Source organism: Pseudomonas sp. B20, from assembly GCF_020515755.1.
GTDB classification, from domain to species: Bacteria; Pseudomonadota; Gammaproteobacteria; order Pseudomonadales; family Pseudomonadaceae; genus Aquipseudomonas; species Aquipseudomonas syringae.
In genome coordinates this window covers 1-44,070 of the sequence record NZ_JAHPJG010000035.1, presented here as the reverse complement: position 1 = coordinate 44,070, position 44,070 = coordinate 1, and the positions used below count along the sequence as shown (strand labels likewise).

Here is a 44,070-nt window from a genome sequence, read left to right as displayed (position 1 = left end):
AGACGATTGCAGAACTACCCTGTTTCAACGGCGAGCAGCCTGACCCGCTGACCGGCCATTACCTGCTCGGCAACGGTTATCGCGCCTACAACCCGGTATTGATGCGCTTCAACAGCCCGGACAGTATGAGTCCGTTTGGTAAGGGGGGGTTGAATGTATATGCGTATTGCCTTGGCGATCCGGTTAATCGCACAGACGCTACAGGACATGAATCTTGGGATTTTTATGCAAGCTTGGCCATGGCTGTGGTGGGTGTTGCATTAGGCACTTATGCTTTTCCTAAAGTTCTTAGCGTAAAAGCATTTGGGGTGACTGCCCTTGCCTCATTTGGTGCTTCTGCTGCGGCTACAGTATCTGTGCTTACGGACTATTACGATGTAGAGGGTGGCTCGGAACTGGGTTGGGTGGCTGTTGGTCTGGGCGCCTTTTCATTGGCCTCTGGTGCAATGTCCGCAAAATCTGCATTTGCTCGTGGCCGGGCTCGCGGCCCGAAAATTAGCTTCGCGAGAACACTGCCAACTCAACGCCCTGCGCAATCCTCTGCCGGGTTGCAGACTACATCCTTTATATTGCCACAAGCAAATTCATCACCATTAAGCGTCGCGCCGGCACAGTCGTCTACTATTCGTAGAACGGGCTATCCTAGATACCGAGATATAAAAAGGCCTGTTCCCCAAGATTATTTTTCTGGAGTCCACAAGATGCCAACGATAGCTGAAGAGCCATCATATTCCATACGCGCGGGCGATGAATTGGTGTATTAATCGATACGCTACGTCCGATTTCGGCAGTGGCGCTCAAAAGCAATCTATCTGCCGAAATTCGTACCAGCAAAGCTCAATTAAAATGCGCTGAGTCCCTTTGGGCCAATCATTCATTTGAAGGTCTTTCGTGCCCACCCACTTTCTGCCCCGTTAATGAACCCTCCCTCTCGCACACAGTCGCATACTCACGCTATTCTCTCGCCCTGATCACGCCCGCATCCGGCAGTTGCACAAGGAGTCTGCATGCCCGTTCGTATTTCAAGACTGGTTACGTTCGGTCTGGCCGCTGCATTGGCGGCGCTGGCCGGTTGTGGCGAGGAAAAACCGGCGGCGCCCGAACTGCCCAGGGTTTATGTGCAGACGGTAAAAAGTGCCGACTTCGCCGCCAGTGTCGCCCTCACCGGTGATGTTCAGGCGCGGGTGCAGACCCGTCTTTCATTCCGGGTCAATGGCAAGATCATTCAGCGCAATGTCGATGTAGGCGATCGGGTCACTGCCCGGCAGGTGCTGGCGCGGCTCGACCCCAAGGATCTGCAGGTCAATGTCGACTCGGCCGCTGCTGCTGTGGCTGCCGAGCAGGCCCGCGTGAATCAGGCCAGCGCGGCTTTCGTCCGACAACAAAAACTGTTGCCCAAGGGCTATACCAGCCGCAGCGAATATGACTCTGCACAAGCGGCGTTGCGCGGCAGTGAAAGTTCGTTGAAGGCGGCGCAGGCGCAATTGGCCAACGCCCGTGAACAACTGGGTTATACCGCACTGGTCGCTGACGCACCGGGTGTGATCACTGCGCGTCAGGCTGAGGTCGGGCAAGTGGTGCAGGCCACCATGCCGATTTTCGATCTGGCGCGCGACGGTGATCGCGATGCGGTGTTCAATGTCTACGAGTCCCTGTTCGTTCAGCCGCCAACCGATCAACCGGTGCAGGTTACGTTGCTCGATAACCCGAACATCAAGGTCAGCGGCAAGGTGCGCGAAGTGACCCCGGCGGTGTCGGCGCAAACCGGCACCTTGCAGGTCAAGATCGCGCTGGACCCGCTGCCTGAAGGCATGGACCTGGGCTCGGTGGTCAGCGTGGCGCTGAGCGCACCGGCCAATGCCAGTGTCGAGTTGCCATGGGCGGCGCTGACCAAGGACCTTGGCGAACAGTTGGGCAAGCCTGCCGTGTGGGTGGTGGATGAACAGGGCAAGGTCAATCTGCGCAAGGTCACCGTCACCCGTTACCTGACCGCCAAAGTCATCATTGGCGACGGGCTCAAGAGTGGAGAGAGAGTCGTGGTGGCAGGCGGACAGTTGTTACACCCGGACATGCAGGTCGAAATTGCCGAACAGCCCAAACAGCAGAATGCACAGGTGCAGCCATGAAGCGTCCGTCATGCCTGTTGCTGGGCAGCCTGCTGTTGAGCGGCGTTTTATTGAGCGGCTGTGGCAAGGATGAAACACCTCCCGAGCCGGTGCGTCCCGTGGTGTTCGTCGAAGCAAAGCCTGAGTCGAATCAGGATTTCGGGCGCTTTGCCGGCAATATCCAGGCGCGTTATCAGAGTGTGCTGGGCTTTCGTGTCGCGGGGCGCATCGCCCGGCGCGACGTTGACGTCGGCGCTGAAGTCAGGAGAGGCGATTTGCTCGCAACCCTCGATCCGACCGATCAGCAGAACGCCGTGCGTGCCCGGCAGGGCGACCTGGCCAATGTTCAGGCGCAATACATCAACGCCCAGGCCAATGCTCGCCGTCAGCAGGAGCTGTTCGATCGCGGCGTCGGTGCCCAGGCGCAACTGGACATCGCCCTGACCGACCTGAAGACCGCCAGCTCGTCGCAGGAACAGGCCAAAGCCGCGGCTCAACAGGCCCGCGACCAATTGAGTTACAGCGAGCTGCGCAGTGATCACGATGCGGTGGTTACCGAGTGGAAAGTCGAAGCCGGACAGGTGGTGACAGCCGGTCAGGAAGTCGTGACCCTGGCGCGGCCGGACATCAAGGAAGCGGTGATCGACCTGCCCGATACACTGGCCGATCAGTTACCGTCCGACGTGGTCTTCACCGTCGCCAGTCAGCTGAATCCGGAAGTGAACACCACTGCCACCATTCGCGAAATCGAACCCCAGGCCGACCGCACGACACGTACGCGCCGTGCGCGTCTGTCGCTGGCGCAAACGCCAGCGGCGTTCCGCCTGGGCACGGCGATCAGCGTGACGCTCAGCTCGACCATCACGCCGCGCATGCGTCTGCCGATCAATGCCCTGCAGGAAGTCGATGGCAAACACCAGGTCTGGATCGTCGACTCGCAGAGCCAGACGGTGAACCCCAGAGCGGTGACGATTGCCAGCCGTGACAGCGACTCCTTCGTGCTGAGCGATGGCGTCAAAGCGGGTGAAAAAGTGGTGAGCGCGGGCGTCAACAGCCTCAAGCCGGGCCAGAAAGTCAAAGTCGATGAGGAAAGCCCGCGATGAAAGGGAATTTCAATTTATCCGAGTGGGCCATCAAGCATCAGTCGTTCGTCTGGTACCTGATGTTCGTCGCGCTGTTGATGGGCGTGTTTTCCTACATGAAGCTTGGGCGCGAGGAAGACCCGTCCTTCACCATCAAGACCATGATTATCCAGACCCGCTGGCCGGGCGCGACGGTGGACGAGACCCTCGAGCAGGTCACCGACCGCATCGAGAAGAAGCTCGAAGAACTGGACTCGCTGGACTACGTGAAGAGCTATACCCGACCGGGCGAGTCCACGGTTTTCGTGTACTTGCGTGATACGACCAATGCCAAGGCGATACCGGAAATCTGGTATCAGGTGCGCAAGAAAGTCGATGACATACGTGGGCAGTTTCCGCAGGGGCTGCAAGGCCCGTCGTTCAACGACGAGTTCGGCGATGTGTACGGTTCGATCTATGCGTTTACCGCAGACGGTTTCTCGATGCGCCAGTTGCGGGACTACGTAGAGAAGGTTCGCGCCGACATCCGCGACGTGCCCGGCCTGGGCAAGGTCGAGATGATCGGTCAGCAGGACGAAGTGGTGTACCTGAACTTCTCGACACGCAAACTCGCGGCACTGGGCATCGACCAGAGCCAGGTGGTGCAAAGCCTGCAATCGCAGAACGCGGTGACGCCTGCCGGGGTGATCGAAGCCGGGCCGGAGCGGATCTCGGTACGCACCTCCGGGCAGTTCGCTTCCGAGAAGGACCTGGCTGCAGTCAATCTGCGCATCAATGACCGTTTTTACCGTCTGAGCGACATTGCTGACATCACCCGTGGCTACACCGATCCGCCCAAGCCGCTGTTCCGCTTCGATGGCAAACCGGCGATCGGCCTGGCCATCGCGATGCAGAAGGGCGGCAACATCCAGTCGTTCGGCAAGGCGCTGCATGCACAGATGGATGCTACGACGGCGGAGCTGCCAGTCGGCATTGGCGTGCACAAGGTATCGGATCAGGCCGAGGTGGTGAACAAGGCCGTGGGCGGCTTCACCAGCGCGTTGTTCGAGGCGGTAATTATCGTGCTGTTGGTCAGCTTCGTCAGTCTTGGGTTTCGCGCAGGGCTGGTGGTTGCGTGTTCGATTCCGCTGGTACTGGCGATGGTGTTTGTGTTCATGGAATACAGCGGCATCACCATGCAACGGATTTCCCTCGGCGCGCTGATCATCGCCCTCGGCCTGCTGGTGGATGACGCCATGATTACCGTGGAAATGATGGTCACACGGCTGGAAATGGGCGAGTCCAAGGAGCAGGCCGCGACGTACGCCTACACCTCGACAGCGTTCCCGATGCTCACCGGTACGCTGGTGACCGTGGCCGGCTTTGTGCCGATCGGTCTGAACAACAGCTCGGCGGGGGAATACACCTTCACGCTGTTTGCGGTCATTGCCGTGGCGATGCTGGTGTCGTGGGTGGTTGCCGTTCTTTTTGCGCCGGTGATCGGCGTGCATATTCTGAGCGCCAACATCAAGCCCAAATCCGAAGAGCCGGGTCGCATAGGTAGGGCATTCAACGGCAGCATGCTCTGGGCCATGCGTCATCGCTGGCTGGCGATTGCCATCACGGTCGGGTTGTTCGCCGCGTCGCTGTTCTCCATGCAGTTCGTGCAGAACCAGTTCTTCCCGTCTTCGGACCGCCCGGAAATTCTGGTCGACCTGAACCTGCCGCAGAACGCCTCGATCAACGAGACGCGCAAGGTGGTGGATCGTTTTGAAGCGAGCCTCAAGGACGATCCGGACATCGAGCGCTGGAGCACCTACATCGGCCAGGGCGCGTTGCGTTTCTATCTGCCGCTCGATCAGCAGCTGGAAAATCCGTTCTACGCCCAGCTGGTCATTGTCAGCAAAGGCCTGGAAGAGCGTGGCGCGTTGACTGCCCGTCTGCAAAAGCGCCTGCGTGACGACTTCGTCGGCATCGGATCGTATGTGCAGGCGCTGGAAATGGGCCCGCCGGTGGGGCGTCCGTTGCAGTATCGCGTCAGCGGCGAGAACATCGACAAGGTGCGCCAGCACGCCATCGAGCTGGCCACGCTGCTCGATCACAACCCGCATGTGGGCGAAGTGATCTACGACTGGAACGAGCCGGGCAAGGTCCTGCGCATCGACATCAACCAGGACAAGGCCCGGCAGTTGGGCCTGTCGTCGGAAGACGTCGCCAAGCTGATGAACAGCGTGGTCAGCGGTTCTACCGTGACCCAGGTGCGCGATGATATCTATCTGATCAATGTGATCGGGCGTGCCGAAGATGCCGAGCGCGGTACACCGGAAACCCTGCAGAACCTGCAAATCGTGACACCGACCGGCACCTCGATCCCGCTGCTGGCGTTTGCCACGGTCGGTTACGAGCTGGAGCAGCCATTGGTCTGGCGCCGCGATCGCAAGCCGACCATCACGGTGAAAGGCGCCGTCCGCGACGCGATTCAGCCGACTGATCTGGTCAAGCAACTGCAACCGGAAATCGACAAGTTCGCCGCAGGTCTGCCGGTCGGCTACAAGGTTGCAACCGGCGGTACGGTCGAAGAAAGCAGCAAGGCACAGGGGCCGATTGCCAGCGTTGCGCCGCTGATGCTGTTCCTCATGGCGACGTTCCTGATGATTCAGTTGCACAGCATTCAGAAGATGTTTCTGGTGGCCAGTGTCGCGCCTCTGGGGCTTATCGGTGTGGTGCTGGCGCTGATCCCGACGGGGACGCCCTTGGGGTTCGTGGCGATTCTCGGGGTGCTGGCGCTGATCGGCATCATCATCCGCAACTCGGTGATTCTGGTGACCCAGATCGATGCCTATGAAAAAAGCGGTTATCTGCCGTGGGACGCCGTGGTCGAAGCCACCGAGCATCGCCGTCGTCCGATCCTGTTGACGGCGGCCGCGGCCAGCCTGGGCATGATTCCAATCGCCCGTGAGGTGTTCTGGGGGCCGATGGCCTACGCCATGATCGGCGGCATCATCATCGCCACGCTGCTGACCTTGCTGTTCCTGCCCGCGTTGTACGTGGCCTGGTATCGCATCAAGGAACCGACCGACGAACAGCGTCGCGAAGCGGCTGACAAGGATGACGGCGAGCACGCGCAGCCGGCGCATTGAGGTCGGCGTGCCCTGCCGCCTGTGATTCGGGGCAGGGCTGCTGACACGGCAATCAGTCGGTCTGGTCTGCGTCTTTGGCGTCGATCGTGGACAGGCTGAGGTTGGCGAACCGTACAGGGCCGAACTGTGAAGCCAGCCTTGAGTTTGAGTTTGAGAGCGAGAAGCGGAACGTGTTCGAAGGCGCCGATAGATTCACGAAGCATTTTTCAAGCGCTTCTTCGAACGTAATCTCGCCTGAAAAATGTTCCCACTCCTCAGTGGCGAGGCCAATGATCGGTGTCAGATTCAGCGCGCCCTCTTTGTTGTAACCTCCCACGGCTATGACAAAGAGCGCCTCGTCTATTTTCATGTCTGCTCTATGTACATCGAACTCGATACGCAGGGTAGAGTCAGGCAGCTCATTGATAAATTGGCTTACGGTCACTTCAGTAGCATCCAGTTTGATGCTCTGCCCATCGCCTGCGGGCCAAGGCTTGAAGTCTGGATCAAAGCCCTCAGGTGCTGCCCAGTACTTGAGACCGTCGCTGAAGTTGCCGTTTTTCAAGAATTCGGTCGCCATGATCAGTTCCTTTGATCGGTTCAAATGGATTCCCTTGCCAGCCGTCTGCGCAGACGGCCGCAAGTCCATCCTAAGGCGCGTGAGTGTTGGCCGATACTGTCAGAACTGACAGCACACCGACTGCACAGCGCCGCACATCACTGCCGCCGCCAGACACTCGCCAGCCACGGTTGCTGCTCTCTCGGCAATCCGGCGGGGCGGTAGTAATGTTCCAGTTCGACAAAGCCTGCTTCGGTCAGCAATTCGCGCCATGATTCCAGGTCGTGATAAGCGCCGTAACGCTCGCCGTTCCAGCCTTCCTGATTCTCACCGCGCGGGTTGGAGCTGAACAGCACGCCGCCCGGCTTGAGCGTGGCATGCAGTTGGCGCAGGACGCGTGGCAGCTCCTGTTTGGGGATGTGGAACAACACTGCGTTGGCGAAAACGCCGTCGAAGCGGCCGTGCGGCAGGTCGAGTTCGAGGAAGTTTTGCTGCAGCACTTCGCAACCGGTCTCGGCGCGAGCCATCTCGGCGAAACGTTCGGAGCCGTCGAGCCCGACCGCCACATGGCCCATCGCGGTAAACGTTTTCAGGTCGCGGCCCGGCCCGCAGCCAAAGTCGAGAATCTGCCAGGGTGCCGGCCCTTCGATATGCCGCAGCAGGGCGTCGATATTCTGGCTGACGTCGTGGTCGCGGGTGCCTTCGCGGAAGTCGTCGGCCACGCTGTTGTAATTGCCGAGGGTCGCGGCGGTGATCTGCGCAAGGGTTTGTGGGTCGAGTTTCATCAAGGGCGGTCCGGTAAAGGAAGACCGCCAATATACCCTCGCTGCGTTGCGGCTGCTTAGCGCCTGTCGAAGCTGCGTGCCAATCGGTCGCCGCCCAGTTGCACCAGCGCGACGACCGCAACCAGCAAGACGATCACTGTCAGCATCACCTGCGTGTCGAAGCGTTGATAGCCATAGCGATAGGCAATATCGCCCAATCCGCCTGCACCGATGGCACCGGCCATGGCCGATGAGTTGATCATGGTCACCAGGGTAATGGTGAAGCCACCGACGATACCGGGGCGCGCTTCCGGCAGCAGCACATGCCAGATGATGTGCCAGCGCCGACAGCCCATCGCCTGCGCGGCCTCGACCAAACCATGATCGACCTCGCGCAGGCTCACTTCGGCGATCCGCGCAAAGAACGGCGTGGCGGCAACGGTCAGCGGCACAACGGCTGCCCATACGCCATAGGTGGTGCCGACGATCATCCGCGTGAACGGAATCAGTGCGACCATCAGGATCAGGAACGGAATCGAGCGAAACAGGTTCACGAAGCCGCCCAGCACGCGGTTGATCCCCGGCGCTGCGTAGATGCCGCCTTTGGAACTGGTCACCAGAATCACTGCCAGCGGGATGCCCAGCAGCAGTGCGATCAATGACGACACACCGACCATCAGGAACGTGTCGAGAGTGCCTTGCAGCAAGCGATCAACCCACATAACCCAATACCTCCGCGCGTGGCGCCAGTGTGCGGGCGCGTGCCAGTAGCTCGTCCCGGCTGTGCGGCGAGCCGGCAACCGACAGAATGAGATGCCCGATGGCGCGCTCCTGAATCCGCTCGACGCCGCCCTGCAGCAATTGCACCTTGCCGCCCAGCGCGGCAAACAGCGCGGCCAGATCCGGCCCTTCGTCACTGACACCGGTAAAATGCACGTCCAGCAGCAGGGCCGCATCGGGTCGTTGCGGCTGATCGCTCAGGCGCTCGGCCCACTCTTTCGGCAGCCCGGTTTGCAGGGGCGCCAGCAAGGTTTTGCTGACCTCGTGCTGCGGGTCGCCAAACACCTGCCATACCGGCCCCTGCTCGACGATTCGCCCCTGTTCCAGCACCACGACGCGGTGGCAGATATCACGGATCACCGCCATTTCATGGGTGATCAGCACGATGGTCAGGCCCAGGCGCTGGTTGATCTCGCGCAGCAGGCCGAGGATCGACTGGGTGGTTTCCGGGTCCAGCGCCGAAGTGGCTTCGTCGCACAACAGTATCGCCGGGTCGTGCACCAGCGCGCGGGCGACGCCGACACGCTGTTTCTGCCCGCCGGACAGTTGCGCGGGGTACGCCTTGTGCTTGTCCTGCAAACCCACCAGTTCCAGCAACTGGGCGACCTTGCGCGCGCGTTGCGCCTTGGGCACGCCGGCGACCTTGAGCGGCAGTTCGACGTTCTGCCAGACCGTCTTGGCCGACATCAGGTTGAAGTGCTGGAAGATCATGCCGATGCGTCGGCGCAGCTCCACCAGCTTGTTTTCGTCGAACTCGCCGATGTCCACCTGATCGATCAGTACGCGACCGCTGCTCGGTTGTTCAAGGCGGTTGATGGTGCGGATCAACGAGGATTTGCCTGCGCCGCTGCGGCCGATGATGCCGAAGATCTCGCCGCGCTGGACGGCCAGGTCGATATTGCCCAGCGCCTCCACCGGGCCTTGCTTGCCGTGATAGGTCTTGCCCAGGTTGATGAAGCGCACATGCGCGCGATTCAGCTCCGGATGCAGCTCGGCCTGCTGTGCACGTTGACCTGCGCCTGCTGTGTCGAGTGGCCGTTGGCGTTGCGCGGTCGCAGTCATTCTTTCCACCCGGCCTGGTAAAGCTTGCCGTTGACCTTGTCCAGTGAGGCGCGGACGACCGGTGAGTGCTGGTAAATGTCGACGAATTTCGCCAGCCGCGGGTCATCCTTGTGATCAGGCTTGATCACGAACTGAATCACGTATTCTGGGTGGTCCATGCCGTCGAACAGGATCGCCGAGTCAGCGGGAAAGGTCTTGGCCAGACGGATGTAGGCGGGGTAGCCCTGCACCAGATCGGCATCGTCGTAGGCTCGCACCAGTTGCACGGCTTCGACCTGGATGAGCTTGAGTTTTTTCGGGTTGGCCGTGATGTCTTCTTCGGTGGCCTTGTAACCAACACCTTCCTTGAGCGTGATCAGCCCTGCCTTGGCCAGCAGTTGCAGGCCGCGTCCGCTATTGATCGGGTCATTGGCGATGGCCACTGTGGCGCCGGTCGGCAGATCATCGAAGCTTTTGTACTTTTTCGAGTACAGGCCTACGTTGTTGATGATCCCCGGTGCGTAAGGCACCAGGCCGAAGCCGGCGGCGTCGTTGGCGTTGGTCAGGAACGGGATGTGCTGAAAGTAGTTCACGTCGATATCGCCGGCAGCGAGGCTGACGTTGGGCGCGATCCAGTCGGTGAACTCGACCAGCTCGACCTTCAGGCCCTGCTTGCCGGCCTCTTCGACAGCGGCTTCGAGCGGTATGGCGAAGGCTGCCGTGGTCCCGACTTTCAGGGGTTTATCGTCAGCGTAAGCGGTCAGGGTCAACAGGCCGAGGGCCAGTGCAGCGAGGGTTTTGCTCATGATGCGGTCCTTTTAAAAATCCCTAAGTCTCGTCCCCACGCCTTGTGCTTATTGCTCCCACAAGACCTGTGTACAACGCCAAGCGCTTCAGCGTGGGGGCGCATGTCGTCATCAACTACGGCGGCGTGCCGTCCCCGGTAGCGCATCGGTCCTGTGGGAGCTTGCTCGCGAAGAGGCCAGTGCAGACACAAAAAACAGGGCGTCTGGACAATCGCTTTCGCGAGCAAGCTCGCTCCCACAAGATTTGTGTACAACGCCAAGCGCTTCAGCGTGGGGGCGCATGTCGTCATCAACTACGGCGGCGTGCCGTCCCCGGCAGCACATCGGTCCTGTGGGAGCGAGCTTGCTCGCGAAGAGGCCAGTGCAGACACAAAAAACAGGGCGTCTGGACAGTCGCTTTCGCGAGCAAGCTCGCTCCCACAAGATTTGTGTACAACGCCAAGCGCTTCAGCGTGGGGGCGCATGTCGTCATCAAATATGTCGGTGTGCCGCCTCCGGCAGCACATCGGTCCTGTGGGAGCGAGCTCGCTCGCGAATAGGCCAGTGCAGACACAAAAAACAGGGCGTCTTGACAATCGCTTTCGCGAGCAAGCTCGCTCCCACAAGACTTGTGTACAACGCCAAGCGCTTCAGCGTTGGGGCGCATGTCTTCATCAAATATGTCGGTGTGCCGCCTCCGGCAGCACATCGGTCCTGTGGGAGCGAGCTTGCTCGCGAATAGGCCAGTGCAGATACAAAAAACAGGGCGTCTGGACAATCGCTTTCGCGAGCAAGCTCGCTCCCGCAAAGCCTGCGTACAACGCCAAGCGCTTCAGCGTGGGGGCGCATGTCGTCATCAACTACGGCGGTGTGCCGTCCTCGGCAGCACATCGGTCCTGTGGGAGCGAGCTTGCTCGCGAATAGGCCAGTGCAGACACAGAAAACAGGGCGTCTGGACAATCGCTTTCGCGAGCAAGCTCGCTCCCACAAAGCCTGCGTACAACGCCAAGCGCTTCAGCGTGGGGGCGCATGTCTTCATCAAATATGTCGGTGTGCCGCCCCCGCATGCCGTTGCGGTAAACGGTCGGTGCCTTGCGGAAACAGTTTTTTGCGCAAGGTGCCGTCTTCGTAAGCGGTTTTGTATGACCCGCGGCTTTGCAGTTCCGGAATCACCAGGCCAATGAAGTCCTCGTAACTTTCCGGGGTGACTATGCGGGTCAGGTTGAAGCCGTCCAGGCCGGTTTCGTCGATCCAGGACTCCAGTTCGTCGGCGACCTGTTCGGGCGAGCCGATCAGGGTGATGTAACGGCCGCCCAAGGCGTGCTGGTCGAGCAGTTTCTGGCGCGTCCAGTCGTTGTTTTTCAGGTTTTTGGTCGCGGACTGAATGGCGTTGTTCTTCACGTACTGAATGGGCTCGTCCAGTTCGTACCGGGAAAAATCGATGCCTGTAGACGCAGCGAAGTGCGCCACGCCGGCTTCGGCGCTGGCATGGCGGCGGTATTCGGCGTGCTTCTCCCGAGCCAGTGCTTCGGTGGCCGCGACGATCACGTTCAGGCCCATGAACACCTTGATGTCCTCCGGATTGCGCCCGGCCTGCACGGCACTGGCGCGCACCTTGTCGACCTGCTCGCGGGTCGCTGCCTTGTTCTGCCCGCTGATGAACACGCACTCGGCGTTCTGTCCGGCAAACTGCAGACCGCGCTCCGAACTGCCGGCCTGAAACAGCACCGGCGTGCGTTGCGGCGACGGTTCGCAGAGGTGATAACCCTCGACCTGATAGAACTCGCCCTGGTGCCGAACCTTGTGCACCTTGCCCGGCTGGGCGTAGACGCGCTGCTCGCGGTCGTTGATCACGGCATCGTCTTCCCAGCTGCCTTCCCAGAGCTTGTACAGCACCTCCAGGTACTCGTCGGCCTGATCGTAACGGCGGTCATGTTCGTTCTGCTCTCTGAGGCCCATGGCCCGCGCCGCGCTGTCGAGGTAGCCGGTGACGATGTTCCAGCCCACCCGGCCACGGCTCAGGTGATCCAGCGTCGACATGCGCCTGGCGAACAGGTAGGGCGCGTCGTAGGTCAGGTTGGCGGTCAGGCCGAAGCCCAGATGTTGGGTGACCCCGGCCATGGCCGAGACCAGCAGCAGCGGATCGTTGACCGGCAACTGGATCGCCTCCTTGAGAGTGACGTCCACCGAGTTCTGATAGACGTCATACACGCCCACGATGTCGGCGATGAACAGGCCGTCGAACAGTCCGCGTTCCAGCAGTTTCGCCAGCTCAGTCCAGTATTCCAGGCTGTTGAATTGCGTCGAGGTGTCCCGTGGATGGGTCCACAGGCCATGGTTGATATGGCCGATGCAGTTCATGTTGAACGCGTTGAGGAGGATTTTCTTACGCGCCATCAGATCGTCCCCCGCAGGGGCGGATGAGTGTCGTTGAGGTAGTAATTGCCGATGGCGTGAAACTTCCAGCGTACCGGGTCGTGCAGCGTATGAACGCGCGCATTGCGCCAGTGGCGATCCAGGCCGTGTTCCGCCAGCGTGGATTGACTGCCCGCCAGTTCGAACAGCGTGCTGCCGGCTGCCAGGGAAATCTCCGTGCTGATGGCGCGTGCTTCGGCCACGGCGATCGACGCGGCGGCGACAGTATCGGCATTGCTGTCGGCCTGAGCGACATCCAGAAATTCACCAGCGCGCTCAAGCAGTGCTTCGGCGGCATGCAGGCGAATACCCAACCTGCCGAAGCTGTGCAGCGTCAGCGGGTCGTCCACAGCCTTTTCGATGCCCGAATCGATCCACGGCCGGGTACGCGTCCGCACGAACGTCAGGGCGTCCTCGAAGGCAGCACGGGCAATGCCGGTATCGATCGCCGCGTGGAGAATCTGCGCCAGCGGCCCGACCGTGGTAGGGCGCTGGAAGGCGCTCTGGAACGGCACGACATCGCGGGCGCTGACATACACATTGTCGAATACCACCGAGCCGCTGCCGGTGGTGCGCTGCCCGAAACCGCTCCAGTCGTCGATGACGCTCAGCCCCTCGCTGTCATGCGCCACGAACACCAATTGCTGCACACCCTCGTCGTCAACGACCGAGGTGGGAATACGTTGCGCGTACAGCGCGCCGGTGGCGTAGAACTTGCGGCCGTTGATGCGATAACCGTCCCCGTCGCGGCTCAGGCGAGTGGTGCGGTCATGTGCGGTTCTGGTCCCCAGTTCGGCCAGCGCATTGCCGAAGCGTACGCCCGCCAGTGCCTCGGCGTACAAGCGCGCCTGTTGTTGCGGACTGCCGTTCACACGCAGCACTTCCAGGGCGTAAAAGTGGTTTTGTGGAATCTGGCCCAGCGAGCCATCGGCTTCGGAAATCAGCTGGATCACCTTGGCCAGCGTGACATTGGAAACACCTGCGCCGCCGAAGGCTTGCGGCACACTGATGCCCCACAGACCGGACTGGCTGAACAGGTCGAGTTCGGCATGCGGCAAACGGCGCTCGCGATCGCGTTGCGCGCTGTCGGTTTTCAATTGCAGGGCCAGTTCGCGGGCTGTGTGCAGGGCCTGAGCGTCACTGGTGATCAGCGCTGCGTTAACGCGCGCTTTTGGGTTGAAACTCATGAAGGGTGTTCTCCAGTGGTCTGGTTCAGATCCAGGAATGGCGAGCAGGCAGGGTGCTGTTCAAATGCCAGGTGCCGACCGCGTGGTATTTCCAGCGCACCGGGTCATGCAGGGTGTGGACGCGTGCGTTGCGCCAGTGGCGATCGAGATTGAACTCGGCCAGGGTCGCGCGGCTGCCGGCCAGTTCGAACAGCTTCTCGCTGGCCAGCAGCGAGATCTCGGTGGTCAGTACCTTGGCTCGCGCCACCGCGATGGAGGCGCGGGCTGCCGAGTGCTCATCGATAGGCGCAGCGCTGATCTCGTCGAGCTCCTGGCCCGCCTTGCGCAGCAGCGCTTCTGCCGCGTGCAGTTCGAGTTTCAGCTTGCCGATGTCGGCGATCACGTAGAGGTCATCGCTGGCGCGCTCGACGTTGGCGTCGATCCACGGACGGGATTTCTCGCGTACAAAGGCAATCGCGTCGTCGATGGCGCCGCGCGCGATACCCGCGTCGATCGCGGCCTGGATCAGCTGCGAAACCGCGCCCTGAATGTTCGGCGTCAGTGACAGGCGCCAGTTATCGACCACCAGTCCGGCGTCCACCGGCACGTTGTCGAGCAGCACTGTGCCGCTGGCGGTAGTGCGCTGACCAAAGCCCGACCAGTCATCAACGATGCGCAGACCCGGTGTGCCACGCTGGACGAAGGCCATGATCTGCCGCCCCTGGTCATCCAGCGCCTTGACCGCAACCCAGTGCGCGAACAGCGCACCAGTGGAATAGAACTTCTGTCCGCTGATGCTCAGGCGGTCGCCATTGGCGGTGATCCGTGCCTTGAGTTCCAGGGTGTTTTTGGTGCCACGCTCAGGGCCTGCGTTGCCGATGCGCCAACCGTCCAGCACGCTCTGGAACAGCGTTTTCTTCTGCTGCTCGGTGGCGCTGCCCTGCAGCAGGTGCAGAATGCCGAACTGGTTTTGCGGAATTTGTCCCAGTGCCGGGTCGGCAGCAGAAATGATCCGGAAGACTTCGGCCACCGTGGCGAACGACACTTGCGGGCCGCCGTACGCGCGCGGGATGGAAATACTGCCCAGTCCGCTACGGGTGAACTGCTCGATTTCAGCCCATGGCAAGGCGCGTTGTCTGTCGCGATTGGCGGCATTGACCTGCGCGGCCGCTGCCAGGTCGTGGGCTGCTGCAATGGCTTGCGCGTCGTTTTGCAACACGGTGGCCTTCAGCAGGCGGGGTGCAACGTCAGGCTCTTGTGGAGCCTCGACGCTGTGGGGCGTTACCGGCGCCGGATCAGACTCGCGTCGCTCACCGTCAATCGATACGACCCTGGGTTTATCCACAGGGGTAGTTGTGAAAGGGACCATCGGAACCTCGTAGCAGTAGGCCGCATCTGGTGCGGCTGGAAAACATCACGATGTCCGGTGGTCCGGTGTATATACCCTAAGCGTGTATAAAAGTTTTTAAAACGTGCTTTTTGGAATAAGCATAGACAGTTATTGTCAATTGCCACTGCCCGTTCGTGTACTCACCTTGCGTCACGCAGGATGTTAGGCGCCCGCGCAGAACCAAGTACGGATGAAACACGACGAATGCCTGAGCGACGTTGAACTTTCTTACACGCCTGGCCAATGTTTAATACAGGTAATGAGCGTGAATGAATAACGCTTCGTTTTTAGAGTGATCCGTGCGGTGCTGTCTATCAAACAGTATCGTTAGCGAAGCGGTGTATTCGACTTACCGTCCTCAGGCATTCAATGTCCCAGCGGTTGGATCCTTATTATACGGGGTGGTGCCCAGAGCGAGTTGTTGCCCACCCGGTCGATCACACAGTAACTCACTTCCAGCCGTTGCTCATCTCCGCCTTCGCGTATCAACTCAGGCGGTACAACCAAATCGACCGGCTCACCGATATCGTCGGCGGTGAGCGGCGGCAGGTCCATGCGCAGATCGCCCCAACGTATGGTGATCTCGTCGTGAACAGCCATGTTCAGATAAGGCTCGATGGTCATCGGCAAGCCGCCTTCCAGGTGTCTGCGCGACAGGCCGTGGCGTATGACCGATGGCGCCACATAGAGTGGCGCCAGCCCCTGGTTTTCTTCCGTATTGGCGCTGACCAGTTGCCCTCCCGGTGCGTTGAGCTTGACCCATAGCTTGCGGCACGGCGAGGTGACGGGCACTCCGCCTATCTTCATGACCCGGTAGTAGGTTCTCGCCTTGCCATTCTGCAGAAAGCTTTCCGGCACACGTAGGACGACAGGCTTGCCGACGTCGGACGCCTTCAAAATTGTTGACGCGACGTAACAGCCGTCCCAAAACAGTTCGATCAGATCGCCTTCCTCCATGCTGCCGTAGGGGTCCACATGAACGACGAGTTGAGAGGCGTTCCTCACGCCTATGCCATGTCGGCTGGCCAGCGGAACAGCAGGGATCGGCAAGCTCATAGGGCTGGCTTTGCAAGTGTTTTGACTCATGTCTGGGGTGCTCCTGATAATCAATAGTTCAAGTAAAGATTCGTCATAAGTTGTCATGTTCAAGTAATAAAATGTGCGGTTCAGGCAGGGGGATAAGTACCTTAAATATCCAAGTTATGGCAAACATTACAAACGGTATGAAATGCGTGCTTGAAACTTTGCGGTCTCACTGGAATGAGCGACGTCAGTGAGCTAATGGGCTTTGCGGGCACTTGTCAATGTGCGAAGTGCATTTGAGGATTGTTTACTTGAAAACCGGAGACTTCCTACGCTGTATGTTTGGAACCGTTGACTCCTCACTAAACAACCGTCCTACCACAAAGTATCAATGGCAGCAGGCCGTAACCGACAGGACAACGCACGGAAGGGAAAGTCTGGCAAGACGGGCACACAGCGGCGCAGCCGGCTACAAATCCAGGCGCAAAACGGACGGACGCTAATTTTATTATTTCGATGATTTTTCGGAAAATTACGCGGGAATTCAGCAAGGATATTGAACGATTAATCCTTCCGGAAATGTAAGAAAAAAGCAGCGCCACGGAATGCACGCTGCTTTTTTGCGCAGGCTGATCGTCCTGATCAGGAGCGGGTACGCTCGAGAAACTGCCTTGTGCGTTCTTCTTTCGGGTTGGCGAACAGCGCTTTGGCTTCGCCTTGCTCCACGATCACCCCCTTGTCGATGAAGATCACCCGGTTGGCGACGTCCCGGGCAAAGCTCATCTCGTGAGTGACGATGACCATGGTGCGGTTCTCTTCAGCCAGAGCCCGGATGGTGGTCAGCACCTCGCCGACCAGCTCCGGGTCCAGGGCCGAGGTCGGCTCGTCGAACAGGATCACTTGCGGCTCCATCGCCAGCGCCCGCGCAATCGCCACGCGCTGCTGCTGCCCGCCGGAAAGGCGACGCGGGTAAGCGTCTTCCTTGCCGCTCAGGCCGACCTTGGCGAGCAGCTTTCTGCCCAGCGCCTCGGCGGCTTCGCGGGCAACCTTCTTGACCACCACCGGGCCTTCGATGACGTTTTCCAGTGCGGTGCGATGCGGAAACAGATTGAAGTTCTGAAACACGAACCCGACCTGCTGACGCAACTGGCGGATCAACCCCTGTTGCTGGTTCATGGAACGGGTGCCATCAATCTCGATGTCACCGACCTTGATCCTGCCGCTGTCAGGCGTTTCCAGCAGATTCAGGCAGCGCAGCAGGGTGGTCTTGCCCGAGCCGCTGGGCCCTATGATGGCCACCACTTCCCCGGCTTCGATACGCAGATCGATGCCCTTGAGCACCTCATTGCCCTTGAATGCCTTGGTGAGTTTTTCAACCACTATCATGTGTCAGGTCTCCAGATCGTGCCGGTTGACCCTGGCTTCCAGCTTGTTTTGCAGGTGCGAGAGCGCCGTGGCAAGGATCCAGTAGATCAGTGCAGCGGCCAGGTACATGGTGAAAATTTCGAAGGTGCGTGCGGTGATCAACTGCGCCTGACGGAACAGCTCCGGCACCTGGATGGTGGCTGCCAGCGCCGTGTCCTTGACCAGCGAGATGAAGCTGTTGCCCAGTGGCGGCAATGCGGTGCGTGCGGCCTGCGGGAGGATTGCACGGCGCATGGTCTGCCAGCGGGTCATGCCGATACTGGCCGCTGCCTCCCACTGGCCGCGCTCCACCGAACTGATGGCCGCGCGCAGGATTTCGCAGGCGTAGGCGGCCATGTTCAGGGAAAAACCGATCAGTGCGGCGCTCAGCGGTTCGAGCTGGATACCCAGCTCTGGCAGGCCGTAATAAATCACGAACAGCTGCACCAGCAACGGCGTGCCGCGAAAGAACGACACGTAGATGCGTGCTATCCAGTTCACCAGCTTGAAGCGCGACAGGCGCATCAATGCCAGGCCAAAGCCCAGCAGCAAACCGAAAAACATCCCGCCAATACTGAGGAAGACGGTGTAGTACGCGCCCTTGAGCAGGAAGGGCGCGGAGTCCAGCGCGAGCTGAAGGCTCTCTTCAATCATTTGGTGACGTCAGCGTTGAAGTACTTTTCCGACAGCTTCTTCAGCGTACCGTCGGCACGCAGCTTGTCGATTGCCTTGTCGATGGCCGCCAGCAATTCAGGCTCGCCTTTACGCAGGGCAATGCCCGATTCCTGGCGGGAGAATGCGTCGCCTGCCAGGACGAGTTTGTTTTTTGTTTTGGCAGCCATTTCCAGGGCGGCCAGACGGTCAACGAGGATCGCGTCGATACGACCTACGCTCAGGTCCTGGATCTTGCTCGGGTCATCGTCATAGGTTTTGACGATTGCACCCGGAACGTTCGCCTTGAGCCATGCCTCGTAGTTGGTGCCCAGGCCGACGCCGACCTTCTTGCCGGTCAGGTCGTTGGCTGTCTTGATCTTGATGGAGTCTTCGTTACTCTTCAGAATCAGCGCCTGAATGCCGGACACGGTGTAGGGTTCGGAGAAGTCGTACTTCTTCTTGCGCTCGTCGGAGATGGTCACCTGGTTGATCACCACGTCCAGACGCTTGGAGTCCAGAGCGGCCAGGATGCCATCCCATTTCGACGGCTGGATCTTGGCCTTCACACCCAGTTCCTTGGCCAGCGCTTCGGAAAACTCGACTTCGAAGCCGGTGAGCTTGCCGCTCTCATCCACAAAGCTGAACGGTGGGTAAGTGCCTTCCAGGCCGACATTGAGGGTACCGCTGTCCTTGATTTTCTGCAGTTGCTCGCCAGCCATGGCTTGCCCGGCGATACCGGCGCTGAGCATCAAGCCCATTGCCGAGAAAAGAAACGTACGACGAATAGCGGAAATGTTCATGCGAGCCCCTTGTTGGTATGGAAGTGTCTGGCCATTTTCTGACCCGACTCAAGCAACTTCGTGCTGATTATTCAGCTTTTTTTTCAGGCAGTTACGTCAGGTGTAAGGTTAAGCGTTGTGGTCTGCCGGGCGCGACTATATAGCCATCTGCTTATGAGGAAAAATAACAAAAAAAGTTATTTCCCCTCTGGAAAGGCATAACAGCCACGTGGGCCGGAACGTCACTGGTCGAACGCATCCGGATAGGCAAACAGCGCTGGCGCACCGCCGGTGTGCAGGAAGATCAGCGGGCCGTCGTTGAAGCGTTGACGGCCAATGCCATCGAGCAGACCGGACATGGCCTTGCCTGTGTAGACCGGGTCGAGCAACAGTCCTTCGTGGCTGGCCACCAGCTTGATGGCTGACAGCGTACCGGCGTTCGGTTCGCCATATCGCGGGGCGAAATACTCGTCCCACAGTTCGACCTTGAAGTACTCAGGCAGCGCAACGCCGAGCAACTCTGCGGTGCGCTCGGCCAGGCCCTGAACCTTGGGCAGCTGTGCTTCTTCACTGCGCGACACGGTCACGCCGATGACCGGCAGTTGCGGCAGTTCGTGAGCCAGTGCCAACGCCAGACCGCTGTGCGTGCCGGCACTGCCGGAGGCCAGAACCACGGCCGCAAAATCGATACCGGTCTGCTTGATCTGCTCGGCCAGTTCCAGCCCGGCGCGCACATAACCCAGCGCCCCCACCGGGCTTGAGCCACCGATGGGCACCAGATAGGGCTTTTTGCCGCTGGAGTGCAGGCGCGCAGCCAGGGCCTGGAGTTGCTCATCGGCGTTGTCGAGGTTTTCCACCAGCTCTACCTTGGCATCGAACAGCTCCAGCAGCAGGCGATTGCCGTTTTTCAGGTAACTGGGGTCTTCGGTGCCGATGGGGTTTTCCAGCAGCGCCACACAGCCAAGGCCCAGGCGCGCGGCCAGGGCAGCGGTCTGACGGACATGGTTGGACTGGATGGCCCCGGCGGTGATCAGTGTGTCGGCACCCTGAGCCAACGCATCGGCGGCCAGGTACTCGAGTTTGCGCACCTTGTTGCCGCCCAGCGCCAGCGTGGTGGTGTCATCCCGCTTGATGTAGATATCACGGTCTGCCCAGATCGACAGGCGCTCGAGCTTTTCCAGAGCCGTTGGCGCGCTGATCAGGTCCAGGCGATTGAAGCGGGCAAGCTGATGTTTGATCATGGTGGTCGATAAGCCGTGTAAAGAGTCACCGGACTATAGGCAGACGTTTCTCGCACGGCAACTTATCTGTGCGCACGGCTCTCTTCGCGTATTCCGACAGAAATTGTTGTTCTTTTCGTCTGAATGTTTGCCGTAGAGTGGCAACAGCAGCGGCCCGAACTGTCGGTCGCCACCCTTCACATCAAGGAGAGTCAAGCGTGAGCGATATTCCAGAAGCATCCGCCGACGGCCGCTCCAGCCACTGGCAGTTGCAGCGCATCGTCAGCCAGTTGCGCGGCGCGCGTGAAGACTGGCGGGCTCGCAACAGGCGAGTGAGCGGTGAGCACGGTGGACGTGAGCTGCCTTCGCGTGCGGCCATGGGCGAGATTCTTGAAGCCTTGAGCGGTGCGCTGTTCCCGATGCGCCTCGGCCCGGTGGACCTGCGCGAGGAAAGCGAGGACTTCTATGTCGGCCATACGCTGGATGTGGCGCTCAATGCGCTGCTGGCCCAGGCCCGGCTTGAGTTGCGCTACGTGGCCCATCAGCAGGGTGGTGACCTGAAGAGCATCGACGCGCGGGCGCTCGAGCTGATTCAGGGGTTCGCCATGGCCCTGCCGGGTATTCGTCTGTTGCTGGACACCGACGTGCTGGCTGCCTATCACGGCGACCCTGCGGCGCGCAGTGTCGATGAAGTGCTGCTGTGCTATCCCGGCATTCTGGCGGTGATCCACCATCGGCTGGCGCATTATCTGTATCGCGCCGGTTTGCCGTTGCTGGCGCGTATCAGCTCGGAGATCGCCCATTCCGCGACCGGTATCGATATTCATCCGGGTGCGCAGATCGGCCCGAGCTTCTTCATCGATCACGGGACAGGCGTGGTGATTGGCGAAACCGCGATCATCGGCGAGCGGGTGCGGATCTATCAGGCCGTGACCCTGGGCGCCAAGCGCTTCCCGTCGGACGAGGATGGCCAGCTGCAGAAAGGCCATGCACGCCATCCGATCGTTGAAGACGACGTGGTGATCTACGCTGGCGCGACGATTCTGGGGCGTATCACCATCGGTAAAGGTTCTACCATCGGCGGCAATGTCTGGCTGACGCGCAGCGTACCGGCAGACTGCAACCTGACTCAGGCCAACTTGTTGCAGCAGGACGACTGCAGCCGCAAGTAGGCTGCCTTCGCGTCAGATCACTTTCACCGCCCGGCCGATGAACTGAATCGGCCCGGTGGGTTTGCCGATTGGCGAGCCGGTGGATTTCTCCAGCGTCAGCTCGAACAACTGGTTGGGTTGCAGCGGCGGCAGTTTATCCAGCGGCACATGCAGGCTCTCTCCCGGCTTGACCAGCCCAAGCGAAACCGGGCCTTGCCAGTCGTCACCCTTGGTCCAGAACTCCAGCGCCTTGTCGGTCGGAACCTCGAACACACCCAGCGGGATAAGCTGTATTTCCTGCGAGTTACTGGCCTGCACGACCCAGCCGGGAGCCTTGTCCTGCGGCCCTACGAGGACCACCAGATAAGACGGTTGCGGCGGTGCGCGGGTCAGCAGCGTCATGCCCAGTACCAGCGAAGCAGCCAGGCCTGCCCCGGCGAGGCCACGCCAGATCGACAGGTTGTCCCACCAGCGCACGCGCGGTCGTTGCGGCGTGTTGGCAGGCGCGGTCATGTCCAGCAGGTTACGTTCGATGCGACCCCACAGGCCGGGCGATGGCGTCACCGGCTCGGCCAGTTCGGTCAGGGGCAGCAGACGCTGCTCCCAGGCATCGACGGCAGCCTGCAGGTCGGGCTCGCGCGACAGGCGACGCTGTACGTCGAGCCGCTTCTGCGTCGAGAGGGTGCCGAGTACATACTCGCCAGCCAGCTCATGAATGTTGTCGTCTAAAGGCCGGGTCATCCCATGCACTCCCGCAAAGCCGTCAGGCTGCGCTTGATCCAGGCTTTGACCGTACCCAATGGCGCGCCAATTTTCTGCGCGATTTCCTGATGCGAATAACCGTCTACGTAAGCGTGAAAAATACAGTTTCGTCTTACTGGTTCCAGTTGCTCCATGCATGAAGTAATCCGTCCTGGATTGACCCGCCAATCGAAGGCATCGCCGATTTCCTGCCAGCCTTCCAGTGTCGCCTGTTCCTGATGATCTTCACTGCCGTCGTCTTCGACACGCACCTCGCGAGCCGTGTTGCGCAACGTGTTGAGCGCCAGGTGGCGGGTCACGCTGAAGATCCAGCCACGTGCCGAACCACGCGAGGCATCGAAGCTGGCCGCGTGGGACCAGATTTTCAGGAACGCGTCATGCACGATGTCTTCGGCCAGCGCGCGGTCACGCACCAAGCGCTGAGCGACGCCGAGCAACCGGGCGCTTTCCTGTTGATAGAGACGCTGCAAGGCCTGCTTTTCACCGCGAGCGCAGGCCTGCAACGTGGCTTCGTAATCAAAGAGAGATTCGTGCGAAGACAAGATGATCCGCCATCTATGGAAGACTACTGCCTCGTTGACATCACGAGGCTCCCGCCCAGCAGCATAGCTTACTGTTGAGCGGTCACCCGGTAAGTGATGGCTATCAGCTCGCAGTCCAGAACAGGTAATCGGCCTGATACTTGACCACTTCCTTCGCGCCCTTGTTGCTCTCTGCGCAGGCTTTGGCCGGGGCAACGCCGCCTTTCAGGGCTACACGCTGAATGTACGTGACGCCGGTCATTGCGCCCTTGCCTTCGGCCGGGTTGGCCTTGACCAGCTGGTACGGCAGGTTGCCAGCGCTCGAAGGGGCCACGGCAACCTGGGTGCCGGTTATTTTGGAACCGTCTTTGGCTTCCCAGGTGGCAGGCGGGCCGTAGTAGGTGCCGACCTGTTTGCCGCTCTTGTCGTTGAGCACTGCTTTGGGGCCGACGAACGCCCACTCCATTTCGTTGGGCATGTTGGCCTTGGCGCGGCACTCGTAGGTGATCTCGCCAACCCCGGTGGTTTGCATGCCGACCTTGTTGCCAGCCGGCACACGGACGCTTTCGGGAAGGTCGGTCTGAGCCATGGCAACAGACGACAGGCAAGTGAAGGCCAGAGTGGTACCAGCAAGGCAGAGCAAGCGTTTTGCGTTCATGCAGAAATCTCCAGAAGGTTTAACCGCGCTCAGCAACTCGAAGTGGCTGCTGAATGTACTACCCGCGAGAAACCCATCTGGATGCAGTGATTTGAAAATATTTTTTCAGGCCCGACTGAAACGGCTGCGCAGCAGCACAATTCCGGCAATTGCGGCCAGACCCGAGCCGATCAGTACGCCGACCTTCACCTCGTCGATCAGGTGTTGCGAGCCGGGGAACGCCAGGTTGCCGATGAACAGGCTCATGGTGAAACCGATGCCGCACAGAATCGCCACGCCGTACAGTTGCACCCAGTTGCTGCCCTCCGGCAATACCGCCAGCCTGGCGCGGATGGCCAGCACGGCGGCGAGAAACACGCCGATCTGCTTGCCCACGAACAGTCCCAGCGCAACGCCCAGCGGCACAGGATCGACCAGATTGCCCAGGGTAATGCCGGCCAGCGACACGCCCGCATTGGCAAAACCAAAGATCGGCACCACGGCGAAGGCCACCCAGTAGTGCATCTTTTCTTCGAGGAACAGCAGTGGCGAGCGGGCTTCTTCCTCGGGCTTGCCCATCGGGATGCACAGCGCCAGGGCGACACCGGCCAGCGTGGCGTGTACGCCCGATTGCAGGACGAAAAACCACAGCATCGCGCCGAGCAGCAGATACGGCAGCAGACGGCGCACGTTCAAACGATTCATGACGATCAGCACCGCCAGCGTCACGAAGGCGGCGGCCAGCATCGGCAGGTTCAGACCGGAGCTGTAGAAGAAGGCGATGATCGTCACGGCGCCCAGGTCGTCGAGGATCGCCAGCGCGGCCAGAAAGACTTTCAGCGAGGTCGGCACGCGATTGCCCAGCAGCGACAGCACGCCGAGGGCAAAGGCGATGTCGGTAGCTGCCGGGATCGCCCAGCCGCTCAGGGTCTGCGGATTGCCCCAATTGATCGCGATGTAGATCAGCGCAGGCACCAGCATACCGCCGGCGGCTGCAAAGCCGGGCAGGGCACGTTGCCCCCAGGTCGCCAGGCCACCGGCGAGGACTTCACGCTTGATCTCCAGGCCGACCATCAGGAAGAAGATCGCCATCAGCCCGTCGTTGATCCACAGCTCGACCGAGAGGCCCAGCCAGACGCTGTGCAGGATCGAGAAATAGCCGGCAGACAGAGGCGAGTTGGCAACGATCAATGCCGCCAGCGCAGCGGCCATCAACACGATGCCACCGGCTGATTCGGAGGCGAGGAAGCTGGCGAGGATGGCAATGCCTCTGGGCGTTTCCCGGTTCGGAACTTGAGTCATGGTCGTCCTTGAACGAAAAGCGGGTTTTATAAAGTGTGCAGACAGGCGCTTACTGGCCTGTGGCGGTGAGCTCGATCAGACAGCAACGGCTGGCGCGGGGCGATTGCAGTTCGACTTCCAGCAGTCCGCCAGCGTTGTCCACCTGAGCGCAATCGTGTTTGCCGAGGATTTCCCACGGCTGACTGTCGACGCTGATCGCCACTTGCTCGGCCATGCTGAACAGCACCAGGGTGCTGGCTGAACTGAACAGGCGTTGCGGGTGCCGCACGTCTATCCAGTGCAGGCGTGCAGTGTAGCGGTGTGGGGCATAGATCAGGTTGAAATCGCGAATCGGCCCGTCCAGCAAAGTGCAATTGACCTGGCTGTCACCGCTGAATGCAAACGGGTCCGATGGCAGCAGCGGACGACTGCTCAGCCCATCCACGTCCAGCGTCATGCCCGCGCCCTGAAGGACCGTGATGATGCGCTGATAACCGGCAAACACCGAAAAACCGCCCGAGGTTTCGATGTCGGCAATCGACAGCCGCCAGCCGAAGCCGTCCATGTCCTGGCCGGCGTCGCGAGCGATTTCTTCCGTGCTGCCACCGCCGTTCTTCCACGGCATGCGCGGATAGTCGGCGGCGCGCAAAATACGGGTCTGGCTCATTTGGTAAAGCGTCCTTCCAGGCGATGGCGGGAGCCGGGGTGAATCAGGCGCGCGGCGGTGACCGGCTGACGGCCTGACCAGGTACGGCGGCGAATCAGCAGGCAGGGTTCTCCGGCCTCAATCTGCAACAGCCTGCATTCATCGGCTTCGGCCAGAATCGCCTCGACCACATGCTCGCCTTCGGTGAGCGGCGCAACCTGCGAGAGGTAGGCGTAAGGCGTCTGCAGGGTAAAGTCCTGCCGGAGGTAGTCCGGAGCGACCTGGGCGTTCACGAAGCGGTCCTCGATCTGCACCGGGATGTCGTTCTCGTAATGCACGATCAACGAGTGGAAGACCCGCTGGCCTTCGCGCATGTCCAGCGCCAGGGCGCGCTCGGAGCCAGCGGCTTCCTCCTTGAGGACCATGACCTTGCAGGTATGGCGATGGCCGCGCGCGGCGATCTCGTCGGCAATGTTGTGCACTTCGAACAGCGCCGACTGGCTCTTGGGCTCGGCGACAAAGGTGCCGACGCCCTGCATGCGCACCAGCAGGCCTTCGGCGGTCAGCTCGCGCAGTGCCCGGTTTATGGTCATGCGGCTGAAGCCCAGTTGCGTCACCAGTTCGCTTTCCGACGGCACACGGTGGTGCGGCGGCCAGGTGCCATTCTGGATTTGCAAGGCGATCATCTGTTTCACGCGGGCGTACAAGGGTGCGGGACTTTCGCCCATCTGGGCTGCCAGGGAAGAAGCGGCGGGCGGAGTCGACACGTGGGAGTCCTTGTTGTTCGAGACGGTGTTTTCGAGAGCATTCAGACGCTGCAAAGCGCTCACGCTAACCATTAACCTGCTGCTCGGCAAGCATGCAGGCGGTTTACCGGTCGCTCAAACGTCTGTATATGTATATACAAATTACAGTGATGAGGTGTGAAGTCAATGTCAGCCTTCTTTGCCGAGCGCGCGTTACTCCCCGACGGCTGGGCCAGCAATGTGCGTCTGGAGGTCGGTCAGGACGGTATTTTGACCCGCGTCGAGACTAATGCCGATCAACAGGGCGCCGAGAAGGTTCACGGGCCTTTACTGCCTGGCATGCCGAACCTGCACTCCCACGCGTTCCAGCGTGCAATGGCCGGGCTGGCGGAAGTGGCGGGTAACCCTAACGACAGTTTCTGGACCTGGCGCGACCTCATGTATCGCCTGGTGGGGCGCATCAGCCCGCAGCAACTGGGCGTTATCGCTCGTCAGCTGTACATCGAGATGCTCAAGGGCGGCTACACCTCGGTTGCCGAATTTCATTACGTGCATCAGGACAGCGATGGCAAGCCCTATGCCGACCCTGCCGAGCTCGCGCTGCAGATCAGCCAGGCGGCCGGTTCGGTCGGTATCGGCCTGACCTTGCTGCCAGTGCTGTACAGCCATTCCGGCTTTGGCGGGCAGGCTCCCAACGAGGGCCAGCGGCGTTTTATCCACAGCACCGACAGCTATCTGGATCTGCAGGCTCGTTTGCGTCCGGTTCTGGCGGCTCAGTCTGCGCAGCAACTCGGTCTTTGCTTCCACTCATTACGCGCGGTGACACCGCAGCAGATCAGTGAAGTGCTGGCGGCCAGCGACCGCCAGTGTCCGGTGCATATTCATATCGCGGAACAGCAGAAGGAAGTCGATGACTGCCTGAGCTGGAGTGGTCGACGCCCGCTGCAATGGCTGTACGAAAACGCGCCTGTGGATAACCGCTGGTGCCTGGTGCATGCGACCCATGCCGAGGCGGATGAAGTGGCCCTGATGGCGCAAAGCGGCGCGGTGGCAGGGTTATGCCTGACCACTGAAGCCAACCTCGGCGACGGGATCTTTCCGGCGGTGGACTACATTGCTCAGGGCGGTCGCTGGGGGATCGGTTCGGACAGTCACGTCTCGCTCAGCGTGGTCGAAGAACTGCGCTGGCTGGAATACGGCCAGCGTCTGCGCGATCAGCGCCGTAACCGGCTATATAGGAGCGATCAGCCCATGGTTGGTCGCACGCTATACGACGCTGCACTCGCCGGTGGCGCGCAGGCATTGGGGCAGCAGATGGGGACGCTGCAAGTGGGGCAGCGCGCGGACTGGCTGGTGCTGGATGGCAACGACCCGTACATCGCCACGGCTTCGGACGACGCCATCCTCAACCGCTGGCTGTTCGCCGGTAGCGATCGGCAGATCCGCGACGTGGCGGTCAACGGGCGGTGGGTCATACGCGAAGGGCGACACGCCGCAGAAGAACAAAGCAGCCGCGAGTTCGCGCAGGTGTTGAGGGAGTTGCTGGGCTGATGCAAGGGAGGACGCAGAGCACTCTGCGTTATCCACGAGTCCGCTTCTGCTTCTGGCCGAAGGCCGTGGGAGTGAACTTGTTCGCGAAGGCTATATTCCTGACGCAGAAAATACATTGACTGCAACACCCTCTTCGCGGACAAGTCCGCTCCTGCAGGAAGCCGCGTATACCCGTAGGAGCGAACTTGTTCGCGAAGGGGCCGGAAAGCGTTCTGAAATTTATCGTTCGAACGACCGTCTTCGCGAACAAGTTCGCTCCTGCCGGGCTTAGCCAGAATCCCGATTTGGTTACTTCTCGCCCTTGCCGATCTTCGAGTCATCCTCGCGCCAGATCAGGCGTGAGGTGTCGTAGCCTTGCTGGCGGGCCTTGCTGAGCATGTCTTCCCTGACCGAGGCAGACACGGTCGGTGTCCGCGACAACAGCCACAGGTATTTGCGATCCGGGTTGCCGACCACGGCGGTGCGGTAGCCTTCGCTGACGTCCAGAATCCAGTAATCACCCTTGGCAACGCTCGGCAGCAGGCGCGAGAACCAGTTGTCGAACACGACCCACAGCTTGTCGGTCTTGCCCGCAACCTGCGGCGAGGCGGTGCCCGTGGCTTCTTCCCACTTACCTTCAATCGTGCGGCAGCGGTTGGTCACCGCGATATTGCCGTCATCCTTGAGCGTGTAACGGGCCTCGGACTGAGCGCACTTGCGCTGGAAGAACATCGGCAGGCGGGCGATCTCGTACCAGGTGCCCTGATACTGCTTGAGGTCGACGCTGTCGACAGTCTTGGGCTCGAGATTGTCAGCCGAGTGGGCAAAACCGATGGCCAAGAAGCTGGCCATGACACAAATTCCAAAACGTACCAGTACCTTGATCATGTGTTATTTCAGACCCTGGCCCGAGAACAGCACAACCTTGTCCGCTGCGTACTGCACGCTGATAAAGGTGTTCTGGTCGCCCCAGGTGCAGCTCGACATGCCCAGCGCACCGGAACATTCCGTCGGGCTGCCCAACAAGGACTCGACTTGAGCCTTGGGCATGCCAGCGGACAGTTTGGAATAGTTTTCCTGAGTGATCTTGCTGCAGGCAGCCAGCAGGACGCAGAACGAGATTAACGCGACAGAACGCAAGGACATGGATGTAGCTCCTGAACGGAAGGGGGTCGCGTCGCAGTGCAAGCCGGTGCAGTCTGGCGCTGGCGCAGTACCGCAAGCTTAGAAGAGAAAAAGGGAATCTGGTTCCCGGACGGCGCAAGGATTTATGCCGTGGATCAGATAGTTGGCCCGCAGAAGGGGCTGGGCGAAGGGCGGGCTGCTCGTTTTTCCGAGCATTGACTCACGCGCTGGTGATCGAGCATGGCCCGATCATCAGCGGTGCAGAAGACGTCTTACGCCTTGTGATACGCGGTGGCGCGCTCGACTTCTTCCTTGGAACCCAGGTACACCGCTACGCGCTGGTGCAGGCCTTCAGGCTGAATGTCGAGAATGCGCTGATGGCCGTCAGTGGACGCGCCGCCGGCCTGTTCGACCAGGAAGGACATCGGGTTGGCTTCGTACATCAGGCGCAGTTTGCCCGGCTTGGAAGGCTCGCGGCTGTCGCGCGGGTACATGAACAGGCCGCCACGGGTCAGGATACGGTGCACGTCGGCCACCATCGCCGCGACCCAGCGCATGTTGTAGTTCTTTTTCAACGGACCGTCTTCACCGGCCAGCAGCTCGCTCACGTAGCGCTGTACCGGGGCTTCCCAGTGGCGCTGGTTGGACATGTTGACCGCGAACTCCTGAGTGGACTCCGGGATGGTGATGTCTTCGTGAGTCAGCACGAAGCTGCCCATCTCGCGGTCCAGGGTGAAGCCTTTCACGCCATCGCCCAGGGTCAGGACCAGCATGGTTTGCGGGCCATAGATGGCGTAACCGGCGGCGACCTGTTCGGTGCCTGGCTGCAGGAAGGCCTTTTCATTCAGCGCTTCGTTCTGGCTCAGGTATTCGTTCGGGCAGCGCAGTACCGAGAAGATGGTGCCGACCGGTGCGTTGATGTCGATGTTCGACGAGCCGTCCAGCGGGTCGAAAACCAGCAGGTAGGCACCCTTCGGGTATTTGCCCGGGATCTGGTAGGCGTTGTCCATTTCTTCGGATGCCATACCGGCCAGGTGACCGCCCCACTCGTTGGCTTCGAGCAGAATCTCGTTGGAGATTACATCGAGTTTTTTCTGCACTTCGCCCTGCACGTTTTCGGTGCCCATGCTGCCCAGTACGCCGCCCAGCGCGCCTTTGGAGACGGCGTGACTGATTTCCTTACATGCGCGCGCCACAACTTCGATCAGGAAGCGCAGATCGGCAGGGGTGTTGTTGCTGCGAGTCTGCTCAATCAAGTAACGACTTAGTGTGACGCGGGACATGGATAGCTCCGAAAATAGGGGGTATGAAAACCCGCGCAGTTTAACGCGAGTGGCGACGTAATACTGCTATGAGACTGGCTTAAGACTGTTTCAGTTCAGATGTCAGGCGAACCGGGCCTGACAGGCCGCCTGTTTCAGCGTTTTGCAGCGCGCAGCGTGCTGAACGCCATCCAGCCAAGGAACACCACGCCAAGCAGCAGCACGGCCCAAAGCCCCAGGCGTTTGAAGTCAGTACTTTGTGGCACGGCGATCGGCGCAGCGGCCATGTTGGCCACAGCCGTTGTGGCTGGGCTTGCTGTGCCGAGAGTCGCGAGCTTTTCCGCACTCAGGTCAGGAATCAGCGTGGCCAGCGACAGGTTGGCAGCCTTGACGCTCGGGTTGCCGATTGCCAGGGTGAACGGCCCGTTACCGCGCGCCAGGAACACCACCTCCGTGGCAGGCACGGCGACACTCAACTGCGGCGCTTCACTGCCCAGTCCGCCGCCGCGATCATCCACCACCAGCTTGAGCTGCTGAACGATGCGTCCGGACAGTTGCAGCTGGTCCTGCAAAACGTCGCTGTTGTTCTGCGACAAGCGATACAGCAGGCCGCTGCTGATCGGCTGCCAGGGCTGTCCGCTATCGAGCCGGCCGTAGAGCGTCGCCGGTGCCAGGCTGTTGGGCTGGGTGATGTCGATCTTGACGCGGCCTATCGGCAAGCCGGTGGGCAGTTGCCAGACATACTCGTTGGGGCTTTCGACGCTGCCCTTGACCGGTGGCGACCAGGTCAGCGGCGTGGCCGGAGTGTCGCTGCTGGCACTCAGCAGGTGCGCAGAGATCAGCAGCGGCGCACTGTGCGGGGAACGCCACAGCAGGCGCAGATAGCGGGCGCTCTGGCCGGGCAGGCCGACTTCGCGCTGTTCGACCACTTCGTCGGCAAACGACAGCCGTGCAACCTGTCCCTCGCCCCAGTTGCGCCAGTGCTGCAGGTCGTCACTGGCTTCGATGCTGAAGTTCTGGAAGCCCTCCCGCTCGGTGCTCCAGTCGATGACCAGTTGTTCCAGCGGCGCCTTGATTGCGCTGGTGTCCAGCAACCAGCCGCGCAGCACTTCTTCGCCTGCTTCGATATCGCTTTGGGGCTGGACCTCGATCACGCTGCCGTTGCTGGAGCGTTCGATACGGATGACCGGTGCGGTGTCGCCTGCCTCCTGTGTGCTGTACAGGGCAAACCAGTTGACCTCGATCGGCGTCGGCTCCTGTTCGGGGGCGGGCTGGCGTGGCGTGATCGAGTAAGCCTGCGGCTGGCCCTCGGCATTGAACACGCGTACATCGCTCAGATCGGTCTGCCGGGCATTCAACTGGACGGCAAGCGGCAACTCGATGCGATACCACGGTCCTTCGCCGCTCAGGCTCAGCGGCGTCTGGCTGGCGAAGTCCGCCGGTTTGTCCTGGGCGAGGGCGGTTATCGCCGTGCACAAGGCCAGGCCAAGCACGGCGATCTTCATGGCAGGATGACTCAAGAACGGTTTCCTCATAGCGTGTCCGGCGCGGCAGTCGAGCCTGGGCCGGGTTCTTCGCCGACCTCTGTGACAGAGTGTTTCGGCGGTAAAGGTGCGAAATATCCCACCACCAATAGCAAAATGCCAACACCGATGAACGAGACGATGCGCTCCATGCCGACGCGATTGCTCAGCTCGACGAAGAACAGCTTGACCACCACGACCCCGATCAACGCTGCACCGCCCAGCCAAAGCTGGCGGTTGGAGCGCATGTGACCGCCGATCATCAAGGCCAGTGCCATCAGCGTCCAGACTATCGACAACCCGGCCTGGACGCGCATCGAGTCGAGCAGCGCCCCGGTGTTCCATGGCACATCAGCCCAATGATGCGCCGTGCGCATGACCATTGCCGTGACCAGCGCGAACAGCGAGGCGCCAGCCACCAGCAAGGCAGCGTCACCAAGGCGCATGACGTGTTTGCGCAGCCACAGGCAGACCCCGGCCAGTGACAACAGCAAACCGATTTCCAGCGGGTTGAGCAGCGGAATATACGGCAGTGGATCCGCCGCGCCGTCGCTGAAGGTATTCGCCAGCCAGAACCACGCCAGCATCAACACCGCCAGCGGTGCAGCGGCCCCGAGGTGATAGGCCTCGGGGCAGGCGTTTACCGGCCACGGCCATTGGCGCGTCGAGCTCATCGCCAGGAGGAACAGGCTCGGCACAATCGCCCAGCCCAGCCAGCGCCAGGCGTTGTAATGTTCGGACAGTTGCAGCAGGCCGAAGCGCAGTTCCAGTGCCAGCACGGCGATGATCAGCAGGCAGCCCACGGTGTGAGCGACGCGTCGGGCCAAGGTGGATTGCATGCCGGTCAAATGGCGCAGGGTCAGCAGATGCACGGCGAACACCGCCAGCCAGGCCAGCCAGCCCAGGTTGCCTGCCGGATTGTTTCGCAGGTCCACCGAGATCATCAGCAGCGCGGCGCTGATTGGGGTCAGTGCGCTGCACAGCGCGGCCAGATCCTCCCAGCGCAAGCGGATGGCGAGTGCGGCCCAGAGCGCCACGCTGAGCGCAAGGGCTAGCAAAAACGCTGCAGCCAGATAGGCCTCTGGCGCGTGCAGCATCACAGCGCTGGTCAGCGAGACCATCCACCAGAACGCGCCCCAGATGACCAGCAGTGTTCGAGCGGTGCGCTGATCGATGAGGGTCAGCGAATTGAGGCGGAACACGCACCAGGCACTGACCATGGCTGCGATGGCCAGGATCATCGGCGTCCAGTAATCATTGGCAAAGGCTTGCGGCGAGCTGTAGGTGTCGCCGCTGATCAGAATCGCGCTGGCGCCCAGTTGCAGCAGCAGGCCGAAAGCCTGTGCCAGCCTGCGCTGCTGACGCAAGCCCAGCCAGAAAATCGCCGCGCCTTCCACGGCCCACGCGCTGGTTGTCCACTGCGAACCCAGGCCCAGCGGGATCGCCAGCGTGGCAAACACCACGCCCAGCGCCAGGCAGGTTTCCATCAACAAAGCGGTTTGGCCTGGCGCACGTGCTGCCAGCCAGCGTGCCAGCGCCATGTAGATCAAGCCCAACGCAAGCGCGCTGAACGCAGCGCCGAACTCCAGATGCTCGACCAGCGCATATTGCAGGCCGAAGCCGACTATCGGCGTGCCCAGCAACAACGTGCCGTCGACGTAATCGCCCTGGCGCGCAGCCCAGCGCAGCATGGCGTCGCGAGTGTGGTCGGGCGGCGCGCTGTCCAGCTCCAACAGTTTGCGACGGGCAAACAGCAGGCCGATGGCCAGATACATCAGGAAGAACACCATCAGAAAGGGCTCGGTGCTCCAGAACAATGCCGGTGTGTAAGCCTGCAGGCCCCAGGCGAAGCCGATGCCGAACGTGCCGAAGAAGCCGATCAGGTTGAGAATGCGCCAGGCCTTGAACCAGGCGATGGCGATGATTCCCGCATTGAGCAGGGCAAAGTAACTGAACAGCGAGATGTGGCTGCCTTGCCCGGTCGAGGCCAGCAACGGTGCCGCAAAGCCGCCCAGCGCTCCGGCGCATGCCAAGGCTAGTGAATTCTGCGTCAGCGCCAGAATGGCTGAGAAGCTGGTGATTGCGACCAGCAGCGCGAAGCCCAGCGTCGGGTCCAGCAGGGTGTGCAGTTTCATCGCGGCGAAGACGGTCAGGTACAGCACCCCCACGCCTGCGCCTTGCAGCATCAAGGCGTAAGGACCGTTGCGCATCCGCAGCCACCAGCCCAGACCGAGCAGAGCCATGGCGCTCGCGGCCACTGCGGCGTAGCGCGCTTCAAGCGGCACGACCATGCCTTCGGTGGCATAGCGCAGCAAAAACGCCAGGCCGAGGAACAGCACCACGACACCCACGCGCAATACGGTATTACCGCCCAGCAGCCAGTCTTTTGCGGCGTTGATCGCGCTGTCCAGCGGATTGGCTTTTGCTGCTCTGGTTGGCTGGAGTATCTGTGGTGCGGGCTCGGCAGGCGTTGTTGCCTGGGTCGCCTCGTCCGGCAGGTCCCAGATCAGTTCGGGGCCGTCGGTGGGTGCTTCGACGATGACTGCATCGAGTGGAAGCGGTGCAGGGGCCTGCGCAGGCGGCACGCCGGGCGCGGACTGACGTTCGAGTGCGCTCAGGCGCTGCTGAAGGGCATCGAGGGATTCGCGGGTTGCGAGCAGTTGCTGCAGCTGGTCGGCGGATTGCCTGCCAAGCAGACGCACGCGAATGCCGGCCCAGAAAACCCAGCCCATGACTGCACCCATCAGCGTACCGGCCCACTCGTCATAACTGAGCGAGTAGCCCAATAGCGCACCGCCCACCACCAGACAAATCCAAAGCACGCGACGACATCCTTTTCGATGTGTGAAGGTTCATCAGGCGCAGTATATAGGGGCGGACGGACATCGCTTGTAATGTTTTGAGCCGGGGGCACCAGAGTCTCTGCAGGACTGAGACAGATCCTTGTGGCGCTTGTGGGAGTGAGCTTGCTCACGAAGGCGTCGTTTCGAGCGCCTTCTTTTCCGAGGCATTACTGGCCTCTTCGCGAGCAAGCGAAGCGTCGCCCGGCTCGCTCCCACTGGGGTTGTGAGTCTTTTCAGGCTCTGACGTCAGTCCAGCGCCTTCCAAATGTCTCCGGCGTACTCGCGGATGGTCCGGTCCGAGGAGAACCAGCCCATGCGTGCGGTGTTGAGGACCGCCGAGCGCCACCATTCCTTGGAGTCGTGCCAGCGCTCTTCGACCTTGGCCTGGGCCGCCCAGTACGAGTCGAAGTCAGCGCAGACCAGGAAGCGGTCATACGCCAGCAACTGCTCGATCAGCGCCACATAACGGTTCGGATCATCCGGCGAGAACACACCGCCACGGATCGCCTGCAGCACATCGTTCAAGCGTCCGGAGGCGGCCACATCGTCGTGCGCGCTGAATTCACCTGCACGCTTGCGGGCTTCGACCTGTTGCGAGGACATGCCGAAGATGAACATGTGCTCCAGCCCGACCTGCTCGCTCATCTCCACGTTGGCACCGTCCAGCGTACCGATGGTCAGTGCGCCGTTGAGGCCGAACTTCATATTGCTGGTGCCGGACGCCTCCAGGCCTGCGGTGGAAATCTGCTCGGACAGGTCGGCCGCCGGGATGATGCTCTCCGCCAGGCTGACGTTGTAGTTGGGCATGAACACCACTTTCAGCAGACCGCGTACGGTCGGATCGTTGTTCACGGTCCGCGCGATGTCGTTGGTCAGCTTGATGATCAGTTTGGCCGAGTGATAGCTGGCCGCCGCCTTGCCGGCGAAGATCTTCACCCGCGGCACCCAATCGGTACCCGGCTCGGCCCGAATGGCCTGATACAGGGCGACGGTGTGGAACAGGTTCAGCAGCTGGCGCTTGTACTCGTGGATCCGCTTGACCTGAACGTCGAACATCGCAGCAGGGTTGACGGCAATGCCCAGGCGTTCATGAATGATCGCCGCCAGCGCACGCTTGCTGTGCAGGCGTTGATCGGCCATCTGCTTGCGGAACGACGACTTCTCGGCGAACGGCTCGAGCTCCTTGAGGCGCGTCTCGGCGTTGTCCAGAACATCCTCGCCGAGCGACTCGACAAGCATCTCGGTCAGCTTCGGGTTGGCCTGGAACAGCCAGCGGCGGAAGGTAATGCCGTTGGTCTTGTTGTTGATCCGCTCCGGATAGATCTTGTGCAGCTCGGCGAACACGGTCTTGCGCATCAGTTGCGTGTGCAGCGCCGAAACGCCGTTGACGCTGTGCGAGCCGAGGAACGCCAGGTTGCCCATGCGTACCCGACGACCGTTGTCTTCTTCGATCAGCGATACGGCACGCAGCACATTGACGTCGTCGACGCCCTTGGCGCGCAGTGTGTCGATGTGCTGCGCGTTGATCAGGTAGATGATCTGCATGTGGCGCGGCAGCATCCGCTCCATCAGGCCGACCGACCAGGTTTCCAGTGCTTCAGGCAACAAGGTGTGGTTGGTGTAGCCGAGGGTGCCGACGGTGATTTTCCAGGCGGTGTCCCACGGGATGTTGTGGTTGTCGATCAACTGACGCATCAGCTCGGCCACGGCGATCGAGGGGTGCGTGTCGTTCATCTGAATCGCTGCGTGCTCGGACAGATCCGTCAGTGTGGCGTGCTGGTTCAGATGGCGGCGCAGCAAGTCCTGCAGCGACGCGGAAACGAAAAAGTATTCCTGACGCAGACGCAGTTCCTGACCGGCTTCGGTCGCATCGTTCGGGTAAAGCACGCGGGAAATGCTTTCGGCGCGCACCACTTCGGCCACCGCGCCGAAGTGATCGCCGGCGTTGAAGCGTTCCAGGTGCAGGTCTTCTACTGCACGGGCGCGCCACAAACGCAGGGTGTTGACGCTCTTGCCGCGCCAGCCCACCACCGGGGTGTCATAGGCGATGGCCCGAACGGTCTCGCCCGGACGCCATACCTGACGCGAATCGCCCGCTTCGGTCGGGACGGTGTCGACACTGCCGCCGAAGCCGATGGAGTACACCACCTCAGGGCGTTCGAATTCCCATGGATTACCGAAGTCCAGCCAGTTCTCGGTCTGCTCCTGCTGCCAGCCATCGACAATGCCCTGACGAAACAGGCCGTGCTCGTAACGAATGCCGTAACCATGACCCGCGATGCCCAGGGTCGACATGCTTTCCATGAAGCACGCCGCCAGACGACCGAGGCCGCCGTTACCCAGCGCCGCATCCGGTTCAAGCAGGCGGATACGCTCGATGTCCACACCCAGTTCGGTCAGCGCCTCGCGAGCGACTTCGAGCAGGCCCAGGTTACTCAGGCTGTCGTACAGCAGCCTGCCTATCAGGAATTCGAGAGACAGGTAGTAAACGCGTTTCTGAACCTTGCGATAGATCTGCCGCGTATGGTCCATCCAGTGTTCGACCATATGGTCGCGGGCGGCAAGGGCGACAGCTTCAAACCAGTCATGCTCAAACGCATGGTCGGGGTCCTTGCCCACCGAGTAGGTGAGTTTGGCGAGCACAGCGGCGCGAAAAGCAGCCACATCAGCGTCACGAACAAGTGGTTCCTGAGACATCGGTAAAACCTCAAGTAGTCTGACGAATGGAAAGCGGGATTCTTAGACTGTAGGCGTGTCGTCAATTATTTCCTGAAAAAAAGCGAAATAATTCATGGCATAGCTCTCGCTTCGACCCAGCGCGACGGCTCTGGTTCGCGCACCGGTGAAATTGGCAAAACGCTTGCATCGTTCGTTCCATCCTGATCAATGACGTGCAGCATGCTGATTCTTCGTTTCGGGTTTATGATGCCCCACGGCAGAATAATAGAAGCCTCTGAACTGGACTTATGGAGCACTTATGCAGACTTTGTACCCGCAGATCAAACCCTACGCCCGGCACGATCTGGCCGTGGAACAACCGCATGTGCTTTACGTCGATGAAAGTGGCTCGCCAGAGGGGTTGCCAGTGGTGTTCATCCACGGCGGCCCGGGTTCGGGATGCGACGCGCACAGTCGCTGCTATTTCGATCCCAACCTGTACCGCATCGTCACCTTCGACCAGCGCGGTTGCGGTCGTTCCACACCGCATGCGAGCCTTGAAAACAACACCACCTGGAAACTCGTAGAAGACCTTGAAGCGATTCGCGAGCACCTCGGCATCGACAAATGGGTGTTGTTCGGTGGCTCGTGGGGTTCGACCCTCGCTCTGGCCTATGCACAGACCCATCCCGACCGCGTGCACGCGATGATCCTGCGTGGCGTATTCCTTGCCCGGCAACAGGAAATCGACTGGTTCTATCAGGCGGGCGCCAGTCGTCTGTTCCCCGACTATTGGCAGGATTATGTCGCGCCGATCCCGCTGGACGAGCGTGACAATATTCTGGCCGCTTTCCACAAGCGACTCACCGGTCCGGATCAGATCGCCCAGATGCACGCCGCCAAGGCCTGGTCGACCTGGGAAGGGCGCTGCGCAACCTTGCGCCCCAATCCGCAAGTGGTCGATCGCTTCGCCGAGCCGCACCGTGCGCTGTCTATCGCGCGCATCGAATGCCACTACTTCATGAACAACGCCTTCCTCGAAGACAACCAGTTGATTCGCGACATGCCGAAGATCGCCCATCTGCCGGCAATCATTGTCCACGGTCGTTACGATGTCATCTGTCCGCTGGATAATGCATGGGAGCTGCACCAGAACTGGCCTGGCAGTGAGCTGCAGGTGATTCGCGAGGCCGGGCATTCGGCAGCCGAACCGGGTATCGCCGATGCGCTGGTGCGTGCCGCTGCAGAAGTTGCACGCAACCTGCTCGACCTGCCGCCCGAAGAAGCGTGACAGTCATCCGGTATTGGTTTTGAGTCTGGAAAGGCATCTATGAAAGGTTTGTTGCAGCGCGTGCAAAGTGCGCGCGTCGAGGTCGGTACCGAGGTCGTGGGTGCCATTGAACAGGGCATATTGGTGTTGGTGGGAATAGAGCCTCAAGACACCCGCGCCAGTGCCGATAAGTTGCTGCACAAGTTGCTCAATTATCGCGTATTCAGCGATGCCGAGGGCAAGATGAATCTGTCTTTGCGCGAGGTGGGTGGCGGCTTGTTGCTGGTTTCCCAGTTCACGCTGGCTGCGGACACCAAAAGCGGGTTGCGAGCGGGCTTCTCGAAAGCCGCTCCTCCGGCGCTGGGTGCCGAGTTGTTCGACTATCTGTTGAGCCAGGCCAGAATCGCGCATCCCACGGTAGCTGCGGGCCAGTTTGGTGCAGACATGCAGGTGCATCTGATAAATGATGGCCCCGTGACATTTTTGTTTGATACATAAGCTACGATTTCACTTTATCCCCCTGAATTCATCTGTCTTGCGGGAATAAATTTCTTTGTCATACCTGATGCGTTGTGGCGCGCGCTACTGGATAATCGCGCGCTACGGGGATCGACGCAGTTGGTCCATTTGGTATGACAAAAGCGGTTCTGACACCTGGTTGGGGAATCATTAAGCCCATTCGGAGTCGGAACAATGCTCGCCAACCCGGCATTGATAGCTGGCCGTTGGTTTTTTCATCTGTTTTTCGGCGAGGGTTGCTCGTGATTGTTAGTCCCTGTGATGCTCCAAAGACACCTGTCAAGCGGTTGCGTAGTGCACTTCTGGCAAGCTCGGCCCTTGTATGCCTGTTCAGTGCAGGTCAACTGTGGGCGTTCAACCTTGATGATGTAGCGGCTAAGGCCAAAGAAATGGCCGGGCAGAAGTTCGAGGCTCCGAGGAGCAATCTGCCGAACGAGCTGCGCGACATGAAGTTCGCCGATTATCAGAAGATCCGCTTCCGTGATGACAAGGCCGAATGGGCGGGTGAAAAGACTCCGTTCAAAGTGTCTTTCTACCACCAGGGCATGCACTTCGATACGCCGGTCAAGATCAACGAAGTGACCGCGACCAGCGTCGACGAGATCAAATACGACCCGAATCGTTTTGACTTCGGCGATCTGAAGATCGACCCGAAATCCACCGAGAAACTGGGTTATGCCGGTTTCCGTGTCCTGTATCCGATCAACAAGGATGACAAGCAGGACGAAATCATGACCATGCTGGGCGCGAGCTACTTCCGCGTGATCGGCAAGGGTCAGGTTTATGGCCTTTCCGCGCGCGGCATGGCGATCGACACTGCCTCGCCGTCCGGTGAAGAATTTCCGCGCTTCAAGGAATTCTGGATCGAGAAGCCAGGCCCGGATGACAACCATCTGGTGATCTTCGCACTGCTCGACTCGCCGCGTGCCACCGGTGCCTATCAGTTGACCCTGCGCCCGGGTACCAACACTCTGGTTGACGTGAAGTCGCGCATGTTCCTGCGTGACAAGGTCAACAAGCTGGGCGTTGCTCCTCTGACCAGTATGTTCCTGTTCGGCGCCAACCAGCCTTCGCGTGTGCCTAACTACCGTCGTGAACTGCACGATTCCAGCGGTCTGTCGATTCAGGCGGCCAACGGTGAGTGGCTGTGGCGTCCGCTGAACAACCCTAAACATCTGTCCATCAGCAGCTTCTCGGTCGAGAACCCGCGTGGTTTCGGTCTGCTGCAACGTGGCCGCGACTTCAGCCAGTACGAAGACCTGGATGACCGTTACGACAAGCGTCCAAGTGCCTGGATCGAGCCGAAGGGCGATTGGGGTAAAGGGACTGTCGAGCTGGTCGAAATCCCGACTGCCGACGAGACCAACGACAACATCGTGGCCTACTGGAAGCCTGAAACGCTGGCAGAACCTGGCCAGGAGATGGCGTTCGACTACCGTCTGCACTGGACCATGCAGGAAAACTCGATTCACTCGCCGGATCTGGGCTGGGTCAAGCAGACTCAACGCTCCATCGGTGACGTGCGTCAGTCCAACCTGATTCGTCAGCCGGACGGCAGCCTTGCCTTCCTGGTCGACTTCGTGGGCCCGGTGCTGGCCGCACTGCCGGAAGACAAGACCATTCGCAGCCAGGTGACCACTGACGACAACGTCGAACTGGTGGAAAACAACCTGCGCTACAACCCGGTCACCAAAGGCTACCGCCTGACCCTGCGGGTGAAGGTCAAGGACTCCAGCAAGCCGACCGAAATGCGCGCCTACCTGTTGCGTGAAATCCCTGCCGAACCGGGCAAGGAACCTGCGCTGCTCGTGGCTGACAAAGCCGAAGAGAAGAAGGCCGCCGCCAAGGAAGCTGCCAAGCCGGCAGTCGCCAAGGAGTCCGCCAACGACCAGGTAGAAATCGCCAAGGCCGACGCGCCGAAGCCGGAAGCTGCCAAGCCTGAGACCGCCAAGTCTGAAGCTGGCAAGGCTGACGCAGCAAAAGCTGACGCAGCCAAAGGCAAAGGCGAAGTCGCCAAGGCCGATGCAGGCAAAGCCGACGCATCCAAGGCTGACGTAGCCAAGGACAAGGACGGTAAGGAAATTCAGCAGCCTGAAACCGAGGCAGCACCCACCCATCCGGAACCGGCCAAGACGTTGCAAGTCATGACCGAGACCTGGAGCTATCAGTTGCCGAGCGATGAGTAATTCTCTACCGGTGCCAATGTCTCTGAACGAGTACCTGGCGCATTTACCGATGAGCGACGAGCAGCGGGCAGAACTTGCCGGCTGCACGACCTTCGCCGAATTGCATGAGCGACTTTCCGCGCAGCCGGTCAATGACCTTGCCGAGGCCGCTCAGGCTTCGGTGGGTCGCCGTCTGACGCTGACCACTGCAGATCAGCTGGAGGACGCCGAGATGCTCGGCGTCGACGCCAGTGGTCGCCTGTGCCTGAAGGCTACACCGCCGATTCGCCGGACCAAGGTCGTGCCAGAGCCATGGCGCACCAACATCCTGGTGCGCGGCTGGCGTCGTCTGACCGGCAAGGGCAATCCGCCCAAGCCCGAGCATGATGACCTGCCGCGGGATCTGCCGAAGGCGCGCTGGCGCACCGTCGGTTCAATCCGTCGCTACATCCTGCTGATCCTCATGCTGGGTCAGACGATCGTGGCTGGCTGGTACATGAAGGGCATCCTGCCGTATCAGGGCTGGTCGCTGGTTTCGCTCGACGAAATCACCCGTCAGACCTTTGTGCAGACTGCCATGCAGGTCATGCCTTATGCCTTGCAGACCAGTATTCTGTTGCTGTTCGGGATTCTGTTCTGCTGGGTGTCGGCCGGTTTCTGGACCGCGCTGATGGGCTTCCTGGAACTGCTCACCGGTCGCGACAAATACCGCATCTCGGGTGCCAGTGCCGGCAACGAGCCGATCGAAAAGGGCGCACGTACTGCGCTGGTCATGCCGATCTGCAACGAAGACGTGCCCCGGGTTTTCGCCGGTCTGCGCGCTACGTTCGAATCGGTAGCTGCCACGGGTGACCTGGATCGTTTCGATTTCTTCGTGCTCAGTGACACCAACGAAACCGACATCGCCGTTGCCGAGCAACAGGCGTGGCTGGACGTGTGCCGCGAGACCAAAGGCTTCGGCAAGATCTTCTATCGTCGCCGTCGCCGCCGCGTAAAACGCAAAAGCGGCAACCTCGACGACTTCTGCCGTCGCTGGGGCGGTGACTACCGCTACATGGTCGTGCTGGACGCCGACAGCGTCATGAGCGGTGAGTGTCTGACCAGTCTGGTTCGCCTGATGGAAGCCACGCCGGACGCCGGTATCATCCAGACCGCGCCACGTGCGTCGGGCATGGACACGCTTTATGCACGCATGCAGCAGTTCGCTACCCGGGTCTATGGTCCGCTGTTCACCGCCGGTCTGCACTTCTGGCAGTTGGGTGAATCCCACTATTGGGGTCACAACGCGATCATCCGCATGAAACCCTTCATCGAGCACTGCGCCCTGGCGCCGTTGCCCGGCAAAGGCGCGTTCGCCGGTGCGATCCTCTCCCACGACTTCGTCGAAGCTGCGCTGATGCGCCGTGCCGGCTGGGGCGTGTGGATTGCCTACGACCTGCCAGGTAGTTACGAAGAGTTGCCGCCTAACCTGCTGGACGAACTCAAGCGTGACCGTCGCTGGTGCCACGGCAACCTGATGAACTTCAGGCTGTTCCTGGTCAAGGGCATGCACCCGGTTCACCGTGCGGTGTTCCTGACCGGCGTGATGTCTTACCTGTCGGCGCCGTTGTGGTTCTTCTTCCTCGTGCTGTCCACGGCCTTGCTGGCAGTGAACACGCTGATGGAGCCGACCTACTTCCTTGAACCGCGTCAGCTGTATCCGCTGTGGCCACAATGGCACCCGGAAAAAGCCGTTGCGTTGTTCTCGACCACCATTGTCCTGCTGTTCCTGCCTAAACTGCTCAGCGTCATTCTGATCTGGGCCAAGGGCGCGAAAGGCTTCGGTGGCAAGTTCAAGGTCACCGTTTCGATGCTGCTGGAAATGCTCTTCTCGGTGCTGCTGGCTCCGGTGCGCATGCTGTTCCACACCCGTTTCGTACTGGCCGCTTTCCTGGGCTGGGCTGCGACCTGGAACTCGCCGCAACGCGACGATGACTCCACGCCGTGGATCGAGGCTGTGAAGCGCCACGGTCCGCAAACCCTGTTGGGCGCGTGCTGGGCCTTGCTGGTGTTCTGGTTGAACCCGAGCTTCCTGTGGTGGCTTGCACCGATCGTGGTCTCGTTGATGCTGTCGATTCCGGTGTCGGTGATTTCCAGCCGTACCAATCTGGGCGTCAAGGCGCGCGACGAGAAGTTCTTCCTGATTCCTGAAGAGTTCGAGCCGCCGCAAGAGCTGATCTCGACGGATCAGTACACCTACGAGAACCGGTGGCATGCGCTGAAGCAGGGCTTCATCCGCGCTGTGGTCGACCCGCGCCAGAACGCCCTGGCCTGCGCCCTGGCGACGTCGCGTCACCGTCAGGCTCAGCCGATTGAAGTGGTGCGTATGGAGCGTGTCGATCAGGCACTCAAGGTTGGTCCGGCAAAACTCGGCAATCAGGAACGCCTGATGCTGCTGAGCGACCCGGTCGCCCTTGGCCGCTTGCACGAGCGCGTCTGGAGCGAAGGTCACGAAGAGTGGCTGGCCGCGTGGAGAGCTTCCATCGAAGCCGATCCGCATGCGCCTTTGCTGCCTTTGCAACCTGTAGGTAAAGCATCGGAGCCGGTCCCGGTCTAAAACCGCCCGGCTACGAAAAGAGCCCCTGACGCTTAGTGCGTCGGGGGCTTTTTTATTGCGTCTAGTGGTAAAGACCCGCGCAAGCGAGGGGTAGGAGCGAACTTGTTCGCGAAGACGGTCGCATCAGGCGATGCATGTTCGGAAAGCTTGGCGGCCCCTTCGCGGACAAGTCCGCTCCTACGCCCGTTGGGCAGAATCAAAAACGGCCTTCTGCCCGAGGAGTAGGAGCGAACTTGTTCGCGAAGACGGTCGTTCTGGCGATGCATGTTCGGAAGGCTTGGCGACCCCTTCGCGGACAAGTCCGCTCCTACGCCCGTTGGGCAGAATCAAAAACGGCCTTCTGCCCGAGGGGTAGGAGCGAACTTGTTCGCGAAGACGGTCGTTCAGGCGATGCATGTTCGGAAGGCTTGGCGACCCCTTCGCGGACAAGTCCGCTCCTACGCCCGTTGGGCAGAATCAAAAACGGCCTCCTGCCCGAGGGGTAGGAGCGAACTTGTTCGCGAAGATGGTCGCTCAGGCGATGCATGTTCGGAAAGCTTGGCGGCCCCTTCGCTGACAAGTCCGCTCCTA

General features: G+C 60.7%; 35 protein-coding genes. 10 read left to right on the top strand and 25 right to left on the bottom strand.

What is annotated here, in order from left to right; translation table 11 throughout:
* The 4 genes from LIX91_RS24910 to LIX91_RS24895 all read left to right on the top strand — a co-directional run.
* Nucleotides 1-764 (top strand): RHS repeat-associated core domain-containing protein (locus tag LIX91_RS24910; protein WP_226489361.1); only part of this gene is annotated, 764 nt, incomplete at its 5' end.
* 243 nt (nt 765-1,007) lie between these two features.
* Nucleotides 1,008-2,126 (top strand): efflux RND transporter periplasmic adaptor subunit, encoded by a 1,119-nt coding sequence (locus LIX91_RS24905; RefSeq protein WP_003414175.1) that lies wholly within the window; start codon nt 1,008-1,010, stop codon nt 2,124-2,126.
* Nucleotides 2,123-3,208: an efflux RND transporter periplasmic adaptor subunit gene (locus tag LIX91_RS24900; protein WP_226489360.1), complete on the top strand. Its 1,086-nt coding sequence runs from the start codon at nt 2,123-2,125 to the stop codon at nt 3,206-3,208. The genes LIX91_RS24905 and LIX91_RS24900 overlap by 4 nt, the downstream gene beginning before the upstream one ends.
* On the top strand, nt 3,205-6,306 hold the full coding sequence (locus LIX91_RS24895) for an efflux RND transporter permease subunit (protein ID WP_226489359.1): 3,102 nt from the start codon (nt 3,205-3,207) through the stop codon (nt 6,304-6,306). The genes LIX91_RS24900 and LIX91_RS24895 overlap by 4 nt, the downstream gene beginning before the upstream one ends.
* 52 nt (nt 6,307-6,358) lie before the next feature.
* Here the strand turns inward: LIX91_RS24895 and LIX91_RS24890 are convergent, their stop codons facing one another.
* The 13 genes from LIX91_RS24890 to LIX91_RS24830 all read right to left on the bottom strand — a co-directional run bounded on the left by LIX91_RS24890 (nt 6,359) and on the right by LIX91_RS24830 (nt 20,286).
* Entirely contained in the window at nt 6,359-6,865 is a 507-nt protein-coding gene (locus LIX91_RS24890; RefSeq protein ID WP_103697149.1) for a hypothetical protein, read from the bottom strand.
* Nucleotides 6,866-7,002: 137 nt separating this feature from the next.
* Entirely contained in the window at nt 7,003-7,629 is a 627-nt protein-coding gene (locus LIX91_RS24885) for a class I SAM-dependent methyltransferase (protein WP_003414182.1), read from the bottom strand.
* A gap of 56 nt (nt 7,630-7,685) precedes the next feature.
* Nucleotides 7,686-8,330, bottom strand: coding sequence for a methionine ABC transporter permease (locus LIX91_RS24880; protein WP_103697148.1), 645 nt, complete (start codon nt 8,328-8,330; stop codon nt 7,686-7,688).
* Nucleotides 8,320-9,450, bottom strand: a complete 1,131-nt coding sequence (locus LIX91_RS24875; RefSeq protein WP_226489358.1) for a methionine ABC transporter ATP-binding protein — start codon at nt 9,448-9,450, stop codon at nt 8,320-8,322. The genes LIX91_RS24880 and LIX91_RS24875 overlap by 11 nt, the downstream gene beginning before the upstream one ends.
* Nucleotides 9,447-10,235 carry a MetQ/NlpA family ABC transporter substrate-binding protein gene (locus LIX91_RS24870; protein WP_226489357.1) on the bottom strand — a complete coding sequence of 263 codons (789 nt, stop codon included), beginning with the start codon at nt 10,233-10,235 and terminating at the stop codon, nt 9,447-9,449. The genes LIX91_RS24875 and LIX91_RS24870 overlap by 4 nt, the downstream gene beginning before the upstream one ends.
* Before the next feature lie 1,017 nt (nt 10,236-11,252).
* Entirely contained in the window at nt 11,253-12,611 is a 1,359-nt protein-coding gene (locus tag LIX91_RS24865) for an LLM class flavin-dependent oxidoreductase (protein WP_226489356.1), read from the bottom strand.
* Nucleotides 12,611-13,816: an SfnB family sulfur acquisition oxidoreductase gene (locus LIX91_RS24860; RefSeq protein ID WP_003414189.1), complete on the bottom strand. Its 1,206-nt coding sequence runs from the start codon at nt 13,814-13,816 to the stop codon at nt 12,611-12,613. The genes LIX91_RS24865 and LIX91_RS24860 overlap by 1 nt, the downstream gene beginning before the upstream one ends.
* 25 nt (nt 13,817-13,841) lie before the next feature.
* Nucleotides 13,842-15,014 (bottom strand): SfnB family sulfur acquisition oxidoreductase, encoded by a 1,173-nt coding sequence (locus LIX91_RS24855; RefSeq protein ID WP_226489362.1) that lies wholly within the window; start codon nt 15,012-15,014, stop codon nt 13,842-13,844.
* A gap of 537 nt (nt 15,015-15,551) precedes the next feature.
* The gene (locus LIX91_RS24850; RefSeq protein ID WP_003414192.1) at nt 15,552-16,271 is read right to left on the bottom strand and encodes a hypothetical protein; all 720 of its coding nucleotides are present in this window, start codon (nt 16,269-16,271) and stop codon (nt 15,552-15,554) included.
* Between the two features lie 579 nt (nt 16,272-16,850).
* Nucleotides 16,851-17,594: an L-cystine ABC transporter ATP-binding protein TcyN gene (gene tcyN / locus LIX91_RS24845; RefSeq protein ID WP_004409156.1), complete on the bottom strand. Its 744-nt coding sequence runs from the start codon at nt 17,592-17,594 to the stop codon at nt 16,851-16,853.
* A 3-nt stretch (nt 17,595-17,597) separates the two neighbouring features.
* Nucleotides 17,598-18,266, bottom strand: a complete 669-nt coding sequence (tcyL, locus tag LIX91_RS24840; RefSeq protein ID WP_003414196.1) for a cystine ABC transporter permease — start codon at nt 18,264-18,266, stop codon at nt 17,598-17,600.
* Complete coding sequence (gene tcyJ / locus LIX91_RS24835; protein WP_003414197.1) at nt 18,263-19,066, bottom strand: cystine ABC transporter substrate-binding protein; 804 nt, start codon at nt 19,064-19,066, stop codon at nt 18,263-18,265. Before tcyJ ends, tcyL begins: the two co-directional genes overlap by 4 nt.
* Before the next feature lie 221 nt (nt 19,067-19,287).
* Nucleotides 19,288-20,286, bottom strand: a complete 999-nt coding sequence (locus tag LIX91_RS24830; RefSeq protein ID WP_226489355.1) for a D-cysteine desulfhydrase — start codon at nt 20,284-20,286, stop codon at nt 19,288-19,290.
* Nucleotides 20,287-20,483: 197 nt separating this feature from the next.
* Between LIX91_RS24830 and epsC the strand changes: the two genes are divergently transcribed.
* The gene (epsC, locus tag LIX91_RS24825) at nt 20,484-21,437 is read left to right on the top strand and encodes a serine O-acetyltransferase EpsC (RefSeq protein WP_003414200.1); all 954 of its coding nucleotides are present in this window, start codon (nt 20,484-20,486) and stop codon (nt 21,435-21,437) included.
* A 12-nt stretch (nt 21,438-21,449) separates the two neighbouring features.
* On the opposite strand, the gene LIX91_RS24820 is transcribed toward epsC, so the two are convergent.
* The 6 genes from LIX91_RS24820 to hutC all read right to left on the bottom strand — a co-directional run bounded on the left by LIX91_RS24820 (nt 21,450) and on the right by hutC (nt 25,991).
* Entirely contained in the window at nt 21,450-22,157 is a 708-nt protein-coding gene (locus tag LIX91_RS24820; RefSeq protein WP_226489354.1) for an anti-sigma factor domain-containing protein, read from the bottom strand.
* Entirely contained in the window at nt 22,154-22,720 is a 567-nt protein-coding gene (locus tag LIX91_RS24815; protein ID WP_003414203.1) for a sigma-70 family RNA polymerase sigma factor, read from the bottom strand. The genes LIX91_RS24820 and LIX91_RS24815 overlap by 4 nt, the downstream gene beginning before the upstream one ends.
* 103 nt (nt 22,721-22,823) lie before the next feature.
* Nucleotides 22,824-23,357: a DUF3455 domain-containing protein gene (locus LIX91_RS24810; protein ID WP_003365928.1), complete on the bottom strand. Its 534-nt coding sequence runs from the start codon at nt 23,355-23,357 to the stop codon at nt 22,824-22,826.
* A gap of 105 nt (nt 23,358-23,462) precedes the next feature.
* A complete protein-coding gene (gene nhaA / locus LIX91_RS24805; protein ID WP_226489353.1) occupies nt 23,463-24,638 on the bottom strand; it encodes a Na+/H+ antiporter NhaA in 1,176 nt (391 codons plus the stop codon).
* A gap of 49 nt (nt 24,639-24,687) precedes the next feature.
* Nucleotides 24,688-25,284 (bottom strand): HutD family protein, encoded by a 597-nt coding sequence (locus LIX91_RS24800; protein ID WP_226489352.1) that lies wholly within the window; start codon nt 25,282-25,284, stop codon nt 24,688-24,690.
* Nucleotides 25,281-25,991 carry a histidine utilization repressor gene (hutC, locus tag LIX91_RS24795; protein WP_161420743.1) on the bottom strand — a complete coding sequence of 237 codons (711 nt, stop codon included), beginning with the start codon at nt 25,989-25,991 and terminating at the stop codon, nt 25,281-25,283. Before hutC ends, LIX91_RS24800 begins: the two co-directional genes overlap by 4 nt.
* Nucleotides 25,992-26,195: 204 nt before the next feature.
* On the opposite strand from hutC, the gene LIX91_RS24790 reads away from it, so the two are divergent.
* Entirely contained in the window at nt 26,196-27,560 is a 1,365-nt protein-coding gene (locus LIX91_RS24790; RefSeq protein ID WP_226489351.1) for a formimidoylglutamate deiminase, read from the top strand.
* 288 nt (nt 27,561-27,848) lie between these two features.
* Here LIX91_RS24790 and LIX91_RS24785 read toward each other — a convergent pair whose 3' ends face one another.
* The 6 genes from LIX91_RS24785 to LIX91_RS24760 all read right to left on the bottom strand — a co-directional run bounded on the left by LIX91_RS24785 (nt 27,849) and on the right by LIX91_RS24760 (nt 36,989).
* Nucleotides 27,849-28,427: a lipocalin family protein gene (locus LIX91_RS24785; RefSeq protein ID WP_004409176.1), complete on the bottom strand. Its 579-nt coding sequence runs from the start codon at nt 28,425-28,427 to the stop codon at nt 27,849-27,851.
* 3 nt (nt 28,428-28,430) lie between these two features.
* Nucleotides 28,431-28,685 (bottom strand): outer membrane protein assembly factor BamE, encoded by a 255-nt coding sequence (gene bamE, locus LIX91_RS24780; RefSeq protein WP_003304592.1) that lies wholly within the window; start codon nt 28,683-28,685, stop codon nt 28,431-28,433.
* Between the two features lie 251 nt (nt 28,686-28,936).
* A complete protein-coding gene (locus tag LIX91_RS24775; protein WP_003341445.1) occupies nt 28,937-29,947 on the bottom strand; it encodes a class 1 fructose-bisphosphatase in 1,011 nt (336 codons plus the stop codon).
* 134 nt (nt 29,948-30,081) lie between these two features.
* A complete protein-coding gene (locus LIX91_RS24770) occupies nt 30,082-31,431 on the bottom strand; it encodes a DUF3999 domain-containing protein (protein WP_181017189.1) in 1,350 nt (449 codons plus the stop codon).
* 26 nt (nt 31,432-31,457) lie between these two features.
* On the bottom strand, nt 31,458-34,271 hold the full coding sequence (locus tag LIX91_RS24765) for a DUF2339 domain-containing protein (protein ID WP_226489350.1): 2,814 nt from the start codon (nt 34,269-34,271) through the stop codon (nt 31,458-31,460).
* Nucleotides 34,272-34,538: 267 nt separating this feature from the next.
* On the bottom strand, nt 34,539-36,989 hold the full coding sequence (locus LIX91_RS24760) for a glycogen/starch/alpha-glucan phosphorylase (protein WP_226489349.1): 2,451 nt from the start codon (nt 36,987-36,989) through the stop codon (nt 34,539-34,541).
* Nucleotides 36,990-37,269: 280 nt separating this feature from the next.
* Between LIX91_RS24760 and pip the strand changes: the two genes are divergently transcribed.
* From pip to mdoH, 4 genes are all read left to right on the top strand, one after another.
* On the top strand, nt 37,270-38,241 hold the full coding sequence (gene pip / locus LIX91_RS24755; RefSeq protein ID WP_003414210.1) for a prolyl aminopeptidase: 972 nt from the start codon (nt 37,270-37,272) through the stop codon (nt 38,239-38,241).
* Between the two features lie 39 nt (nt 38,242-38,280).
* Nucleotides 38,281-38,718, top strand: a complete 438-nt coding sequence (gene dtd / locus LIX91_RS24750; protein WP_103697137.1) for a D-aminoacyl-tRNA deacylase — start codon at nt 38,281-38,283, stop codon at nt 38,716-38,718.
* Between the two features lie 263 nt (nt 38,719-38,981).
* On the top strand, nt 38,982-40,925 hold the full coding sequence (locus tag LIX91_RS24745; protein ID WP_024649753.1) for a glucan biosynthesis protein G: 1,944 nt from the start codon (nt 38,982-38,984) through the stop codon (nt 40,923-40,925).
* Nucleotides 40,918-43,500, top strand: a complete 2,583-nt coding sequence (mdoH, locus tag LIX91_RS24740) for a glucans biosynthesis glucosyltransferase MdoH (protein WP_226489348.1) — start codon at nt 40,918-40,920, stop codon at nt 43,498-43,500. Before LIX91_RS24745 ends, mdoH begins: the two co-directional genes overlap by 8 nt.
* Nucleotides 43,501-44,070 lie beyond the last annotated feature (570 nt).

Bases quoted from the DNA above. Each gene is read 5' to 3' on its own strand.
- LIX91_RS24905 (WP_003414175.1), top strand. From the start codon at position 1,008: ATGCCCGTTCGTATTTCAAGACTGGTTACGTTCGGTCTGGCCGCTGCA.
- LIX91_RS24900 (WP_226489360.1), top strand. From the start codon at position 2,123: ATGAAGCGTCCGTCATGCCTGTTGCTGGGCAGCCTGCTGTTGAGCGGC.
- LIX91_RS24895 (WP_226489359.1), top strand. From the start codon at position 3,205: ATGAAAGGGAATTTCAATTTATCCGAGTGGGCCATCAAGCATCAGTCG.
- LIX91_RS24890 (WP_103697149.1), bottom strand. From the start codon at position 6,865: ATGGCGACCGAATTCTTGAAAAACGGCAACTTCAGCGACGGTCTCAAG.
- LIX91_RS24885 (WP_003414182.1), bottom strand. From the start codon at position 7,629: ATGAAACTCGACCCACAAACCCTTGCGCAGATCACCGCCGCGACCCTC.
- LIX91_RS24880 (WP_103697148.1), bottom strand. From the start codon at position 8,330: ATGTGGGTTGATCGCTTGCTGCAAGGCACTCTCGACACGTTCCTGATG.
- LIX91_RS24875 (WP_226489358.1), bottom strand. From the start codon at position 9,450: ATGACTGCGACCGCGCAACGCCAACGGCCACTCGACACAGCAGGCGCA.
- LIX91_RS24870 (WP_226489357.1), bottom strand. From the start codon at position 10,235: ATGAGCAAAACCCTCGCTGCACTGGCCCTCGGCCTGTTGACCCTGACC.
- LIX91_RS24865 (WP_226489356.1), bottom strand. From the start codon at position 12,611: ATGGCGCGTAAGAAAATCCTCCTCAACGCGTTCAACATGAACTGCATC.
- LIX91_RS24860 (WP_003414189.1), bottom strand. From the start codon at position 13,816: ATGAGTTTCAACCCAAAAGCGCGCGTTAACGCAGCGCTGATCACCAGT.
- LIX91_RS24850 (WP_003414192.1), bottom strand. From the start codon at position 16,271: ATGAGTCAAAACACTTGCAAAGCCAGCCCTATGAGCTTGCCGATCCCT.
- tcyN (WP_004409156.1), bottom strand. From the start codon at position 17,594: ATGATAGTGGTTGAAAAACTCACCAAGGCATTCAAGGGCAATGAGGTG.
- tcyL (WP_003414196.1), bottom strand. From the start codon at position 18,266: ATGATTGAAGAGAGCCTTCAGCTCGCGCTGGACTCCGCGCCCTTCCTG.
- tcyJ (WP_003414197.1), bottom strand. From the start codon at position 19,066: ATGAACATTTCCGCTATTCGTCGTACGTTTCTTTTCTCGGCAATGGGC.
- LIX91_RS24830 (WP_226489355.1), bottom strand. From the start codon at position 20,286: ATGATCAAACATCAGCTTGCCCGCTTCAATCGCCTGGACCTGATCAGC.
- LIX91_RS24820 (WP_226489354.1), bottom strand. From the start codon at position 22,157: ATGACCCGGCCTTTAGACGACAACATTCATGAGCTGGCTGGCGAGTAT.
- LIX91_RS24810 (WP_003365928.1), bottom strand. From the start codon at position 23,357: ATGAACGCAAAACGCTTGCTCTGCCTTGCTGGTACCACTCTGGCCTTC.
- nhaA (WP_226489353.1), bottom strand. From the start codon at position 24,638: ATGACTCAAGTTCCGAACCGGGAAACGCCCAGAGGCATTGCCATCCTC.
- LIX91_RS24800 (WP_226489352.1), bottom strand. From the start codon at position 25,284: ATGAGCCAGACCCGTATTTTGCGCGCCGCCGACTATCCGCGCATGCCG.
- hutC (WP_161420743.1), bottom strand. From the start codon at position 25,991: ATGGGCGAAAGTCCCGCACCCTTGTACGCCCGCGTGAAACAGATGATC.
- LIX91_RS24790 (WP_226489351.1), top strand. From the start codon at position 26,196: ATGTCAGCCTTCTTTGCCGAGCGCGCGTTACTCCCCGACGGCTGGGCC.
- LIX91_RS24785 (WP_004409176.1), bottom strand. From the start codon at position 28,427: ATGATCAAGGTACTGGTACGTTTTGGAATTTGTGTCATGGCCAGCTTC.
- bamE (WP_003304592.1), bottom strand. From the start codon at position 28,685: ATGTCCTTGCGTTCTGTCGCGTTAATCTCGTTCTGCGTCCTGCTGGCT.
- LIX91_RS24775 (WP_003341445.1), bottom strand. From the start codon at position 29,947: ATGTCCCGCGTCACACTAAGTCGTTACTTGATTGAGCAGACTCGCAGC.
- LIX91_RS24770 (WP_181017189.1), bottom strand. From the start codon at position 31,431: ATGAAGATCGCCGTGCTTGGCCTGGCCTTGTGCACGGCGATAACCGCC.
- LIX91_RS24760 (WP_226489349.1), bottom strand. From the start codon at position 36,989: ATGTCTCAGGAACCACTTGTTCGTGACGCTGATGTGGCTGCTTTTCGC.
- pip (WP_003414210.1), top strand. From the start codon at position 37,270: ATGCAGACTTTGTACCCGCAGATCAAACCCTACGCCCGGCACGATCTG.
- dtd (WP_103697137.1), top strand. From the start codon at position 38,281: ATGAAAGGTTTGTTGCAGCGCGTGCAAAGTGCGCGCGTCGAGGTCGGT.
- mdoH (WP_226489348.1), top strand. From the start codon at position 40,918: ATGAGTAATTCTCTACCGGTGCCAATGTCTCTGAACGAGTACCTGGCG.